Annotated in this window: 48 protein-coding genes and 2 tRNA genes (1 of these 50 cut by a window edge); 33 read left to right on the top strand and 17 right to left on the bottom strand. The window is 60.6% G+C overall.

What is annotated here, in order from left to right:
* Positions 1–738 carry the 3' portion of a serine hydrolase domain-containing protein gene (locus ACXAH0_RS10775; RefSeq protein WP_475191115.1) on the top strand. It extends 393 nt beyond the left edge of the window, so 738 of the gene's 1,131 nt are visible here — the last part of the coding sequence; its start codon lies beyond the left edge, outside the window; it ends in the stop codon at positions 736–738.
* A 332-nt stretch (positions 739–1,070) separates the two neighbouring features.
* Positions 1,071–2,246 (top strand): MFS transporter, encoded by a 1,176-nt coding sequence (locus ACXAH0_RS10770; RefSeq protein WP_475191110.1) that lies wholly within the window; start codon positions 1,071–1,073, stop codon positions 2,244–2,246.
* Here ACXAH0_RS10770 and ACXAH0_RS10765 read toward each other — a convergent pair.
* Positions 2,243–3,145, bottom strand: a complete 903-nt coding sequence (locus ACXAH0_RS10765) for a hydrogen peroxide-inducible genes activator (RefSeq protein ID WP_475191108.1) — start codon at positions 3,143–3,145, stop codon at positions 2,243–2,245. The two genes, ACXAH0_RS10770 and ACXAH0_RS10765, sit on opposite strands and share 4 nt — an antisense overlap.
* Before the next feature lie 290 nt (positions 3,146–3,435).
* Here ACXAH0_RS10765 and katG point away from each other — a divergent pair, with 290 nt between their 5' ends.
* The 7 genes from katG (at position 3,436) to ACXAH0_RS10730 (ending at position 13,550) form a co-directional block, all read left to right on the top strand.
* Positions 3,436–5,610 (top strand): catalase/peroxidase HPI, encoded by a 2,175-nt coding sequence (katG, locus tag ACXAH0_RS10760; RefSeq protein WP_475191105.1) that lies wholly within the window; start codon positions 3,436–3,438, stop codon positions 5,608–5,610.
* Between the two features lie 447 nt (positions 5,611–6,057).
* Positions 6,058–6,822, top strand: coding sequence for an enoyl-ACP reductase FabI (gene fabI, locus ACXAH0_RS10755; protein WP_475191101.1), 765 nt, complete (start codon positions 6,058–6,060; stop codon positions 6,820–6,822).
* 9 nt (positions 6,823–6,831) lie between these two features.
* Positions 6,832–9,420 carry a DUF3141 domain-containing protein gene (locus ACXAH0_RS10750; protein WP_475191098.1) on the top strand — a complete coding sequence of 863 codons (2,589 nt, stop codon included), beginning with the start codon at positions 6,832–6,834 and terminating at the stop codon, positions 9,418–9,420.
* A 387-nt stretch (positions 9,421–9,807) separates the two neighbouring features.
* The gene (locus tag ACXAH0_RS10745) at positions 9,808–11,160 is read left to right on the top strand and encodes a DUF2157 domain-containing protein (RefSeq protein ID WP_475191095.1); all 1,353 of its coding nucleotides are present in this window, start codon (positions 9,808–9,810) and stop codon (positions 11,158–11,160) included.
* On the top strand, positions 11,157–11,747 hold the full coding sequence (locus ACXAH0_RS10740; RefSeq protein ID WP_475182939.1) for a GDYXXLXY domain-containing protein: 591 nt from the start codon (positions 11,157–11,159) through the stop codon (positions 11,745–11,747). Before ACXAH0_RS10745 ends, ACXAH0_RS10740 begins: the two co-directional genes overlap by 4 nt.
* 59 nt (positions 11,748–11,806) lie before the next feature.
* Entirely contained in the window at positions 11,807–12,850 is a 1,044-nt protein-coding gene (locus ACXAH0_RS10735; RefSeq protein ID WP_475191091.1) for a class I SAM-dependent methyltransferase, read from the top strand.
* Position 12,851: 1 nt separating this feature from the next.
* Positions 12,852–13,550, top strand: a complete 699-nt coding sequence (locus ACXAH0_RS10730) for a pseudouridine synthase (RefSeq protein ID WP_475191086.1) — start codon at positions 12,852–12,854, stop codon at positions 13,548–13,550.
* Positions 13,551–13,577: 27 nt separating this feature from the next.
* On the opposite strand, the gene ACXAH0_RS10725 is transcribed toward ACXAH0_RS10730, so the two are convergent.
* Complete coding sequence (locus ACXAH0_RS10725) at positions 13,578–14,141, bottom strand: HdeD family acid-resistance protein (protein WP_475182930.1); 564 nt, start codon at positions 14,139–14,141, stop codon at positions 13,578–13,580.
* 112 nt (positions 14,142–14,253) lie between these two features.
* Here ACXAH0_RS10725 and ACXAH0_RS10720 point away from each other — a divergent pair, with 112 nt between their 5' ends.
* The 4 genes from ACXAH0_RS10720 (at position 14,254) to ACXAH0_RS10705 (ending at position 17,412) form a co-directional block, all read left to right on the top strand.
* Complete coding sequence (locus ACXAH0_RS10720) at positions 14,254–14,700, top strand: MarR family winged helix-turn-helix transcriptional regulator (RefSeq protein ID WP_475191081.1); 447 nt, start codon at positions 14,254–14,256, stop codon at positions 14,698–14,700.
* Positions 14,701–14,802: 102 nt separating this feature from the next.
* Complete coding sequence (gene fabF / locus ACXAH0_RS10715; protein WP_475191076.1) at positions 14,803–16,065, top strand: beta-ketoacyl-ACP synthase II; 1,263 nt, start codon at positions 14,803–14,805, stop codon at positions 16,063–16,065.
* 250 nt (positions 16,066–16,315) lie between these two features.
* Positions 16,316–16,873 (top strand): helix-turn-helix domain-containing protein, encoded by a 558-nt coding sequence (locus ACXAH0_RS10710; protein WP_475191072.1) that lies wholly within the window; start codon positions 16,316–16,318, stop codon positions 16,871–16,873.
* Positions 16,870–17,412 (top strand): GNAT family N-acetyltransferase, encoded by a 543-nt coding sequence (locus ACXAH0_RS10705; RefSeq protein ID WP_475191068.1) that lies wholly within the window; start codon positions 16,870–16,872, stop codon positions 17,410–17,412. The genes ACXAH0_RS10710 and ACXAH0_RS10705 overlap by 4 nt, the downstream gene beginning before the upstream one ends.
* A gap of 194 nt (positions 17,413–17,606) precedes the next feature.
* Here ACXAH0_RS10705 and ACXAH0_RS10700 read toward each other — a convergent pair whose 3' ends face one another.
* Positions 17,607–19,415, bottom strand: a complete 1,809-nt coding sequence (locus tag ACXAH0_RS10700; protein ID WP_475191063.1) for an ATP-binding cassette domain-containing protein — start codon at positions 19,413–19,415, stop codon at positions 17,607–17,609.
* A gap of 289 nt (positions 19,416–19,704) precedes the next feature.
* Here ACXAH0_RS10700 and ACXAH0_RS10695 point away from each other — a divergent pair, with 289 nt between their 5' ends.
* The 5 genes from ACXAH0_RS10695 (at position 19,705) to ACXAH0_RS10675 (ending at position 25,816) form a co-directional block, all read left to right on the top strand.
* Positions 19,705–20,223 carry a BA14K family protein gene (locus ACXAH0_RS10695; RefSeq protein WP_475191059.1) on the top strand — a complete coding sequence of 173 codons (519 nt, stop codon included), beginning with the start codon at positions 19,705–19,707 and terminating at the stop codon, positions 20,221–20,223.
* A 223-nt stretch (positions 20,224–20,446) separates the two neighbouring features.
* Complete coding sequence (locus ACXAH0_RS10690; RefSeq protein WP_475191055.1) at positions 20,447–22,033, top strand: peptide ABC transporter substrate-binding protein; 1,587 nt, start codon at positions 20,447–20,449, stop codon at positions 22,031–22,033.
* Positions 22,034–22,118: 85 nt separating this feature from the next.
* Positions 22,119–23,042, top strand: a complete 924-nt coding sequence (oppB, locus tag ACXAH0_RS10685; protein WP_475182899.1) for an oligopeptide ABC transporter permease OppB — start codon at positions 22,119–22,121, stop codon at positions 23,040–23,042.
* Positions 23,043–23,055: 13 nt separating this feature from the next.
* Entirely contained in the window at positions 23,056–24,180 is a 1,125-nt protein-coding gene (locus ACXAH0_RS10680) for an ABC transporter permease subunit (protein WP_475182894.1), read from the top strand.
* Positions 24,181–24,190: 10 nt separating this feature from the next.
* Entirely contained in the window at positions 24,191–25,816 is a 1,626-nt protein-coding gene (locus ACXAH0_RS10675; protein ID WP_475182893.1) for an ABC transporter ATP-binding protein, read from the top strand.
* A gap of 155 nt (positions 25,817–25,971) precedes the next feature.
* On the opposite strand, the gene ACXAH0_RS10670 is transcribed toward ACXAH0_RS10675, so the two are convergent.
* Positions 25,972–26,700, bottom strand: coding sequence for a GntR family transcriptional regulator (locus tag ACXAH0_RS10670; protein WP_475182888.1), 729 nt, complete (start codon positions 26,698–26,700; stop codon positions 25,972–25,974).
* Positions 26,701–27,098: 398 nt separating this feature from the next.
* Complete coding sequence (locus ACXAH0_RS10665) at positions 27,099–28,166, bottom strand: dipeptidase (protein WP_475182885.1); 1,068 nt, start codon at positions 28,164–28,166, stop codon at positions 27,099–27,101.
* Between the two features lie 157 nt (positions 28,167–28,323).
* On the opposite strand from ACXAH0_RS10665, the gene ACXAH0_RS10660 reads away from it, so the two are divergent.
* Complete coding sequence (locus ACXAH0_RS10660) at positions 28,324–29,055, top strand: L,D-transpeptidase (RefSeq protein ID WP_475191050.1); 732 nt, start codon at positions 28,324–28,326, stop codon at positions 29,053–29,055.
* 44 nt (positions 29,056–29,099) lie between these two features.
* On the opposite strand, the gene trhA is transcribed toward ACXAH0_RS10660, so the two are convergent.
* On the bottom strand, positions 29,100–29,744 hold the full coding sequence (gene trhA, locus ACXAH0_RS10655) for a PAQR family membrane homeostasis protein TrhA (RefSeq protein ID WP_475182874.1): 645 nt from the start codon (positions 29,742–29,744) through the stop codon (positions 29,100–29,102).
* 686 nt (positions 29,745–30,430) lie between these two features.
* Here trhA and ACXAH0_RS10650 point away from each other — a divergent pair.
* Both ACXAH0_RS10650 and ACXAH0_RS10645 read left to right on the top strand, forming a co-directional pair.
* Complete coding sequence (locus tag ACXAH0_RS10650; protein ID WP_475191048.1) at positions 30,431–31,450, top strand: VWA domain-containing protein; 1,020 nt, start codon at positions 30,431–30,433, stop codon at positions 31,448–31,450.
* 343 nt (positions 31,451–31,793) lie between these two features.
* On the top strand, positions 31,794–33,623 hold the full coding sequence (locus ACXAH0_RS10645; protein ID WP_475191043.1) for a tetratricopeptide repeat protein: 1,830 nt from the start codon (positions 31,794–31,796) through the stop codon (positions 33,621–33,623).
* Positions 33,624–33,649: 26 nt separating this feature from the next.
* On the opposite strand, the gene ACXAH0_RS10640 is transcribed toward ACXAH0_RS10645, so the two are convergent.
* A complete protein-coding gene (locus ACXAH0_RS10640) occupies positions 33,650–34,591 on the bottom strand; it encodes a LysR family transcriptional regulator (protein WP_475182865.1) in 942 nt (313 codons plus the stop codon).
* Between the two features lie 80 nt (positions 34,592–34,671).
* On the opposite strand from ACXAH0_RS10640, the gene ACXAH0_RS10635 reads away from it, so the two are divergent.
* From ACXAH0_RS10635 to ACXAH0_RS10625, 3 genes are all read left to right on the top strand, one after another.
* Positions 34,672–35,604 (top strand): DMT family transporter, encoded by a 933-nt coding sequence (locus tag ACXAH0_RS10635; protein ID WP_475182862.1) that lies wholly within the window; start codon positions 34,672–34,674, stop codon positions 35,602–35,604.
* A 100-nt stretch (positions 35,605–35,704) separates the two neighbouring features.
* On the top strand, positions 35,705–36,289 hold the full coding sequence (locus tag ACXAH0_RS10630) for a nitroreductase family protein (RefSeq protein WP_475182859.1): 585 nt from the start codon (positions 35,705–35,707) through the stop codon (positions 36,287–36,289).
* A gap of 148 nt (positions 36,290–36,437) precedes the next feature.
* Positions 36,438–36,980: a DUF2867 domain-containing protein gene (locus ACXAH0_RS10625; RefSeq protein ID WP_475191037.1), complete on the top strand. Its 543-nt coding sequence runs from the start codon at positions 36,438–36,440 to the stop codon at positions 36,978–36,980.
* On the opposite strand, the gene ACXAH0_RS10620 is transcribed toward ACXAH0_RS10625, so the two are convergent.
* Positions 36,981–37,637: a cupin domain-containing protein gene (locus ACXAH0_RS10620; protein ID WP_475182852.1), complete on the bottom strand. Its 657-nt coding sequence runs from the start codon at positions 37,635–37,637 to the stop codon at positions 36,981–36,983.
* Between the two features lie 448 nt (positions 37,638–38,085).
* Between ACXAH0_RS10620 and ACXAH0_RS10615 the strand changes: the two genes are divergently transcribed.
* Positions 38,086–39,561 carry a helicase HerA domain-containing protein gene (locus ACXAH0_RS10615; RefSeq protein WP_475182848.1) on the top strand — a complete coding sequence of 492 codons (1,476 nt, stop codon included), beginning with the start codon at positions 38,086–38,088 and terminating at the stop codon, positions 39,559–39,561.
* Positions 39,562–39,722: 161 nt separating this feature from the next.
* Positions 39,723–40,193 (top strand): DM13 domain-containing protein, encoded by a 471-nt coding sequence (locus ACXAH0_RS10610; RefSeq protein ID WP_475191034.1) that lies wholly within the window; start codon positions 39,723–39,725, stop codon positions 40,191–40,193.
* 26 nt (positions 40,194–40,219) lie between these two features.
* Here ACXAH0_RS10610 and ACXAH0_RS10605 read toward each other — a convergent pair whose 3' ends face one another.
* Entirely contained in the window at positions 40,220–40,546 is a 327-nt protein-coding gene (locus tag ACXAH0_RS10605; protein ID WP_475191031.1) for a hypothetical protein, read from the bottom strand.
* A 370-nt stretch (positions 40,547–40,916) separates the two neighbouring features.
* Between ACXAH0_RS10605 and ACXAH0_RS10600 the strand changes: the two genes are divergently transcribed.
* Entirely contained in the window at positions 40,917–41,609 is a 693-nt protein-coding gene (locus tag ACXAH0_RS10600) for a type 1 glutamine amidotransferase (protein WP_475191027.1), read from the top strand.
* A gap of 124 nt (positions 41,610–41,733) precedes the next feature.
* Positions 41,734–42,012 carry a hypothetical protein gene (locus ACXAH0_RS10595; RefSeq protein WP_475191022.1) on the top strand — a complete coding sequence of 93 codons (279 nt, stop codon included), beginning with the start codon at positions 41,734–41,736 and terminating at the stop codon, positions 42,010–42,012.
* Positions 42,013–42,044: 32 nt separating this feature from the next.
* On the opposite strand, the gene ACXAH0_RS10590 is transcribed toward ACXAH0_RS10595, so the two are convergent.
* The 3 genes from ACXAH0_RS10590 to ACXAH0_RS10580 form a co-directional block, all read right to left on the bottom strand.
* Positions 42,045–43,664, bottom strand: a complete 1,620-nt coding sequence (locus ACXAH0_RS10590) for a thiamine pyrophosphate-binding protein (RefSeq protein WP_475191019.1) — start codon at positions 43,662–43,664, stop codon at positions 42,045–42,047.
* A gap of 143 nt (positions 43,665–43,807) precedes the next feature.
* Positions 43,808–45,283: a MocR-like pyridoxine biosynthesis transcription factor PdxR gene (pdxR, locus tag ACXAH0_RS10585; RefSeq protein ID WP_475191016.1), complete on the bottom strand. Its 1,476-nt coding sequence runs from the start codon at positions 45,281–45,283 to the stop codon at positions 43,808–43,810.
* Positions 45,284–45,454: 171 nt separating this feature from the next.
* Positions 45,455–46,834, bottom strand: a complete 1,380-nt coding sequence (locus ACXAH0_RS10580; RefSeq protein ID WP_475182821.1) for an aminotransferase family protein — start codon at positions 46,832–46,834, stop codon at positions 45,455–45,457.
* Positions 46,835–47,119: 285 nt separating this feature from the next.
* Here ACXAH0_RS10580 and ACXAH0_RS10575 point away from each other — a divergent pair, with 285 nt between their 5' ends.
* From ACXAH0_RS10575 to ACXAH0_RS10565, 3 genes are all read left to right on the top strand, one after another.
* Entirely contained in the window at positions 47,120–48,103 is a 984-nt protein-coding gene (locus ACXAH0_RS10575) for a taurine ABC transporter substrate-binding protein (protein ID WP_475191012.1), read from the top strand.
* 94 nt (positions 48,104–48,197) lie between these two features.
* Entirely contained in the window at positions 48,198–48,968 is a 771-nt protein-coding gene (locus ACXAH0_RS10570; protein WP_475191007.1) for a taurine ABC transporter ATP-binding protein, read from the top strand.
* A 1-nt stretch (position 48,969) separates the two neighbouring features.
* A complete protein-coding gene (locus ACXAH0_RS10565) occupies positions 48,970–50,232 on the top strand; it encodes an ABC transporter permease (RefSeq protein ID WP_475191002.1) in 1,263 nt (420 codons plus the stop codon).
* 150 nt (positions 50,233–50,382) lie between these two features.
* Here ACXAH0_RS10565 and ACXAH0_RS10560 read toward each other — a convergent pair whose 3' ends face one another.
* Together ACXAH0_RS10560 and ACXAH0_RS10555 are read right to left on the bottom strand one after the other, a co-directional pair.
* Complete coding sequence (locus ACXAH0_RS10560) at positions 50,383–51,114, bottom strand: sulfite exporter TauE/SafE family protein (protein ID WP_475182802.1); 732 nt, start codon at positions 51,112–51,114, stop codon at positions 50,383–50,385.
* Positions 51,114–52,604, bottom strand: coding sequence for an aldehyde dehydrogenase family protein (locus ACXAH0_RS10555; protein WP_475190998.1), 1,491 nt, complete (start codon positions 52,602–52,604; stop codon positions 51,114–51,116). Before ACXAH0_RS10555 ends, ACXAH0_RS10560 begins: the two co-directional genes overlap by 1 nt.
* 354 nt (positions 52,605–52,958) lie before the next feature.
* On the opposite strand from ACXAH0_RS10555, the gene ACXAH0_RS10550 reads away from it, so the two are divergent.
* Positions 52,959–54,815, top strand: coding sequence for a putative bifunctional diguanylate cyclase/phosphodiesterase (locus ACXAH0_RS10550; protein WP_475190995.1), 1,857 nt, complete (start codon positions 52,959–52,961; stop codon positions 54,813–54,815).
* 26 nt (positions 54,816–54,841) lie between these two features.
* Here the strand turns inward: ACXAH0_RS10550 and ACXAH0_RS10545 are convergent.
* Positions 54,842–54,918 (bottom strand) — tRNA-Pro (locus ACXAH0_RS10545).
* 316 nt (positions 54,919–55,234) lie between these two features.
* On the opposite strand from ACXAH0_RS10545, the gene ACXAH0_RS10540 reads away from it, so the two are divergent.
* Positions 55,235–55,309, top strand: a tRNA-Gln gene (locus ACXAH0_RS10540).
* A 108-nt stretch (positions 55,310–55,417) separates the two neighbouring features.
* Here ACXAH0_RS10540 and ACXAH0_RS10535 read toward each other — a convergent pair.
* Together ACXAH0_RS10535 and ACXAH0_RS10530 are read right to left on the bottom strand one after the other, a co-directional pair.
* Complete coding sequence (locus ACXAH0_RS10535; protein ID WP_475190991.1) at positions 55,418–55,834, bottom strand: hypothetical protein; 417 nt, start codon at positions 55,832–55,834, stop codon at positions 55,418–55,420.
* Positions 55,835–56,437: 603 nt separating this feature from the next.
* Positions 56,438–56,980 carry a PilZ domain-containing protein gene (locus tag ACXAH0_RS10530; protein ID WP_475190989.1) on the bottom strand — a complete coding sequence of 181 codons (543 nt, stop codon included), beginning with the start codon at positions 56,978–56,980 and terminating at the stop codon, positions 56,438–56,440.
* Between the last annotated feature and the right edge of the window lie 267 nt (positions 56,981–57,247).

Genomic DNA, 57,247 nt, shown 5'->3' with positions numbered 1-57,247 from the left:
TCGCTTGGCGCCTATCTGCCGGCCTTCGGGCCGGCAAGCCTCGATCATGTGCCGCTGCGGGACCTTTTGGACATGCGCAGCGGGCTGGCTTTTGAAGCAGACAGTTCCGATAAGATCGAGCAAATTTCGAGCGTCAATCCCTTTGGCAACCTGGCAAGGCTCCACGGCGAGGGCATCGAGGCCGTGGCCAGCCGCCTGTCCGTGAAGCCGGACCGGGCAGGGCGGTTTTCCTATCAGAACGTGAACACGGCCCTGCTCGGGCATCTCCTGAGCGACATCTACGGCGAGCACTTGTCCAGCCTGCTCTCGCGCAAGATCTGGCAGCCGTCCGGCGCTGCCGATGCCTTCTGGCTGCGTCACCGGGAAACCGCCGCTGTCACGGCCTATTGCTGCCTTTACGCCACAGCGCGCGACTGGGCCCGTGTTGGCCGGTTCCTGATGAAAAACGGGACCACGGAGGCTCCGTTTCTGCCCGATCCCTTGTGGGGCGCCTTTTTCGGGAACAGTTTGACGGAGACAGACGTCGCCCAGGGCGCCTACCGGCTGCATCTGCGCCACGATAGACTGGACCGGGAGGGAGAGGCCCTTCAGGGGCGCTTTGCCTACATGATGGGGCAAGGCGGACAGATTGTTTACATGATGCCGGAGAAAGATCTGGTGGCGGTGCGGTTTGGCGAACGGCACGCGCTGCTCCATTCCACACTCTATGCGGCGTGGAACAGCCTGCACACGCCCTGACACCGACTGATGGTACGGTGCCCTTTGCCGGAGAGGACACAATTTTGAGGCCGGATCCGGGTTTGCGGGACAGCACCTATTCGGCCAGATGGTTGGACGCCCGTCTGATCCGGCGGCTGGTGTATAGCCCCCGCTGGGTTATCAGCCAGACCGGAAAGGTGAGCGGTGTGACATCCCTAAAAGGGGGCGCAACCTGCCATCGGCCCGGGCGCTGGTCGGAGAGGAGGGGCCGCGCGCGAAAGGGGCATTCAGGCAAAGTCAGTTGCCTTGCCGTCCTTTCGGGCAGGTGCTACCAGACAGGGGCTTCCTGACCAGCTCTTTTGAAAGCCCCCATGCTCATCCGCGACCGCGCGTTTTTCGCGTCCATGTTTCTGACGGTCCTGGCCGATCAGATTCTCTTGTTTCTGGTACCTCTGGTCATCTTCCAGATCACCGGCAACGTCGCCTGGTCAGGGCTGGCCTTTTTCTTCGAGACCCTGCCGCGTTACCTGACCTTTCCCGTGGCTGGTATTCTTTGTGACCGGTTCCATCCGGTCACGCTGTTGCGGATCAGCCGTCTGCTGCGTGCCTTTGTCTGCGTGGCCGGGATTTCGGGTCAGGTGGTCTTTGGCGGGGTGTGGTGGCTGATCGGGCTGTCGGCGCTGGTGGGCATTCTGACAACCCAGGGGCTGCTGGCCCTGGAAATGGTGCTGGTGCGGGCATTTTCCGATCAGCGGTTTGAAAAAGTTGCCAGCTACAGCCAGCTGGCCTCCCAGATGGGGGTGGTGCTTGGCCCGCTGACAGCCGCCTATCTGATGGCGGTCTGGCCCTGGGAAGCGGTCGTTCTGGTGGCGACCGGTCTGTTTTTGCTGGCTGATGGCGCTTTTTTTCTCTGGCCGGGCCAGAACCGCCTGAGCGCGGCGCCGCAAAAGGATCATGCCCACCCTTTGGCGGATCTCAAAACCGCCCTGGCCCTGGTTTGGCGTCTGCCCGGCCTCACCCGTGCGATCCTGCAGGCCGCAGGGGTCAATTTGATCATTGGGGCAACGCTGGCAACGGCGGCAGCCATGGTGACCGGCTTTTTTGCCCAGAGCGAACAGACCTATGCCTGGCTGCAAGTGGGCGGCGCAGTGGTAACGCTGGCCGTGCTCACCCTGACGGCCCATGTGTCCTTGAGCCTGCCGGTGCTGGGGCGCACCGCCTATGGGTTGATCTGCCTTGGCGCGCTCTTCACCGGGGCAGGCGGGCATCCGCTGCTTTATGCGGCCGGGTTTTTGCTGATTGCAGGCTTCGACAAGATGTTCAACATCTATGTGCGTACCTTACGCAAGGAGATCATTCCGGCGGACGATTTCGGCAAGACCACTGGTGTCATCATCTGCCTGAACAACCTGTCACAGCCCCTCGCGGGCCTGCTCGTGGCCGTCTTTGCTGCTGGCGATGACGCAAGACCTGTGCTGTTGGGCCTCGCCGGGGCGATGGCGGTGATGGGGTTTGTGACCTTTCGAAAGTCAACGGGATCATCTTAGCGGGTTTGTGGGGCTTGCGCGGACCCCCGTACAATCTCGGCAATCTCGCCCAGTTGTCCCGCGAGCGGGCTGGAGCGGCGCCAGACCATGCCGACGGTGCGGGTGGGCTCGGGACCCTGGAAGCGGGTGACGGCGACGGGCGCGGAGCGTGTTTCCACATCGACGGCCATTTCCGGGATCAGTGTGACGCCCATCCCGGCCCCGACCATCTGTACAAGGGTTGAGAGCGAACTGGCATCCAGAACCTCCCGGGGCGGACCTGAGGGCAGGTGGCAGAAGGACAGGGCCTGGTCGCGGAAACAATGGCCTTCTTCCAGAAGCAGCAGGCGCATTTCCCGCAAGGTGTCGGCGCTGGGCATGGGGGCATTCGCGTCACCGGCCGGGCGCACCAGCATGAAGGTTTCCTGAAACAGCGGAATCTCAGTCAGGGACGCTTCAGAGACAGGCAGGGCGACAATGGCCGTGTCCAGTTGGCCGTCCTGCAGTTCCCGGATCAGTTTCGGGGTTACGGTTTCGCGCACATGCATGTCCAGTTCCGGGTGCTGCGCGCTCAAGGCCCCGATCAACTTGGGCAGAAGATAGGGCGCAATGGTCGGGATGACCCCAATCCGCAGGCGGCCGACCAGCCGGTCCCGCGAGGCGCGGGCCAGATCACCGAGCTCTTCTGCCGCCCGCAGCATCTTGCGGGCCCGCTCCACGGCCACTTCACCGAAATGGGTGAGGCGAACCTGGCGGGGGCCGCGTTCGATCAGCGCGGCGCCGAGCACATCCTCCAGTTCCTTGATCTGCATTGACAGCGCCGGCTGGGAAATAGCGCAGGCCTCGGCCGCTTTGCCAAAATGCCCGTGCCGGGCCAGGGCCTCGAAATACCGGAGTTGTTTGAGAGTGATGTTTATCATAAGAAAAAACTATCACAACTATCAGTAAATACAACTTCTTCTGATGAAGGCCCTCTGTTAGCTTCCATCTTGAAGAGACAAGAGCGGTCCGGCCCCGAGGATTTCAGGTCCCGGGACCGGACGCTCCTGTCAGCTTCACCAAAGATTTGAATTTGTACCCCGCCAACTGTCGTAAATCCGGCCCGTCCGCCCCATCTTCAGGCAAGAGGCGGCCGTGCTGCCAACAGGCCGTAAGTGGGCAGGGTTATTGAGACAGGTGCTCTGCACCAGGAAGTGAATTGGAGAGGAAAATGGACGCTAAGGTGGAACGCACGGGCGGCTGCCCGGTCATGCATGGCGGCAACACGTCAATGGAAAAGCCGGTCACGAAATGGTGGCCCAATGCTCTCAATCTCGACATTCTGCACCAGCATGGTGCGCGCACCAATCCGATGGATCCGGATTTCAACTTCCGGGACGCGGTCAAGGGGCTGGACCATGAAGCCGTCAAGGCCGATGTCCGGGCGCTGATGACCGACAGCCAGGACTGGTGGCCGGCGGACTGGGGCCACTATGGCGGCCTGATGATCCGCCTGGCCTGGCACTCCGCCGGGTCCTACCGCATGCAGGATGGCCGCGGTGGCGCCGGGTCCGGCAACATCCGCTTTGCACCGCTCAATTCCTGGCCGGACAATGCCAGCCTCGACAAGGCCCGCCGTCTGCTGTGGCCGGTGAAGAAGAAATACGGCAACGCCCTGTCCTGGGCGGACCTGATCATCCTGGCTGGCAACATGGCCTATGAGACCATGGGCTTTAAAACCTTCGGCTTCGGCTTTGGCCGCGAAGACATCTGGGGCCCGGAAACCGATGTCTACTGGGGCTCGGAACAGGAATGGCTGGCCCCATCCGAAAACCGCTATGAGAATCTGGAAGACGCGGCGACCCTGGAAAACCCGCTGGCAGCCGTTCACATGGGCTTGATCTATGTCAACCCGGAAGGGGTCAATGGCAACCCGGACCCGGCCAAGACGGCCAATCACATCCGGGAAACCTTTGCCCGTATGGCCATGAATGACGAGGAAACCGCAGCGTTGACCTGCGGCGGCCATACGGTCGGCAAGGCCCATGGCCGTGGCGCGGTCAACGAGATCGGCGTCGAGCCTGAAGCAACCGGCGTGGAAGCCCAGGGTCTTGGCTGGTCCAACCCGGGTCAGGACGGCAAGGCGACCAACGCCTTCACGTCCGGCATCGAAGGGGCCTGGACCAAAGAGCCGACCAAATTCGACATGGGCTATTTCGACTACCTGTTCAACTATGAATGGGAACTGACCAAGTCCCCGGCCGGGGCCTGGCAGTGGAAACCGGTCGATATGCCGGACAATGAAAAACCGGTGGACGCCACCGACCCGTCGGTGCGCCATGACCCGCTGATGACCGATGCGGACATGGCCATGAAAGTGGACCCGGTCTACAACGCGATCTGCCAGAAATTCATCGCCGATGAAGCCTATTTCCGCGACACGTTCGCCCGGGCCTGGTTCAAGCTGACCCACCGCGACATGGGGCCGAAGGCCAACTATCTTGGCCCGGACGTTCCGGCGGAAGACCTGATCTGGCAGGATCCGGTTCCCGCTGGCAGCACGTCCTATGATGTGGATGCTGTGAAAGCCAAGATCGTTGACAGCGGTTTGGCGGCTGCCGATCTGATCGCCACCGCCTGGGACAGCGCCCGCACCTTCCGGGGCTCCGACAAGCGCGGCGGGGCCAATGGCGCCCGTATCCGCCTTGCACCGCAGAAGGACTGGGAAGGCAACGAGCCCATCCGTCTGGCGGCCGTTCTGGCCAAACTGGAGCCGATTGCCGCTGAAACCGGTGCCTCGGTTGCCGATGTGATCGTTCTGGCGGGCGGGATCGGCCTGGAATTGTCCATCAAGGCGGCCGGGTTCGATGTCGCCGTGCCGTTTACCGCGGGCCGGGGAGATGCGACGGCCGACCAGACTGACGCAGCTTCCTTCGACGTTCTGGAGCCGCTGGCGGACGGGTTCCGCAACTGGCAGAAGGAAGCCTATGCGGTCAGTGCGGAAGAAATGATGCTCGACCGGGCCCAGCTGCTTGGCCTGACCGCGCAGGAAATGACCGTTCTTGCCGGCGGCCTGCGTGTTCTGGGCACCAATCATGGCGGCAGCAAGCATGGTGTCTTCACCGACCGGGAAGGCGCGTTGACCACGGACTTCTTCGTCAATCTGACGGACATGGCCAACACCTGGCTGCCGAAAGCGGATGGTACCTATGAGATCCGCGACCGCCAGCTGGGCACGCTGAAATGGACCGCCACCAGTGCGGATCTGGTCTTCGGCTCCAACTCCATCCTGCGCGCCTATGCGGAAGTCTATGCCCAGGACGACAACAAAGAGAAGTTCGTCAAGGACTTCGTAGCGGCCTGGACGAAGGTCATGGATGCGGACCGGTTCGATCTGGCAGCCTGAAGAGGCTCACTGGCCTCTCTTTACCAAAAGCGCCCCGGTTTCCGGGGTGCTTGAGCCTGCCGATGGACCTGGGGTCTGCTCGCACAGCCATTCCTGACCGGTGACGCTGAGCGGGGCGTCTTAAAAGCCGGACAGCCTATTGTGGGCTCGCTGTCTGACTTTAGTAGGCGCGCAGTCACAAACGGCCGGGAAGATCCCGCAGTCTCATCTGGCAGCAGCGAGAAGCGCCCCGGTTTCCGGGGCGCTTCTCGGATTTTGAGGGGAAGGGTGCCGGTTCCGGGTCCGCAAGACCACCTACTTTCTTGAAAAGTCATTTTAACGTCACAACATTTATGCTGCACTGCAATGAAGGTTCGAGCTGCCGCAGCTTCTTGTGGGCGGGCGGTCTCCCTCCGATATGCAACCTCCATGGAGGCTCTGTCTCAGCGCCAGGGAGCTGACAGCAAGATGTTTGATTTGACGGGGTACAAGGCCCTTGTGGTGGGGGTCGCCAACGACCAGTCCATTGCCTATGGGTGTGCAAAGGCGTTCCGGCAGCAGGGGGCCGAACTGGCCATCACCTATCTGAACGCCAAGGCTGAGCCGTATGTGCGCCCTCTGGCCGAAGAGCTGGGGGCGGAGATCATCGCGCCGCTGGATGTGCGTGACAGCGCCCAGCAGGACGCGCTGTTTGCCGAAATTTCCGAACGGTGGGGCCGGCTGGACACGGTTTTGCATTCCATCGCCTTTTCAAAGAAAGAGGATCTGCAGGGCCGGGTTGTCGACTGTTCGGCGGACGGGTTCGCGCTGGCCATGGACATTTCCGTTCATTCCTTTCTGCGCCTGATCAAACGGGCTGAACCGCTGATGCCGGAAGGCGGCACCTGCATGACCGTCTCCTTCATGGGCGCGCAGAAAGTCGTCGATCACTACGGGGTGATGGGGCCAGTCAAGGCCGCGCTGGAAGCGGCCACCCGCTACGCGGCGACGGAGATGGGGGCCAGGGGCATTTCTGTCCATGCCCTGTCTCCGGGGCCGCTCAAGACCCGGGCCGCATCGGGTATTGCCGAATTTGACGCCTTGTTGAACGACGCCTCCGAGCGGGCTCCCACGCACCAGCTTGCCACGATTGACGATGTCGGCGCCTATGCGGCCTTTCTGGCCAGCCGGGAAGCGTTCAACGTCACCGGCGGCGTTCACTTTATTGATGGTGGCTACAGCATTGTTGGATAGGAGGTCCTGATGAAGGACATTTTTGACGCGCTTGAAAAGGGCCAGAACGCGTTTCTCGCCTCGCTGAATGATGCCACGGCCTGGTCGCCGTCGGAACGCTTTACCGCCCTTCAGGCCCAGGCGACGGAAGTGTCCAACATGGCCGATCTCATGGGCAAGGGGCTGACCAAGCACCTGACCGGGATAACCGAAACCCACAAGGCCCGCTGGCAAAAAAGCGTGGCCGATTATGGCAAGGCGCTTGAGGACCTGACACAGGCCCAGAAGGGCGGCGGTCTTTACAGTGCTTTTGAAAGCTACTGGAAGGACGCTGCACAGCGCATGGTCCTGACCATGGACACGCTGCGCCATCGCGGCGATATCTTCCTGGAGCACGAAGAGGCGGGCTGCCCGCCGGTACTCATCTACGATTATGACGTGGTGCTGGACGGGGCCGACCTGCCGCGCCCCTGCTGCTACATGCTCTTGAAGATCAAACAGCCGACGGATGGTGTGCACCGGGAGCCCAAGCCATGGAAACGGCCTTACATCATCATTGACCCGCGTGCTGGCCATGGAGCCGGGATTGGCGGTTTCAAGCCGGACAGCCAGGTGGGCGTTGCGCTGAAGGATGGACATCCGGTCTATTTTGTCGCCTTCAAACGTATGCCGGAAAAAGGCCAGACCCTGGCCGATGTCACGCATGCGGAAGCCGCTTTTGTGCGCAAGGTGATGGAGCTGCATCCGGACGCCCCGAACCCAGTGGTAACCGGCAATTGCCAGGGGGGCTGGGCGACCTTGCTGCTGGCAGCCTCCAACCCGGATCTGACCGGGCCGGTCATTCTCAACGGCGCGCCAGTGTCCACCTGGGCGGGCCGGGTCGGCGAAAACCCGATGCGTTATAATGGCGGTGTTCTGGGCGGCACCTACAATGCCATGTTCTATTCGGATCTCGGGCACGGGATTTTTGACGGCGCCGACATCGTCCAGAATTTTGAGATGCTCAACCCCTCACGCAATTATTTCGGCAAATATTACGACCTTTATGCCAAGGTCGACACGGAGCCGAAGCGATTTCTGGAATTCGAACGCTGGTGGGGCGGCTATTTCCTGCTGAACGAAGCGGAAATGAAATGGATTGTCGAACAGCTCTTTGTCGGTAACCGGCTGGCCAAGAACGAGGCGCAGCTGGAGCCGGGGCGCAATGTGGACATCAAGCAGATCCGCGCTCCGATCATCGTGTTTGCCAGCTGGGGCGACAACATCACACCGCCGCAACAGGCGCTGAACTGGATCATCGACACCTATGCGGACGAGCGGGAAATCGCGATCCGCGGGCAGCGGATCATCTATATGGTCCACGACCAGGTCGGCCATCTCGGAATATTCGTGTCCTCCAAGATTGCCAAGAAGGAGCATACTGAGGTTACCTCGACCTTGAAGACCATTGAAGCGCTGGCGCCGGGTCTCTATGAAATGTCGATCGACGACTATGAGGGCGACCTCATGGATCGGTCCTTCACAGTCAGCTTCCATGAACGCAAGATGGAAGACCTGAAGGCAATCGATGATGGCCGGGATGACGAGATCCCTTTTGCGGCCGTGGCGCGGGCGTCCGAGCAGCAGGCTGAGTTCTATGATGTCTGTGTGCGGCCCTTTGTGCAGGCCGGGGTGACGGAACAGTCGGCGGAGTTGCGGCGCAAGACCCATCCCTTGCGGATGCAGCGGGCCATGATGTCAAGCCTTAACCCCTTTCTGGGCGCCTTGCCGGGCTGGGCGGAGCGGGTGCGCAGCGAGCGTACACCGGCAGATGCGGCCAACCCGTTTGTGGAACTCGAAAAGGCCAATGCTGCGCTATTTGAACAGTCGCTCGATCTTTACCGGGATGTGCGCGACACGCTTTATGAGAACCTGTTCTATTCGGTCTGGGGCTCGCCCTATATGCGCTGGTTCGGCCGCACCAAACAGCCGGGCCGGACCCTGAAGCGCACGGACGAATTGCGCAGCCTGCCGCCGGTGCAGGCAGCCTTGATGCATATTGCAGAAGGCGGGTTCTGTGAAGCGGTGATCCGCATGCTGATCCTTCTGGCCGAAAGCCGGGGCAATGTGCGCCGGGACCGTCTGGAGCGGTCGTCCCGGGTGCTGACCCAGGACGAGCCGTTCAAGTCCCTCACGCCGGACGCGCGCAGCTTCATGCTGCAGGAACAGACCCTGATCGTGGAATTTGCCCCGGACCAGGCTCTTGCGACCCTGCCCAAGCTGTTGCGCACCCGGGAAGAGCGGGAGCTCGCGTCAAAGGTGGTGCGCTACATTCCCGGCGCCATTGAGGAAATGACGCCGCACACGCTGGAAACCCTTCAGAACTTCCACAAGATCCTGGATTTGCCGCCGGTGTCTGAAGATGTCTCGGAAGATCCGCTGGCGGCCCCGGCAAAGGACATGGTCGCGGCGCCGGAAAAAACGGACGCGTCTGCACGCAAGGGGGGCAAGGGACCGGATAAGCCGGTGGAAGTTGCCGCATCTGCCGCCAAGCCGCCCCAGAAGGCCTCTGCGCGCAAACCCGCAGCCCGCCGCAAACCGCGCGCAGCAACCGGGCCTTCAGACAGTCCGGCAGACTGATACAGTCAAAGGAAAGGGCGTCCGGGCCTCTCGGACGCCCTTTGTCAGAGCCTCTCGGGATTGATTGATTTTGAGTGTGGCCCTGTCCCCAGAAGCCGCTGGTGCCCTCGAAACATTGTCCAACCAGCCCGTTGCGAGCTGTGCAATCCTGACTTTGCCAGAATTACACTTATCAAGATAGCAAGATTGCGACTGTCTGCAAGCCTAGATTGCATAATATGTGCATGAAAACGCAGCGTCAGAATGCCATGTAGCGGGTTTCTTTCGAGAATCTCACGGTGGCCTTGGTTGCTCCGCTTTTGCAAGATATCTAGCGCTTTGCCTGCAGGTGGGCGACGGTTCGCAGGCTAAGATGATTTTGATCGGGAAGGCGGCAGCCGGCAGCAGATGATGTTTGACTGGACCTATAGAAAGCGACTGAAAGAAGACTTGGAGATCTGGGTCAAGAGAGGTTGGGTGAGCGCGGAGGGGGCGGCCAATATCCTCCTGGATCAATATCCCGCCGATGGCCGTTCCCGATTGCCCCTGGCCCTGGCGGGGATCGGTATGGTCTGCGTTGCGCTGGCAGTGTTTGCTTTCATTGCGGCCAATTGGGGCGCGATCCCGAAACTGGTCAAGCTGAGCGGTATTGCCGTTATGGTGCTGGCGAGCCATTTTGCGGCCGCCCATGCCGCATCCAGGGGACGGCAGGGGGGGGCGGATCTTCTGACCGGGTTTGCCACGCTGGTCTTTGTCGGAGGGCTGGCCCTGGTCGGGCAGATCTTTCATCTTCCGGCGGATTGGCCCGGCGGGGCCTTTCTGGTCTGTCTGGGAGGGCTGGCAGCAGCCTGGTTGACCGGGGCCCGGGCCGGGCTTGTGGTTGCGGTGGCTGCCGCTTTGGTGTGGCAGGTGTCACGAGCCGAACCCGGCGAAGCCACGCTTGTGCAGGATCTGACCGGCCTGGCGCTGCTCGCAGCGGTCTTTGCCCATGCCATGCTCTATCCGGCCAGTCTCTCCCGCTGGCTCGCGGTCAGCCTGACAGCGGTGAGCTATGGCCGCTGGTTCGCCGACACGGTCACGTCAACCGGCGCGCCCGACGGTCTTATCGTTGCCTTGGGGCTTTTCGGTGCTGGCGGGCTGGGCGCCGTCATGATGCTGGCCGACCCTGTGGCGGATCTGATCGTGAAATGGTCCAGTGATCTTCCCGCCCGCAAGCTTGGCCACTGGCTCATGGGTCGCTCCCTGCAAAATGCCGGGTTTCTGGTTCTGTCCGGCCTGACCGCTACCGGATTGATCTTTTTTCAGCATGTTCCGGGCCTTGGTGTCTCCGCCGGTCTGCTTCAGCTTCCCGCGCTGCTTCCCTTTGGCCTGGCCCTTGTCTTGCTGGTGGTGGGCCTGCTCTTGTCCTTCAAGACCGCAAAAGCCGCAGCCATGATTGGGATCACCGGACTGGCGCTTGCCGCCGTGGTGATGCCTGTCCTGACCCGCAACGATCTTGTGCTTGCCGTATTTGCCATGGCTGCGCTCGTCGGCCTGTGCGGGCTGGCGACATGGGTCAACAACCGATTCTGGATGGTCTGCGCGTATCTGGGCCTGACGGCCGTTGCTGTCTGGCTGCTCTATGAGACCATCGGGTCACTGCTTGGCCAGTCCGTGTTTTTCCTTGCCGCAGGCGCGCTGCTGCTCGTGCTGGCGCTTGGATTGGGACGGATGATCCGCAAAGGGGGGGCTGAGCCCCGCCGTCAGGAGGCTGGACAATGAGTGCCCGCGCTGCTGCCCTTGCTCCCGCCCAGCCGTCCAGAGGCGCTTGGCGCTGGGGTCTCCTGGCGCTCATCCAGCTTGCGCTGATCGTCATGCCGCTGGCCGACCGGTTGCACATTCAGGCCACTGGTCAGGTGGAACGCCTGCAGCTTGCCCCCGTGGATCCAAGGGACCTGCTGCGCGGCGACTATGTGATCGTGAATCTCAGCATCAACCGGCTGCCCGTGGATCTGCCCGGCGCGCAGGATCTCAAACGGGGGGACCGGATTTTCGTTCAGCTCCGGCAGGCGGACGGAGGGCTCAAGCCGGTGGCAGTCGCCGGATCCCTTGAGGCCGCCCGCGCTGAGAGTGGGGGCGGGGCAGGCAGTGTTCTGCTGGCTGGAGAAGTGCGCTCTGTGACAAGAAAGACCATCCGGGCCGACTATGGCATAGATGCGTTTTATGTGCCCGAGGGCCAGGGCAAGGTGATCGAGAAACTTGACACCAGCCGGATGCAGATTGAGGTCGCCATTGCGGCAGATGGCCGTGCGGTGCCTTTGCAGCTTCTTGTCGACGGCAAGGCCTTCAAATCCGACGGGACCTTTTGACGGATCAGCGTTGTGGCGCTATGAGCGCTGCAATTGGAACGCTCCGGCAAAGGTCTTTCATGTCTGATCCTGCACTCGACACGTTGTTTCTGCCTCTGGAAACGGAGGCGCTGGAAATGTCGTCAAACGCCAAAGTGCTGTTTTTACGGGCACGGGCCGGCCGGGCGCTGGCGGCCCTGGACGGTTTCACGGTGACCTGCGTCCAGAGTTTTGCCCCGGACCGGGACGCCCTCGCCAAAACCGGACTGACCGTTGTGCCCGAAACGCAGGAAAGCGCTGCAGATGCAGTGTTTGTGCTGCCCACCCGCCAGCGGCACGAGGCACGGGCGCAATTGGCCGATGCGGTGTTGAAGACACGCGATGGCGGGCAGATGATCGCCTGTGCTCCCAATTCAGAAGGCGCCAGAACCCTTGAAAGCGATGTTGAAGCCCTTTTGGGCACGGCTGAGCGGCTGACCAAAAACAAGTGCCGGGTTGTCTGGGGCGCTGTCCACAAAGAGACGCTCAATCAGGAACTCCTGACAACCTGGACTGCGCTGGATGCGCCGCGCCCGGTTCTGGACGGGGCCTATGTCAGCCGTCCCGGCCTGTTTGCATGGGACCGGATTGATCCGGCCTCCCGGCTTCTGGCCAGCCATCTGCCTGCGTCCTTGAAAGGCAAGGGCGCGGATCTGGGGGCGGGCTTTGGCTATCTGGCCCGCACCGTCTTTGAAAACGCCCCGGCGGTGACCGGCATGGACCTATATGAAGCGGAAAAGAGGGCGCTGGATCTGGCGGAGCAGAACCTTGCCGCCTTCAAGGGCAAACGCGCCATGACCGGCATCTGGAGTGATGTGACCAAAGGGCTGGACGGGCCTTACGACTTCATCGTCTCCAATCCGCCGTTCCACCAGGCGGGCAAGGCAGACCGGGCCGATGTCGGCCAGGGCTTTATCCGGGCGGCATCCGCCGGATTGCGGCCGGGCGGGACCTTCTACATGGTCGCCAACCGGCATCTGCCCTATGAGCATACGCTCTCTGAAGGGTTTGCAGACGTGACCCAGCTGGCGGATGAGGGCGGCTACAAGGTCATCCGGGCGGTCAAGGGCAAGGGAGGGCGCTGACATGCGGCTGGTGAAACTGCTGGCAAATCTCGGCTATGGCAGCCGTAAGGAAATGCAGATGGCGATCCGCAATGGCTGGGTGACGGACACCGGCGGCACACGGCTGAAGGCTGACAGCAAGACGCCCCATGAGGACATTCTGTTCGATGACGAGCCGCTCGACCCGGCGCAAGGGGTGGTGATCCTTTTAAACAAGCCCGTTGGCTACACCTGTTCAGCTAAGGATCAGGGCCGACTGGTCTATGATCTGCTGCCTGACCGGTTCCGCCTGCGCAAACCGGCACTCTCGACCATCGGACGGCTGGACAAGGACACATCGGGCCTGCTGCTCTTCACTGATGACGGCACCTTTCTGCACAAGGTCATTTCGCCGAAATCCGACGTGCCGAAAATCTACGACGTTGAGCTGGACCGGCCCTTGAGCGGGAAAGAAGACGCGCTGTTTGCCTCCGGTGAGATGATGCTGGAGAACGAGGACAAGCCGTTGAAACCGGCCGAGCTCGAGGTTCTGGGCGAAAAATCCGCGCGTCTCACGCTCCATGAAGGCCGCTACCATCAGGTGCGCCGCATGTTTGCGGCCACGGGCAATCATGTGACGGCCCTGGCCCGCAGCCGGATCGGTCAGCTGGGACTGGAGGACGTTGAGGAAGGCAGCTGGATCTGCCTGAGCGAGGACGCCAAGGCCCGGATTTTCCAATAGGCAGGCCTCTGTCAGGGGAGATTGGTATCAGCCCCTGGAGGCACGGGCGGCCAGAGCAATGGCAATATAGCTCCAGCCATTGATCAGAACCGAAATCCCGGCAATCAGGCCAAGTGCCCAGGTGGCGGAACTCGGCAGTTCCATCCAGATCATCACCCCGGCAATAAGCGAGACGATGCCGGCCACCAGCACCCAGATCCAGCCCTCATGGGGTTTCAGCTTGAAGGCAAGCAGCACCTGGCTGATGCCCTGGGCTGCAAACACGGCGGCAAGAAGCAGGGTCAGCGTGAAGGCCCCGACCATCGGATTCACATAGATCAAGATGCCGCCGATCACCGCCACAAGACCGGTGATCAGGTTCCAGAGGAAACTGGAGCTGCCCTGGGTCTTGAACGCATTGTAGATCTGAACGAGGCCGCCCACGACAAGCACGGCCGCAATCAGGATTGTTACGGCAATCGAGGTTGCATAGGGCGCGGCGATCAGGATGAGCCCGCCCAGCACAAGCGCGATGCCAAGTGCCAGGAACCAGCCCCAATTCTCCTGGATCTTCGCTTTCATGGTTTCGACTGCCTGAACCGCATCCGACATCTTGATCTCCTCACGTTTCGGGTATTCATGCACCGTAACTGCTTCGCAGAAAAAGGCAAAGCACTGATGACATTGCGGAATGTTGCAGGCCGTACAGGAAAGGCTTGACACGGTGTGTGTATATGCACACCATAAGCGTATGGTTGAAGATGACTTTTCTCTCTGCGTTCTGGACAATGCGCGCAAGGCGGCCCGGGCGGTGAGCCGCTATTATGACCGGCTGGCCCGGCAAGCGGGCATGACGGCGGGCCAGTTTTCCGTTCTGGTCGCGGTTTATCAGAGGCGCGAGGAGACAACGGGCGAACTGGCCGGGCGCCTGTCCATGGAGCGTACCACGCTTGTGCGCAATATGGCGCTTCTGGAAAAGAAGGGCCTTGTGGTGTCCGCCGTCTCAGGCAACGCCAGAAGCAAGACCTACCGGCTGACAGCAGAGGGTGACGCGCTGCTGCAGAAGGCCTTGCCCCTGTGGCGGCAAGCGCAGAACGATGTGAAGACGCATCTTGCGGATATCAATTTTCTAAACACGATCAAGACGTTGAAGCGCCTTTCTGAGATGTAGGCGCACCGTGTTGAATCACTCTCTCAAGTCCTGGCCGGTGACAGTGCAGGACATACACAGACCGGGCAAGGGGGCAAACTTGCAGCGGCAGAAAGGTGAAACATGCGGCGTATCGTGATTACCGGGCTTGGGGTGGTCTCCCCGGTGGGAACCGGCCTGGAGGCATTCTGGAAACGGGTGACAGAGGGAGCAAATGGCATTCGCAGCATAAGCCGGTTTGATCCGGAGGGGCTGTCTTGCAAAGTCGCAGGCGAAGTGCCGACCCGGGCAGAAGACCCGCATGGGTTTGATGTGGATGCGGTGCTAGAGCTGCGCGAACAGCGCCGCTCGGACACGTTTATCCACTATGCCATGGGCGCCGTTCAGGAAGCGCTGGCCCACGCGGGCTGGGCGCCGAAAACAAACCGGGAGAAGGAGCGCACCGGCACGGTAATCGGTACTGGTGTTGGTGGCTTTCCGGCCATGACGGCGGGCACCCGTCTTGTGGACGCGAAGGGCCCGCGCCGGGCTTCGCCCTTTCTGGTGCCGTCCTTTCTCGCCAATCTGGCAGCCGGGCAGGTCGCCATCCGCTACGGTTTGAAAGGGCCTATCGGCGCCCCTGTGACCGCCTGTGCCGCGAGCCTGCAGGCCCTTGGAGACGCGGCCCGGCTGATCCGGGGCGGCGAAGCGGATGTCGTGGTGGCTGGCGGAGCGGAGGCCTGCATCGACCGGGTCTCCTATGCGGGCTTTTGTGCCGCCAAGGCCATGTCCTCCGGCCGTAATGACACGCCGGAAGCAGCCTCCCGCCCGTTTGATCAGGACCGGGACGGTTTCATCATGGGGGAGGGCGCCGGTATTCTGGTGCTGGAAGACAAGGACCATGCAGAGGCCAGGGGCGCGCCGGTTCTGGCCGAGCTCACCGGCTATGGCACCACATCCGACGCCTATCATGTCACGTCCTCTGCGCCGGACGGGGAAGGCGGCTTGCGGGCCATGCGCCATGCTCTTGCCCAAGCCGGTCTGAAGGCGGACGATATCGGCTATGTCAACGCCCATTCCACCTCCACACCGGTGGGGGATGCCGCCGAGATCGCAGCGCTGACAACGCTGTTTGCCGGGCGTGGCAAGGATCTGGCGGTCTCCTCGTCCAAATCCATGTTCGGGCACCTGCTCGGTGCTGCCGGGGCGGTGGAGGCTGTGGCCTGCATCAAGGCGCTCCTGTCCGGCCAGTTGCCACCCTCGCGCAATCTGGACCGGCCTGATGAGGCCATGACCCGTTTTGATCTGGTGCCTGGCAAGGCCATCTCCCGGCAGGTGGATCACATCCTCACCAACGGCTTCGGCTTCGGCGGGGTCAATGCTAGCGCGGTGTTCTCAAGGGCGTAAGGGTGAAAGCGCGTAAGTGGGGTGGGGAACGGACCGCTTCGCTCACCCGTCCCATCACCTTCGGTGTTTCCCTCTCTGCTCAGGCTGGAAGCCTTTATGCTCCAGCTCTGACAGCGTCTTCCCGGTTCAATCGACGGAGACCGGTCTTGTGGCAGAGGCGGCAAGACTGGAAGAACCGCCGCTCTGAAGGAAAGGTCTTGGCAGTTCGAAAAATCTCATATATGAGATAAATCTCAAATTAGGGATTTTCATGTCTGATCTGGATCAAGAGATTGGCCGGCGGATTGCCGGTCTGCGGCGCGCACGAGACTGGCCGCTGGAGCGTTTGGCGGAAAAGTCCGGTGTCAGCCGGGCCACCTTGTCGCGCATCGAACGGGGAGACACCAGCCCGACAGCAGTGGTGCTCGGCCAGATCGCAAGGGCGTTTCAGGTGACAATGGCCGATCTCTTCGGCTTCGGCGCCCCGGTGCGGGAGGCCAGGATCGCCCGGGAAAATCAGCTGGTCTGGCAGGACCCGGTGAGCGGGTTCCGCCGCCGGTCCATATCCCCGGCCGCAAGCGGGTTTCGCGGCAGCGTCATAGAAGGGCAGCTGCCTGCCGGAGCCACCCTTTCTTATGCGGCGCCGCCGCTTCCGGATCTGGAGCACCATCTGGTGCTGCTGGAAGGGGCGCTGGAGATGACCCTTGGGGACGAGCATCACACGCTTCAGCCCGGAGACTGCCTGCGCTTCCAGCTCAACACTCCCAATTCCTACCATGCACCGGGCCCGGGCCCGGCCCGCTACCTGCTGACGGTGATCACCCCATGACAACAACGCTCTTCTGCCCCGCGCCGCCGGTCACCCTTCTGTCCGCCGAGGACGCACGTAAGGCGCTGACAGACCTTTCCAATCTGCTGATCGCCTGTGTGGAAGAGGGGGCCGGGATCGGCTTTGTTCTGCCCCTGTCACAGGACAAGGCGGACCGCTTCTGGGCCTCTCAAATCCCGAAACTGGAGGCGGGGGAGGCCTTTCTCATGGCCGTGCGGTCTCAAGAAGGCCTTGCCGGCGTTGTGATGCTTGCCCTCGCGCCCCAGGACAATGGCGGTCACCGGGCCGAGGTTGCAAAGCTGATGGTCCACCCGGCCCACCGCCGCAAGGGCCTTGCCCGCAATCTGATGGCGGCCATTGACGGCCTGGCCCTGTCCCTCGGCCGGTGGCTTCTGGTTCTCGACACGGTCACCGGCGACCGGGCCGAACAGCTCTACCCCACTTGCGGCTACCAGAAAACCGGCATCATCCCCAACTATGCCTATAACAGCCACGGATCTCTGGACCCGACCACGGTGTTTTACAAGGACCTCAGGTGAGGGACTTCACTCCTGCACCAGCCACGCGAAGACCTTCCTCAGGATGAGGGAGTGCGGGTGGCGGCTCTGCGAAAAAAAAGCGGTGCGGCTGCTCCTCAGAAGGTCATCCCCGATCCGATGGGGGTCTACTCGCAATGGAGTCCGGCAAGGCAAGGGCGATTGGGAGCCGCCTGTCCCGCACACACGACCCGCAATCACCCCTCGTTCAGCATCTCCAGCTCCAGCCACTGTTCTTCTGCCGCATCCTTTTCCGCGGTCAGGTCCGTGATGGTCTGCGAGAGTTTTGCGAATTTGTCCGGGTTCTGGGCGTAGAGTTGCGGGTCGTTCATCTCCGCCTGCAGCTTGGCCAGCCGGGCGTCTATCTTTTCAATTGTCTCCGGCAGGGTTTTGAGAAGATGCTGCTGGGTGAAGGAAAGCTTTGATTTTGCCTTGGGGGTCTCGGCGGCGGTCTTTGACGGGGCCTGTTTGCCGCGCTTGGGGGGGGCAGCCTTGTTCGCCTCGCGGGCGGTGACGCCTTCTCCCCGCTGGGCCAGCATGTCCGTATAGCCGCCAGCATATTCGCGCCACAGGCCGTCGCCCTCATGAACGATGACGGAGGTGGCGACCCGGTCGAGGAAATCGCGGTCGTGGGAGACGATCAGGGCGGTGCCCGGATAATCGGCCAGAAGCTCCTGCAAGAGGTCGAGGGTTTCCAGGTCGAGATCGTTGGTCGGCTCGTCGAGCACCATCATGTTGGACTTGTTGGCAAGGGCCCGGGCCAGCATGGCGCGGGCGCGCTCGCCCCCGGACAGGACCCCGACCGGGGTGCGGGCCTGTTCGGGCGAGAACAGGAAGTCCTTCATATAGGACATGACGTGTTTGCTCTCGTCGCCGATCATGACCATGTCGCCGCGCCCGCCGGTCAACACCATGGCCAGACTGTCATTCAGGTCCAGGTTTTCCCGCTTCTGATCCAGCGTCACCATTTCCAGATTGGTGCCAAGCCGTGTGGTGCCCACATCGGGGGCGAGCTCTCCGGTCAGCATTTTCAAAAGAGTGGTCTTGCCCGCCCCGTTCGGCCCCACAAGGCCAATCCGGTCGCCCCGCTGGATGCGGGTGGAAAAGTCCTTCACGATGACCCGCTCGCCGAAGGACTTGGAAATACCCTTGGCCTCGGCCACCAGCTTGCCGGAGACCTCTGCGTCGCTGGCGGCCAGCTTTGCTGTGCCTTGCGGCCCCCGGTGCTCGCGCTTTTGCTGACGCAGGGCGGCCAGTTCCCGCACCCGGCGCATGTTGCGCTTGCGCCGTGCGGTCACCCCATAGGTCATCCAGTGCTCTTCGCGCTTGATCTTCTGGGCCAGTTTCTGCTGGTCGATCTCTTCCTGCTCGAACACCTCGTCGCGCCAGGCTTCAAAATGGGCAAAGCCCCTATCCATGCGCCGGGAGGTGCCCCGGTCGATCCAGACCGTGGCCCGGGAGAGATTTTCCAGAAAACGCCGGTCATGGGAAATCAGAACGAGAGCGGATTTCAGGCTTTTCAGCTCCTCTTCCAGCCACTCGATGGCGGGCAGATCCAGATGGTTGGTGGGTTCGTCCAGAAGCAGGATGTCCGGTTCCGGCGCCAGCGTGCGGGCGAGCGCTGCGCGCCGGGCCTCACCGCCGGACAGCGCCTTGGGGTCTTCCTCGCCGCTCAGGCCGAGCACATTGAGCAGATAGGCGCCGCGATAGGGATCATCCCCTTCGGTCAGGCCCTCATTGACATAGTCGAGGGTGGAACCATAGGCGCTCAGATCCGGGTCCTGGGGCAGGTAGCGAACGGTGCGTCCGGGCTGGAAAAAGCGTTCGCCCCGGTCCATTTCCACCAGTCCAGCCGCGATTTTCAACAATGTCGACTTGCCGGACCCGTTGCGGCCCACCAGGCAGATCCGGTCTCCTTCCGAGACGGACAGCTCGGCACCGGTCAGAAGCGGCGTGCCGCCGAAAGTCAGATGAATGTCTCGCAGTGTCAGCAGGGGCGGGGCCATGAAAACCTTTGAACGCGTCGGTGAATTGGACGGCTCCTCTTAATACCAATCTCACCTGATAGAAACCGGTCTGATGGTATTTTCCAATTTGCAGGCAAGGCGCGGTGTGAAGGACGGCCCGCTGGCTCGGTCAAGCAGCGCAACGCCATCCGCGCAGAAAAATTGATCGGGGCCGGGCGGATTTTTGCGCCGGGCTGGTGTAGGCTTGCCGTTGGGTCAGTGGGCTGTGGACACAAACCGGCCAGTCCGGATGCGGGGGCGCGCGCCGGGCGGCCGGGAGGAGCCAGAAATGTATGATCTGATCAGGACTTCGTCTCTCTCGGCCTGCCGGGTCTTTGGTCTTGCGGCAGGTCTTGCGCTTGCCGTGACCGTTCTGTCGGGCCTTGCCCTGCCGGACCGGGCCCAGGCGGACGGGTTTTATATGGGCGGCGGCGGCATAACCTTCGGTTTCGGCACGGGCGGCTATCGCAGCGGTGTCTTTTATGGCGCGCGCGGCTTCACCGGGCCACCCTTCCTGCCATATGGGCCGCCCTATTACTATCATCCGTATGACCGGCGGGCCTATCCTTACCGGTCCAGGGTCTACGTTGCGCCCCGCCGGTACGTGGCCCCACGCTATATTGCGCCGCGCCGTTATGTTGCTCCGCGCGCCTATGTGGGGCAGCCGCAGCGCGTGCCCTACACCAAGACCGGCCTGGCCCCGTTCACGCCCCAATGGGCAGCCTATTGCGCCCGGAAGTACAAATCTTTCAACCCCAATACGGGCACCTATCTGGCTTACAGTGGAAAATATCGTTTTTGCCGCTAATTGTGTAATTCTATTTCGCGGCGCTGCCGGTCTTTATGCGGCGGGATCATTAAATACGGGATAATTTTCCTGATTTAGGCTGAAGTGTGTAAAAATATCACCTTTCTTCGACAAAAATAGGAACATGCCCTAAGGGCAAGGTTGATTGCGCGCATGGAGCGTGGAATTCTGTTTTTCTATCGTTTCCGTAGCTCCAAAGATAATCCAAGAGGGGAGAGCGAGAATGTTGAAGTCGATGCGTGTAACGGCGCTTGCGGCAGCCTTGATGGCGGCCACCTCACTGACTGCCTTTGCCGAGGTAGTGTATCATCGCGGCAATACGGCTGATCCGGAAACGCTGGATCAGCACATTACGTCTACAGTTTATGAAGCACATATCCTGCGCGATCTCTATGAAGGCCTGGTGGCCTATAGTGCTGACGGCAAGATCATCCCGGGTGTTGCCAGCGAATGGACTGTGTCGGACGACGGCACGGCCTATACGTTCAAACTGCGTGATGATGCCAAATGGTCGAATGGTGATCCGGTTGTCGCGGGAGATTTTGTCTATTCCCTGAAACGGATCATGACGCCGGAAACCGGCGCGAAATATGCAACTGTGCTCTATCCGATCAAAAACGCGGAAAAGATCAACAAGGGCGGAGCAGACCCGGACACGCTGGGCGTCAAGGCCCTTGATGACCAGACGCTCGAAATCACCCTGGAAGCGGCAACGCCCTATTTTGTCGATCTCCTGGCCCACCAGACCGGCTTGCCGGTGCATCCAGCCACGGTTGAAGCTTATGGCAAGGATTTCGTCAAACCGGAGCATATTGTTACCAATGGCGCGTTCACCTTGGCAGAGTTCATCCCGAACGCTCACGTGAAAGCCACCAAGAACCCCTATTTTCATGATGCGGACAATGTGAAGATCGACACGGTCTTTTTCTATCCGACGGAAGACCGGGGCGCGGCCCTGCGCCGGTTCCAGGCCGGTGAGCTGGACACCAACGATGATGCGCCGACCGAGCAGGTCGCCTTCATGCGCGAGGAACTGGGCGACAAGTTCCGCGTCGCGCCTTATCTCGGTACCTATTATTACGCGCTGAACCATGAGGATGAAGCGCTGTCCAATCCGGATGTGCGTCAGGCGCTGTCCATGTCCATAGACCGGGAATTCCTGGCAGACGAGATCTGGGGCTCCACCATGGTGGCCGGCTATTCCTTTGTGCCGCCCGGCATCGGCAATTACGGCGAGCCCGCCTATGCGGATTACAAGGACATGTCCCAGATCGACCGGGAGGACAAGGCGCTTGAACTTCTGGAAAAGGCCGGCTATGGCCCGGACAATCCGCTGAAACTGACGATCAACTACAACACGTCCGAAAATCACAAGAACACGGCTGTTGCCATTGCCGACATGTGGGCCCCGCTGGGGGTCGAAATCTCGATGATCAACACGGACACCAAGACCCACTACGCCATGCTGCGCGACCGCGGGGATTTCGACATCGCCCGGGCCGGCTGGATCGGTGATTATTCCGATCCGCAGAACTTCCTGTTCATGGTAGAAAGCGACAATACCGGCTTCAACTATGCCCGGTATGAAAATCCCGAATATGACGCGCTGATGGATGAGGCTGCCCAGACCATCGATCTGGAAAAGCGCGCTGCCGTGCTGAAACAGGCCGAAGAGCTGTTCATGCGCGATCTGCCTTTCATTCCGCTCATGTATTACGGGTCCATGAACCTGGTGTCGGACAAGGTCTCCGGATTTGAGGACAATCTTCTCAACGTCCATCCGAGCCGCTGGATGAGCATTTCCGAATAAGAGCACCGGAACCGGCAGGACCCTCCTGCCGGTATCTCTCAAGGTGGCCAGCAAAAGACCGCCGGAAGGATGACAGGGGACCTCCATGCACCGATATGTGCTCGGCCGATTGCTTGGCGCAATCCCGACCCTCTTTTTGATTGTCACACTCTCGTTTTTTCTGATCCGGATCGCGCCCGGCGGGCCGTTCGATCTGGAACGGCCGCTTGAGGCCAAGGTGATGGAGAACCTGAACAGGATCTATCACCTCGACGAGCCGCTCTGGAACCAGTATCTGCTATACCTGCACAGCATTTCCCGGCTGGATTTCGGGCCGAGTTTCTATTTCCGCGATTTCACCATCAACGAGTTGTTTGCCGCGAGTCTGCCGATCTCCATCCAGCTCGGCCTGTCCGCACTGTGCCTTGCCCTGGTAGTGGGCGGGACCATGGGGGTGATTGCCGCACTCCGGCAGAACCAGGCGACCGACTATACGGTGATGGCGGCCGCGACGCTCGGTGTCACCATTCCCAATTTCGTCGTTGCGCCGATCCTCACACTGGTGCTGGGGGTCTGGCTTGGCTGGCTGCCGGTCGGCGGCTGGAATGGCGGGGCCTTTGTCAATGTTATCCTGCCGGTGGTGACCCTGGCCCTGCCGCAGGTGGCTGTGGTGGCCCGGCTGACGCGGGGCTCGATGATCGAGGCCCTGCGCTCCAACCATGTGCGCACCGCCAGGGCTTATGGCCTGAGCTCCTATCTGGTCATCGTCGTGCATGCGCTGCGCGGCGCGATTCTGCCCGTTGTCTCCTATCTGGGCCCGGCGGCCGCAGCGCTTTTGACCGGGTCCGTGGTGGTGGAGACGATCTTCGGCATTCCGGGCATTGGCCGCTATTTCGTGCAAGGAGCGCTCAACCGCGACTATACGCTGGTGATGGGCACGGTTGTGGTGGTCGCCTGTTTTGTCATCCTGTTCAACCTCATCGTGGATCTTCTCTATGCGCTGCTTGATCCGCGTGTGCGCTACGACTGAGGGGAGGCAGGACATGACAGTGACTGCAACCGGCAATGGCGCACCCGGCAAGGGGCGGTCCCTTTGGGACGATGCCCGCGACCGTCTTCTGGCCAACCGGGCGGCGGTGGCCAGCATGGCGGTTCTCCTGGCGATCACCCTGATTTCGATCCTGGGGCCGGAGCTGTCGCCCCATGGCTTCAAGACCGTCTACCGGGACTATGTGAAAGTCCCGGCAAGCCTCTCGGCCTATCCCAAGCCCGATCAGGTTGAGCCGGGTTTCCGCGCGGCAGCCAAACGGGCGCGGGTCACGGTGGAAACCTATGCGCTGGAGGGCGGCAGCGTGGTGGCCAAGGTCACCTCCCGCCGCAAAATCGATCCGCGTACGGGCCGGTATTTTGACCGCAGCGACCTGTTCCACAATGCGCAGGTGAGTGATCTGTCCGAAGACGGAAAATCGGCAGTTGTGCGGGCTGAGATTGACTACAAGCATTTTTACTTCGGCACGGACGCCAATGGCCGGGACATGATGACCCGCACCTTCATTGCCGGGCGGGTGTCGCTGACCATCGGGCTGCTGGCAACGGTGGTGGCCATTTCCATCGGCGTGATTTATGGCGCGGCCTCCGGTTATCTCGGCGGGCGCATCGACCAGATGATGATGCGGGTGGTGGACATTCTCTATTCGCTGCCCTTCATCTTCTTTGTCATCATGCTGGTGGTGTTTTTCGGCCGCAACTTTGTGCTGATGTTCATTGCCGTCGGGGCGGTGGAGTGGCTTGATATGGCCCGGATCGTGCGCGGCCAGACCCTGACTATCAAGCGGCAGGAATATGTGCAGGCCGCCGAAGCCATGGGAGTTGGCGATGGCGGCATCTTGCGCCGGCACATCATTCCCAACACGCTCGGGCCAGTGGTTGTCTATATGACGCTGCTGGTGCCCAAGGTGATCTTGCTGGAGAGCTTCCTGTCCTTCCTGGGCCTTGGGGTTCAAGAGCCGATGACCAGCTGGGGCGTTCTGATTTCCGAAGGCGCACGCAACCTGCAAGGGGCGCCGTGGATGCTGATTTTCCCGTCCATTTTCCTGACATCGACCTTGTTCGCGCTGAACTTCATTGGCGACGGACTGCGCGATGCGCTGGATCCGAAAGACAGGTGAGGAGACGGGCATGACGCAGGACAACAGCCAGGACGTACTGTCCATCAACGGATTGAAAGTCACCTTTGACACGGCCACCGGCCCGGTGGAGGCCGTGCGCGGTGTTGATATCACCGTCAAGGCCGGTGAGACGGTCGCGATTGTGGGTGAAAGCGGCTCGGGCAAAAGCCAGACCATGATGGCGGCCATGGGGCTTCTGGCCACCAATGGCCGCACCGAAGGCAGCGTGGTCTATGAAGAGCGCAATCTTCTGGGCCTGCCGGTCCGGGAGCTGAACCGGGTGCGCGGCGCCAGGATCACCATGATCTTCCAGGAGCCGATGACGTCGCTCGATCCGCTTTACACCATTGGCCGCCAGCTGGCAGAGCCGATGGTTGTTCATGGCGGCCTGTCATGGAAAGCGGCCCAGGCCAAGGCGCTGGAGCTGCTCAAGCTGGTGAATATTCCTGAGCCGGAGCGCAAGATCAAAGCCTATCCGTATGAGATGTCCGGGGGGCAGCGCCAGCGTGTGATGATTGCCATGGCGCTGGCCAATGACCCCGATGTGCTCATTGCCGACGAGCCGACCACGGCGCTGGACGTAACCACCCAGGCCCAGATTCTGGATCTCCTGCGCGAGCTGCAGCAGCGGCTCGGCATGGCGGTAATTTTCATTACCCATGATCTGGGCATCGTGCGCCGGATTTCGGACCGGGTCTATGTGATGAAAACCGGTGAGGTGGTGGAGTGCGGCGACACGGGCAGGATCTTTGCTGCCCCTGAACATCCCTATACGCGCATGCTGCTGGATGCGGAGCCATCGGGCCGCAAACCTGCGGTGCCGGACGATGCCCCTGTGCTGATGGAAGCGCAAAAGGTCAACGTGGAATTCCAGCTGGATACGGGCTTTCTGCAGCCAAAGCACATCTTGCGGGCCGTTGACGATATCAGCTTCTCCCTGCGCAAGGGCCAGACGCTCGGCATTGTCGGGGAAAGCGGATCGGGCAAGTCGACCCTCGGCCGGGCGGTGTTGAACCTTCTGCCTGCCGGCGGCCGGGTCGTGTTTCAGGGACAGCAGATTTCGGGCCTGGACCGGGCGGCCATGCGCGGGCTGCGCAAGGACATGCAGCTGATTTTCCAGGACCCGTTCGGATCGCTCAGCCCGCGCCTGACCGTCGGGCAAATCATAGCGGAGGGCCTTCTGGTGCATGAACCGTCCCTGAGTGCCCGGGAGCGGGAGGCCCGCGCCTGCCTGGCCCTGGAAGAAGTGTCACTGGATCCGGTGATGCGCAACCGCTACCCGCACGAGTTTTCCGGCGGCCAGCGCCAGCGCATCGCGATTGCCCGGACCATGGTTTTGAAGCCGGAACTGGTGGTGCTGGACGAGCCCACGTCAGCCCTCGACCGTACGATCCAGAAGCAGGTGGTCGAGCTTCTGCGCGATCTGCAGAAGGCCCACGACCTCACCTATCTGTTCATTTCTCACGATCTGGCGGTGGTGCGGGCCCTCTCCGACACGGTCATGGTGATGCAGCGTGGCAAGGTGGTGGAGGCGGGAACGGCTGAACACATCTTCGAAGCCCCGCAGTCCGCCTATACGCGGGAACTGATCGGTGCGGCAATGCTGGCCAAAAGGCAGATGAGGGAGACCGGCTAAAGAGGATTCGGGCGTGCCGTGTTCATATGGATGCGAACCGGCTTGCCTTGTGCGCTGACATTTCTGAGTTCAGGCAGCGCAACACTCATCCGGTGAAAGATGATTTGACGGAGCGGAGAGGGGGATGTGGCGCAGTTGCATGAGCTTAGCTGCCGTCAGCCTTCGCCCATCAGTCCTTCCACGCTGGAGCCATAAAAATCCGGCGCGAGCTGAACAGCGCTGGACAGAATGTGGAAGCGCGTCATTTTCGCCAGCTTCTGACCGTCTTTCTCCTCCAGGGCGCAGATCATTTGCGCATGGGTGACCCGGTTCTTGCTGCTCCAGGTCGAGTCGGAAATCGGATTGGGCAGCAGCACCCGCTGGAGCATCATCGAGGTGCGCACGAGGATCGGCTCCAGGGCGGGCATGTCCGCCAGTCTGAAAATCTGAAGATGAAAATGCCGGTCGATTTCCGCACAGGCAAACAGGTCCCGGCCTTCACGGGCTTCCTGGAAATGGGTGTCCAGATCTCGCAAGGTTTCCGCCATGCAAGGGGTCATGTTGCGGGCCGCCTCCGCCGCCCCGGCGGTTTCAATGTCAATCCGCATGCGCAGCAACAGAAGGGCCTCATTGAGACTGGGGTCGGTGACATAGGTGCCCTGATAGCCCCGCCTGACCACAAGGCCGCCTTCCTGAAGCAGCATCAACGCTTCGCGGATCGTGCTTTGCGAACAGCCATATTCTGCGGCCAGGGCCTGTTCGGTCATCGGGCATTCAGGGGTCAGCTCACCGGTGATGATCTTCCGTTTCAGGTCCTGAAAAACGGCCGCGGATTTGCGCGGGCGCTTGTCGCCAGCCTGACCGTTGGTCTGGGCCGTTTCAGCGGCAGCAAAACTTAACGTCACGTCCTTCCCCCGTCCCAGACATCGAAGTGGCCTTGCGCTCAATACCCCAACGCAAGGTTCCGTCCGCATACGGAGCCCGAATGAAGCGCAAGGGTTCCGAATTCTCCGACAGCACCGGGAAAACGGTCAATGGGGCACGCCTATCCTTTGCAGCTGCCTTCCGGTCTTTTGCATCTCATCCACGTCAATTTGAGGTCTGCCGGAGCTGGCCTGCCAATCAACACTCGTGAGATGCAGCGCCGGGATTGGTAATTTAGCGACTGCCAATTTAACTTATCAGACTATAGTCTAGTCTATCTGCTTGAATTTCAATCGCGAAATTGACAGATCTGGTCACAAAATTGCGAGTAGTCAGAAAAAAGACGCGCATTTCTGCCGGATCTGGCTCAATTTTGATCTTAGGCGGCAGCCTTTTTGAGCGCCGAAAGCCAGTTTTGATGCGCCAGTTTGCGCATCGCCGCTTCCGAGAAGCCACGGCTCTCCAGCACTTCGAACAGACGGTAAAGGCCAGTGACATCGCCCAGATCCTTAGGCACAAGGCAGCCGTCAAAGTCCGAGCCGAGGGCCACCCGGTCTTCTCCTATGCGGTCGGCGAGATAGGCGGCATGATCGGCAATGACCTCCAAAGGCGTGTCCCGGTTATGGGTGCCATCCGGGCGCAGGAAGGCCACATGAAAATTGATGCCGACCAGACCGTCGCTCTCCTTGATGGCATCAAGCTGCTTGTCGGTCAGGTTGCGGCTGTTGGCGCACAGCGCATGGGCATTGGAATGGCTGGCGACAATCGGCCGTTCGGTAATCCGGGCCAGATCCCAGAACCCTCTTTCGTTCAGATGCGAGACGTCCAGAAGCACACCCAGCTTGTTGCAGGCCCGCACCAGATCGCGTCCGGCCCCGGTCAGGCCCGCGCCGGTATCGGGGGAGGCCGGATAGGCCATGGGCACGCCTTCGGCAAAGGCGTTGGGACGGCTCCAAACCAGCCCGAGGGAGCGCAGGCCGCGCTTGTAGAACTCCTCAAGGGCATAGAAATTGGCATCGATGGCTTCCGCGCCCTCAATGTGAAGGCTGACGGCCAGCTTGCCCGCCTCCACAGCCTGTGTGTTTTCCTCCGGTGTGCGGCAGATGCAGACATCGCCGCCGGCCTCGGCTTCGATCTGCTCGGCGCGCTCCAGAAGGCGCAAGGTGAAGGCGTGGGCCGCGTCCTGGGGCACCTCCTGAAAATTGGCCGGATCACGGGGATCGAACGGCTTTGCGAAGTCCTGTTCGGGATTGGAGGGCACAAACATGGCAAAAAGCCCCCCGGAAAACCCGGCTTCCTTAGAGCGCTCCAGATCGATATGGCCGTTGTCAGAGCGGTCGAAGAAGGAGCGCGGCTCCCCTTTCAAGGCACTGGTTTCAAGCTTCAGCAGCGTGTCGTTATGACCATCAAAGACAGGGAAGGGGCAGGTGGCAGGAGCGGTAGGCATAAAGGGTCCTTGGCAAAACGGGGAAGAGATGGGCCGATGCAGACCGGTCCGTCTCTATTTAAACACTGTCACGGAGAATGTAAGGCGGCTTTTGCGAATGTGACTTGCAACACCTGAAAAGCTGACGCAAGAAGAGGTCCAGTTTTTTGGAGGTTCCATGACGCATGATGTGCCGCACCGGATCAAGGTGAACCCGGAGGAGGCTGCCCCGGTCTCCAGGCGTGTGCTTCTGGCAGGGGGGGTGTTTCTGGTTGGAAGTGCCCTGGCCGGATGCCAGACCGTGGTCGGATTGCCGGATCAGGCAGACCTGCCGGATGAAACCTTTGATTATGCGTCGGCCTATGCCGCCTTGCCGGACGGGGATTTCACCTGGCCTGCGATCAACTACAAGACCTTTGACCGCACATATTGGCGCCAGGTGGTGGATTACAAGACACGGGAACGGCCAGGCACGATCATTGTCGATCCCTATAACAACTTCCTGTATTGGACGCTGGGCAACAAAAAGGCCCTGCGTTATGGGATTGGTGTTGGCCGGGCGGGATTTGCGTGGTCCGGCGAGGCGTTGATCCGGGTGAAACGGGAACACCCGATCTGGCGCCCTCCACGGGAAATGATTGCCCGCAAACCGTCCCTGGAGCGCTATTGGGAAAAGGGCTATCCGCCCGGGCTCAAAAACCCGCTCGGGGCCAGGGCCATGGATCTGTGGCAAGGTTCGAGGGACACATTATTCCGCATCCACGGCACCAACAAACCGTCCTCCATCGGCAAAAGCGTGTCCTCGGGCTGCATCCGCATGTGGCAGCAGGACGTGATTGACCTGTTCAACCGGGTGCCCTTGCGCACCAAGGTTGTGGTGCTCAGCGAGGACCCTGACGGGGAAGCCTGAGACACCGGCAGCTGCGGCGGGCCAGCGCTGGTTGATATATGGTGTCAGATCATCGCAACATCATGCAGCACGGCGCCAAAGTGGCAAATGGCGGCCGCCAGCACAAAGCCGTGCCAGATCGCATTCTGGAACGGCAACTGTTTCCAGGCGTAAAACACGGTGCCCACCGTGTAGAGCAGGCCGCCGCCCAGGATCATGAAAAAGCCGAAAGGGGAGGCTCGTTCGATCAGCGGGCCTGCGGCAAAGACAACCACCCAGCCGAGCCCCAGATAGATGGGCACCGTCAGCCGGTCCAGGCCGGTCAGGTGGAATAACTTCACAACGGCGCCCGAGACCGCGCCGGTCCAGACCACGGCCAGCAGAATTCCACCGGTCCAGCCGCCGATGATCACTCCGGCCAGCGGCGTATAGGTTCCGGCGATCATCAGGAAAATGGCCGCGTGGTCCAGCCGCCGCAAAATACCCGAGCGCTGGTCCCGTGCGAGCATGTTGTAGAGCGCGGAGCAGATCAACATGGCCATCAAGCAGGCCGCATAAATCATGACGGTCACCTGCCGGGCCGGATCGTCCGCATGCCAAAGACTGACAGCGAGGATGATGCAGGCGGTCAGGCCAAGACAGATCCCGGTCACATGCACGGCACCATCGGCGATCAGTTCGGCAAGCGTCTGCGGGCGGAGATCAGCCATATGTTTGCTCCCGGTCTGGCATGGGCGTTCCGTTCAAGGGCGAAAGATGCATAGGCGCCAGCTGCGGCGGTCATGAGGCCCGCCGGGCTGTGTCACGCTGCTTTTGCCCGGCTGGGGATCTGGCCAGACGTGCGACATCGTCCGATGTCCCCTGAGTGCGGTCAAATAGGTCATCATCAATCGCGCTTGCTACGAGCCCATTCGGCAAATTGCTTCCCGCCCAGCATAGGTCACCTTCCTGAGTGCCGCTCAGACCTTTTTGCGGCAGCCCTTCAAGACTGCGTGAGCCGTTGATGAGCTGTCTCACAGGTTAAACTCTGTCTCTGGCATCTAGAATTTTCGTGCCCCTCTTGCCTGTCGAGGGCGACGCTGCAGCAGTGTCTAACAGGTTTTGCGGGCGCCCTTTCAGGATGTAGCGCATTCGGGCATTCGTCGAGGAAGGCGAGAGGCTGAAGATACTTTTAGACGAAATATCAATCACTTGGACGGATAAATTAAATTTACCTAAAGTTTGTAGATTGATTATTTGTATGTTGGTGTATAGTTTTGTCATTTGAAAAAAAATATCAAAAAAATTGAATTAAATCTGATGAATTCAGTATCTTGACATGTCGTTTGTGAATTTTTAACGATATCGCGCCGCACGAACCTAACGTGCGTTTTGTTTTGAAATGGGGTTTTTATTCATGTCCTACTTTACCAAAATAACCAAGGCGGGTGTCATTGCTATTGGCGCTCTTGGCTGGGCTGGTGCTGCTCAAGCCGCTGGCTCGGTCGCGTGGCTGAGCCCGGCTGACGGGAGTGCCTATCCGGTTGGAACATTGGTGTCGCCGACAGGGCAAGCCAATGCGTCCGGGTCCGTCGGAGGTGGCTTGGATCTTGTGATCGTTATGGATTCGTCCGGATCCATGGGGATCAGCGTTCCAATTCTTGGTAGTCCGACGCGCCGCGAAGTGCAGCAGCAGGCCGCTCTGGGCCTGGTCGGGAGCCTTCCGACTGGAACGGCGGTTAGCATTGTCGAATTTGACAATAACGCCAACGTGGTCCAGCCGCTCACAACCCTTCCAGGCGGCACCGCTGCTGTGGAGGCGGCCATCAACAGTGTCGATGCGTCAGGCACAACGGATATCCGTGATGGGATCGTCGCTGCTGACAATCAGCTGGACGCCAACGGCCGGAGTGGCACCTCCAAGCAGATTCTTGTGATCTCGGATGGGGGGTCATCGGTTTCTGCTGCTGAAACAGCTGCCGCAAATGCGCTGGCAGATGGGTATACCGTGAACACCGTCAGCTTCCCGGGCAGCTCTACAAGTACCATGGAAGCCATCGCAAATGCCGGCGGGGGCACATTCGTGAACTTCTCTGACAATCCGCAGGACATTATTGATGTCTTCAGCGGTTCCGTCGGCGGTGTTCTTGTCGGTGTTTCCGATGTGCAGATCACTGATCCGGACGGAAACACGTTTGCTGCTGTGGTGGATGCCCTTGGCAACTTTACCATCCCCGGCTTCAACCTCAAGGCGGGTGCGAACACCTGGACTGCCCTGGCAACCTTTACTGATAGCTCAACGGCCACGGCGTCTTTGACGCTTTACGGAACGGCTGGCGGCGGCACGACGCCGGTTCCGCTTCCAGCGTCCGGTCTGCTCCTGATTGCCGCAGTCGGTGGCCTGGGGGCTGCGCGCTTCCGCCGTAAAAAGAACTGAAGCCGGGCGCTCTGTCTTATGAGGCAGACGCGAGGTTCAAACATTCGGCTCGGGGACACCCCCGAGCCGTCTTTTTAGAGAATAATCCAGGTTTTTGATGATGTTTTACAGCGTTTCCAGCGCTCGGTGGGCCACCATTCCGGCTCTGCTGATTTGCCTGTCTTTTCTTTCCAGCCCTCTCAAAGCGGCTGTTGTTTTGTCTCCGGAGGCGAACTGGTCGCCGAAACTTGGCGGCCCGGGTGACGGAGGGGGGCGCAGTTTGGAGGCCCCGGCCGCAAGCAGGCTTTTGCGCCAGCAAGCTCATATCGGCGCATTGGAAGGTTTCAGGGCCGGGGAAGGGCCGTTGGCCGCTGCGCTTGCAGCCATCAGATACGCACTCGACGGAGAGCTGCTGAAGGCGGAAAGCGCGCTTCTGGCTTCAGGACGCACAGATTTGCCCAATCAGGAAAGGGCCATCGCACAAGCGCTGATCTACAGGGAGCGCCAGCAGCTGTCCGAGGCGGCCGGCCTAGTGGACAGTGTGCTGAACAAGGATCCGGATCACGCCTATGCCCAGAACTTGAGGGGGACGATAACGTACCGGATGAACGGGGCCGAAGCCGCCTTGCCCTATTTTACGGCCGCTGCCGAGGCTGGTCCGAAAGGAGCAACTTATTGGTCGAACCTGGCGGCGGTTTTGATCGAGACCGGGCAAAGGCAAGCGGGGCACAAGGCGCTGGCCCATGCGGTTGATCTGGCGCCGCCAGCCTGTCCGACCCTCCTGGCCCTTGCGTCCATTGAAAGTGGTGAAGGCAATCCAGCGTCCGCCGCAGAGCGCTACAAGGCTTGTCTGCAGCGTGAACCGGAAAACGAAGAAGCGGCAACGGGCCTTGTTGATGCGCTTCTGGAGACCGGCCGGATTGAGGAAGCAAGGCAGGCTGTAGACAGGCACCGGACCGTGCTCAAAGACGCAGATCTGCTGTCGGTCGAAATCGGGCTCCGGGAAGGAGACCTGGCCCGGGTACAAAGAGAAATTGGCCTTGTGGCCAATCAGGACAGCTTGAAGGTGCAACGGGCAAAAGCACGTCTGAACCTCGCTCTTGGTGAAAGTCATCTTGCGGAAGGGGCTCTTCAACGGGCCTTGGAGCTTAATCCGGCTGACCCTGTTGCCAGAGTGGGCGCTTACGCGCTGGCACTTTCCCAAGGCAGGCAGGCTGCCGGCCCGGCCTCCGGCGGGAAATTTAAAAACGTGGATGCTCTCTATCAGGGTTTATCGCTACTGGCGGCAGGAGCGCCGGACCCGGAGGCCGTGCGGAAGGCTTTTGCGCAGGGCGAGGGGGCCTTGAACCGGTTCCGGAGTGTTGGACTGACAGACAAGGACCTGTCCGAAGACATACCACCGCAAGCCGCACGGGCGCTGGCCATCCCGCTTTTCCTGCAAATGACCTCTACCCGTGGGCGCATCGCGGAGATGTTGGATGACCTGTCGAAAGACCACTCTTCTTCAGCAGTGATTAGCTTTTTACAGGCGGAGGCGCTTTTGTCCGAGGCGAAAGATGTTCCGGGAGCCTTGAACGCGCTGGACAATGGGCTCTCCCGCAACGAGCGCTTTCTGGCGGCGCATTTGCTTCGCGCGGATATCGCTTTGCAGCAGGGGGACTTCAAGGCGGCCTTGAAATCCTATGGTACGGCGGCTGGTATTCTGCCTGAACCGCAAACTCTGCTGCGGACCGGCGTTCTGGCAGAACAGATCGGCGAGCTGGATACGGCCGAAGCCGCATTGCGGCACTTCGCGCAGATTGATCCGAAGAACTATATTGCCCTGAATCAGCTGGCCTGGTTTCTGGTCAGCCGCCGCGGTGATGCAGCGGCTTTGACGGAAGGCAGGAAGCTGGCGGCAGCGGCTTTGGAATTGAAACCCGGCAACGCCGCCATTCTGGATACGCTTGGGTGGGCCGCCTATAAGCGCGGGGATCTGGAGGAAGCTCTGGATCTGTTGAAGCAGGCGGTGGCTGCGGCTCAGGGGCGATCGCCGGAAATCGTCCTGCATTTTGTAGAAGTCTCTTTGCAGGCCGGGCAGGGGGACCAGGCCCGCGCGGCGCTGCGCCCGCTTTATGCCGAAAAGGACACAAGTCCCTTGAAAGAGCAGATCGCTGCTCTGGCTGAAAAAGCAGAGATTGAGAGCGCAAATTGAAATGACCGTTCCGGGCCTCGCCCGGCTCACTCCGTTCCGAAGGCGAGGGTGGACAGAGCCCGGTCGGAGCGGCCGCTCCAGGCGACCAATGCGGCGGCAAGCCGGGCGGCCGGGCTGTCGTCTGGATCGGACGCCCTGCGCACGCACCACCAGTCCAGATAAATGCCCTCATCGCTGATGGGGCGGGCCACCAGCGTGCCGTCGGCCAGTTCCGGTTCGATGGCCCATTGGCTGAACAGGGCAACGCCGAAACTGGCCCTGACGAGGTCGATTACCGCTTCCGGTGTGGGCATGGCGGTGAGGCGGCGGAACGGGACCGTGGGGTTGCCCAAAAGCGTGGTCCATTCAAAGCCGGGTTCGGCGGCCAGCGGATAGACGAAAAAGCGCTCATCGCCCATGTTGACGCTGTTGACCACCGCCTCCCCGGCCAGCGGATGGGTTTTGGCCATCACGGCAACAATGGGGTCTGACCCCAGCTTCACGGATTTGAAGCGGGACAGAACCGGCTGCCGCCCGAAGACCAGGGACAGATCCACCGAACCGTCACTCAAGGAGGCCAGAGGGCGGGCCGTTGCACTGCCCGACAGGTCTACGGCGAGCTGCGGGGCTTTGTTTTCCAGATAGCTTAGGAACGCGGGCAGCCAATGATAGCGGCTGTAGGTGGCCTGGCCCAGCCGGACCAGCTGGCGTTTGTTCTGGGCGCTGGCTTCCAGGTCCTGCTCAAGGCGGGCCAGTTCGGAGATGAACCGCTCCCCCAATGTCTTGAGCCGCTCTCCTTCCGGTGTCAGCTGTAGGCCGGTTTCCGCCTTCAACACCAGGGGCACTCCAAGACGTCGTTCCGCCTCCCGCAGCCGGTGGGATGCCGCCGACTGGCTGATGCCGAGCCGGGTGGCGGACAGGGTCATGCTTCCGGTCTCCTGAAGGGCGCAGAGAAGTGTCAGGTGGTGGAGGGCGAGTTTCGGGATCATGAGCTGTATGAAAACATTTCATGCAAAGAATGAAAACTAGGAATTTTATTTCTGAAATCAGGGGCTGTAGTTTCAGGGGCATGTCCAGACGTTCCTTCCTTCCTTTCGTCTCCACACCTGCCGCAGCCACGCTCACGATTGTTGTGACTGCGGTCTGTTTTGGCCTGGCGCCTGTTTTTGTGCGGGAGCTTCAGGGCTATGGAACCGGTCCGGCTACAATTGCGCTCTACCGCTATGGCTTGTCGGTGATTGTCCTGCTGCCGTTTCTGCCCATTGAAAAACACAAACGCGGCAGGGCGCTGCTGTTTGCCGGGGCCGGGGCCGCTGTTGGTCTCAGCCTGATCGGGTATCTGGAAGCCATCAAGGCAGCTCCGCTGGCGGCCGTTGGGGTGGTATATATGTCCTACCCGGCCTTCGCAGCCCTGTTCGCCTGGGTCCTGTTGCGTCAGGCTCCGGGCGCGCGCAGTCTGGCAGCCATTGCGCTGGTGCTCGGGGCCGCTCTCCTTTTGCTCGACCCGTCGGTGCTGGCGCATGAGGTCTTTTCCGCCCTGATCTGGGCCATCCCGGCGCCGGTTGCCTTCGGATTTCTGATTGTTCTTCTGACAGGTCTGTCCGGTGGCCTGTCCTCCTTGGAGCGCACGGTCAGCACCCTTGCCGGATCCGTCATCGGGCTGTTGCCGCTCGCCCTCAAAGAGGGGGGCGGATCGATCGTGCCAGCATCTCTCGACCTGCTTTGGGTGATTGGCCTGATGGGTCTGGTCACGGCTCTGATCCCGCAGGTGCTTTATACGGTCTCATGCCAGAAAATCGGCCCTATGCGTACGGCGGCGGCGGGCAGTTTTGAGCTGCCGACCATGTTTCTGGTGGGATGGTTTGTCTTTGGGGAAGCCTTCGGACGGGTGGAGCTGCTTTGTGCGCTGATGGTGGTCACCGCGATCCTGGTCGCTCCGGCGCTTAAACCGCCGGCGGACCTGGACCGCCGCAGCGGTAGACAAGCCGTTCCTGCTGAATAAACAGTCATTTTCCAAAAACGATCTGGATATCAGGGTTGATCCTTTCTATGTCCAAACCGCCCGGGTGGACGGCCTCCCGGGAGAGCTTTGGAGATACTTTATGACAGCCCGTACCCCGGACCATCCGGTGAAAGAACTTTTTGTCGACCGCTGGTCACCCCGTGCCTTTGACGGGTCGGATATGCCGGAAGCCGACCTTAGGACCATCTTGGAAGCCGCCCGCTGGGCGCCCTCCGCGTTCAATATCCAGCCCTGGCGCTTTGTCTATGCCCGCCGCAGCGACGCAGCCTGGGAAACGCTGGTGAACCTGCTCAATCCGTTCAATCTGGACTGGGCTCAGCATGCGTCCGCGCTGGTCTATCTCTTTTCCGATACCGAAGTGGACGGCACCGACGGCAAACCCAACCGGCCAAGCAGCTATCATTCTTTCGATGCGGGGGCAGCCTGGGCCAATGCGGCGCTTCAGGCGACCGAACTCGGCTATCACACCCATGGTATGGCCGGTATTCTGAAAGACGAAATTCATGACCGCCTTGGCGTACCGGCCCGGTTCAAGGCGGAAATCGCCTTTGCCATCGGAATTCGCGGAGAGGCCAGCCGCTTGCCGGAAAGCCTGCAGGAGCGTGAAGCCCCGAGCGGCCGCATGCCCCTGGACGAGATCGCCTTTCCGGGCAGCTGGCGCTGATACGAGACCTGGCCAGCCGGGGCGGAGGCTTTGGCTGGCCGCGTTCTGAAGGGCCCGTCCAAGGCGCAGGCTGTGTCAATCTGCGCAGGGCGGGGCTTGGTGAAAGCGGGTAGGGTTCGGTTGCTTCAATGGTCACAAGGGGAGCCCCATGAGCCAGTCCGACAGTCTGCCCGCCGCAAGCCGCCTCAACAGCTACCACGCGCCCGGCGATTATTTGGACGTCTTTTCCGTACCGATTGACGGTCGGCCGGATCTGGAACGCGCTGATATGCGTGTGCTGGCCGACCATATTCTGATGGCGGATTTAGGGTGGATGAACACACTGCTTTGCCTGCGTGACAAGATCACCGGCCCGCTTGGTCTGAAAACAACGGCAACGCTCGCAAAGGAGCAATCCGGCTTGCCGCTTCATGACAGGCAACCGGGCGACCGGGTCGGTTTCTTCAAGATTTACCAGATTGATCAGAACGAAATCATCCTTGGAGAGGATGACTGGCATCAGGATTTCCGCCTGTCGGTGTTCAGGACCGGGGGAACGGTGCCGCGTCTTTATGTGTCAACCTGCTGCAAGCGCCACAACCTGTTCGGCCGCGCCTATCTGGCCACGATCCTTCCATTTCACAAACTGATTGCCTCTGCCGTTCTGGACAACGCGGTCCGGGAGGAGCTTGACCTTTCCAAAGCCGCGTGATCAGGTTAGAAGGTGCCCGGTCTTGCGCCAGACGCGTGTGCCCTGGGTGGTGCGGACCGATTGTGTGCTGCCGGCGGGCAGGCGCAGCCAGGTGCCCTGGTCATAGCGGCCGTCATCGTCTTCGAAACTGCCTTCCAGTACGAAATATTCCGCGCCGCCCGGAAAGGTCTGTTTTGAGAATTTCGAGCCACGCTCCCAGTCCAGCATGACGACTTCCTCCTCTGGACGCACAAAAAGAGGCAGGATTGTTTCGCCGGGGCGGCCGGATTGCCAGCCGGACGGGTCAAGCGTGTTGACCCGCACGAAACTGTCATCCTCAGGCTGCATCTGGCGCAGCTTCACCAGGATGACCGCACCCGGATCGCTGGACGGCACATGGCGGGAGCCGGGCGGGTTGCGCACATACATGCCCTTGGGAAAGTCACCGCTTTCGTCGGAAAAGACACCGTCAAGCACCAGAAATTCCTCGCCCATATCGTGGGAATGGGCGGAAAAGGCTGAGCCGGGCGCATAGCGCACCAGACTGGTGGCGCGGGCAACTTCCGCACCGTCCCGCTCCAGCATGCGCCGTTCAACGCCGGCCATGGGCGAGGGCACCCAGTCCAGAGTGGCGCTGTCGACATGGACTCTTTTTGTCAGGTCCGCGTGAATCTGCATGTTGTCTCTCCCGCTCCTCCTTTCCTTCACTAAATGGCGCGGCCGGACCCGTTTTGAAGGGGATAAGGCGTTTTTTACCCGAACGGCATCCGGTTGGTCGAAAGCGGTGCCCCAAACGAAACGGGCGCGTCGGAAAGCCGGATTGGGAACGGTGTGCGCAGCGCTTGAAACTGCGACGGCCAAGCGCTTATAAGCGGGCTGGAAAAGCCCGTGGAATTCAGGGAAAACGACGGCAAACGGCGCTGCAGACTTTGCATTGGCTGCGGAATCGTGCTGACTGCGGGTCTGAAGATGCAAGATGAGGTGGAGTTGCCACGGCGCCCGGGCGTGTGCCGCGTTTCTGAAGGGTCAACTTGATCTGCCGTTTGTGGTGAAGTCTCTGATTTCAAAAAGCAGTTGGCAGGTCCGATGAAACGCAACGTGCTCATAAAGTGCCGGCCAGGAACGCATGACGGTTGAGATCGATATCGGGGAAATGACGGGGGGATCGCGCGCCGCACTCGACTTGGAAGAGTTGCTGGCAACGCGTCTCCTTGTTCAGGGCAATTCCGGTTCGGGAAAATCCCACCTGCTGCGCCGCCTTCTGGAACAATCGGCCAGCTGGGTGCAGCAGGCCATCATTGATCCGGAAGGGGACTTTGTTTCTCTTGCCGAAAAATTCGGCCATGTGGTGGTCGATGCGGTTGGCACGGAAAAGGACCTGCAGATGATTGCCGGGCGGGTGCGCCAGCACCGGGTTTCGGTCATTCTCAATCTTGAGGGACTGGATGCGGACAGGCAGATGAAGGCCGCCGCCACGTTTCTGGACGGCCTTTTCGATGCGGACCGGGATCTCTGGTATCCGATGATTGTGGTGGTCGACGAAGCCCAGCTGTTCGCGCCTGCTGCGGCCGGAGAGGTGACCGAAGAGGCCCGCAGACGGTCCCTTGGGGCCATGACCAACCTGATGTGCCGGGGCCGCAAGCGCGGACTGGCCGGGATCATTGCCACCCAGCGATTGGCAAAGCTGGCCAAGAATGTGGCCGCTGAAGCCTCGAATTTTCTCATGGGCCGCACCTTTCTGGACATCGACATGGCCCGCGCTGCCGATCTTCTGGGCATGGAGCGGCGTCAGGCGGAGAGTTTCCGCAATCTGGACCGGGGCAATTTCATCGCACTTGGACCCGCCCTGTTCCGGCGTCCCGTGCCTATCAAGATCGGACCGGTGGAAACCATGGGGCGCGGTGGCAGCCCGAAACTGATGCCGTTGCCCGAACAGCCCAAGGAAGACGCCAAGGATCTCATTTTCACGCCGTCTGCCGACGAGATGCCGCCGGCGCGCCAGAGGTTTGTGGAGCCGGTTGTTTCCACGGGAGAGGTGCTGGATCAGCTCACAAGTGCCGAACGGGCGAATGAAGCGGCAGAGCCGCCTGCCGAAAGCCTTTTGGATTTCGGTGAGCGCGAAGAAAAGATCTCTGAGATCATCGCCGGGATTCTGGAGGATGACGAAGCGGCCTTTCAGCCGATTGCCACCCTTTACCAGGATTTTCAGGTGCGCTGCCGGATTGCCAAACTGGCTGGCGGAACCCCTGACCTTCAGACCTTCCGGGAAAAGCTCTCGGTCGCCCGGGCCGGGGTGGAAAAGGGCGAGATGGATGACGGCGCCTGGGCGCAGGCCGAACTGATTGCGGCCGAACTGCCGGAAGATATGCGCGGTGTCTATCTGCTTTTGGCCAAGGCCGCCCTGGCCAAGGCACCGTGTCCGGGAAATATCGAGATTGCCACTGCCTATGGCACGCGCTCTCCGGGCCGGGCCCGCTGGCTTTTGAGCCATATGGAAGAGCGCGGCTTCCTGGTCTGCGCCACGGATCTGCGCGGCAACCGGATTGTCACGCTGACCGATCTTGGCTGGCAGACCGCCCCCGGTGATGAGGCTGCCGCCTGACGCGGCCAGGCTATCAACAAAGCCTGACACAGATGTTATGCAAGATGTGTTGATCATGCTTTCGGCCTGCGTATCTTTTGGGGACTCAAGAGTGTGCGGCGTTCATCTGGCTTCAAACCGGTGACATGCGACCGGCTCTGGTTGGGCAAAAAGAGGTGCCGATGCGGCGGCTGATCATTCTTCTGTTTTCCCATGGGGCAGTGCTCGGCTTCGGCTTTGCCCTCGGCGTTTATATGCTGCCCATTCTGACGGCCCCCAAGGGGCCGGATGCAGCCCTTTTGGCCGCCGCGGCGGGGGAGGCGCGCTATCAGGCCACGTTCAGCCGGGATCTTGAAGGCAGTGACTTTCTCCATTGGGGCGAGGGCAAAGTCAGTCTCTCGCGAACCCGGATCACCCATGAGGGCGCGCTTGCGCCGGGCCCGGATTACAAGCTCTATCTGCTGAAATCCTTTGTGGAGGATGAGGCCGGATTTGAAGAGGTGAAGGACACCGCGCTCCGCCTGGGGGATATCAAGACTTTCGACGGCTTCGTCGTCGATCTTCCGGAGGGCGTTCGCCTTGAAGACTATACGACAGTGCTTGTGTGGTGCGAGGCTTTCGGGGAATTCATCACCTCCGCCAAATACCGTTGAAGCACGGCTTCTTGCAAGGCTGGTGGTCAGATTGCAGGGCGCATGCGGCCGGGCGCCCGACTGTGCGAGGCGCCCTGCGCTTTAGGAGCGGAAGTGCGGGCGAGCAGATAGTCCAGCTGGGACAATTCAAGCGTGATGCCGTCAATGGTCCGCGCCAGCACATTTTCCATATAGCTGCCTGCGGGCGCCCGCTCGCGGATGGCCTCGGCCCGGTCGCGGGCCTTGCGCAAATAAAGGATCATCTGACGCACATCCTGGGCCGTCACTTCAGTCGCCGTGACGGCGCGGGGGGCTTTCGGCAAAGACGCGCGCATCACGGAAAGCTGCTCTTGTAACGGGCTGACAAACTGCATCGCTGATCTCAAATGTTCCTATTTTGTTCTTATTTAACGCAAGCGGTGCGCAGGATCAAGATGTCGCTGCGGATTTTTCCGCTGTAGCGCTCTCAGCTCCTTTGTGGCCAGGGCTTTTGGCAATCGGATCAATCAGATCTGGAAGGGCGTCGCCCGGGTGTGAAAAATTTCAGAAATACTGCTCTTGTTTGCCGTGCGGGACGGGTTCTTGAGGACCTTGTGGGGGCGGCTGCGGGCGATATGTGCGCAAGCGGCACGCCGGTTTTGCTTGACAAGGCGTCGGCGCCCGCCATCTTGAACGCGGCCAGATAGTCTTTTCCCGGGCAGTGGTTCTGAGACCGGCACCCGGGCCAACATGAATGAGTGACCCTTGAAGATCGGAATTCTCCAAACCGGTGAAGTCCCGCAAGAGCTTGCGGCTGACCATAGCGACTATGATGCAAGATTCCGCGTATTGCTGGACGGGCACGGATTTGAATTCACCACCTACCGGGTCCTGGACGGCGAGTTTCCCGCGTCGGTCACCGAACAGGACGGCTGGATCATAACCGGGTCCAAATTCGGGGTCTATGAAGACCACCCCTGGATCGCGCCTCTGGAAGATCTGATCCGCCGGATTTCAGCGGCTGGGCAGAAACTGCTCGGGATTTGCTTTGGTCATCAGATCATCGCCCAGGCGCTTGGCGGTAAGGTGGCAAAAGCCAAGGAAGGCTGGATGATCGGCGCAACACGCTACCGCACAGGGGGGGAAGACGTGGTGCTGAATGCCTGGCATCAGGACCAGATTGTCGAACTTCCGGAGCGGGCAGAGGTCCTGGCCACCGCCGAGGGCTGCAAATTCGCCGCCCTTGCCTATGGCGATCAGATCCTGACCTGGCAGCCCCATCCCGAATATGACGGGTCCTTTATCGAAGGGCTCTTGCAAGTGCGCGGCGCGCTCCTGCCGGAAGATGTCAAGGCACGGATCAGTGCAAACCCGGAAAAAGCCAACGGCAATGCCCGTCTGGCCGATGAAATCAGTGCGTTTTTCCTCAGTGAAGCAGCTTCCGGAGTTTCATCCTGATCCTCTCATCCGTCCACTGTCGCTAAAACGTCATCGCGCAAGATTAGACAAGGAAAATGAGACGTTCCGTTCTTGTTTTCCTTACGCTTGCTATCACGCAGATTATAGGCTGGGGCGCCACCGGGTGCCTGGCGGTGCTGGCAGCGGGGCCTTTGCAGTGGCCCGGGCAACAATGCCGCTGGTGTTTTATCGAAAGGCGGATTATGCGGCAGCCATGTCTGCCATTGCTTTGCCCATGAACCTGATCAATGCCCTGGCCGCGCCCGCACTGGCCGGATTGCTGGTCGCCGCAGGCCCGAAAATGGTGCTGGCGAGCCTGACACTGCTCAGTTTAGGGGCCCTGTTTGGCCTGATGAATCTCAGCCGGGCCCGTGCGGCCCGACCAGCCCCCGGCAGCACCTGAACGGAGGCAAGCAGAGGTTGGCCAGTAGCGGTTCAGATCACGCCGTCATAGGCGTGTTCGCCGATCACGGCGGCAATCACGGTGAATGTGTCTACTGTCTGGGCCATATCCAGCGCTGCCCGCAACTCCGCGCGATTTGCAACCATATGTCCTTTTCCACCAAAGGCGCGGCCAAGGGCAGCAAAATCATGGCGGCCGAAATCGACCCCCTTGCGGGTCAGCTGGCGCGAGCGCTGTTTAAGTTCGATCAGGGAGAGGCACGAATCGACAAACACCACGAAGATGGGCGCAACACCCAGTTCCTGGGCGGTTGACAGTTCACCAATCACCATCAGGGCGCCGGCATCTCCGGAAAAGGACACGACCGGCCGGTCCGGGGAGGCGAGTTTCAGGCCGATCGCCATGGGGATGGCACAGCCCATGGTGCACAAGCCGGTGGACTGGATCAGGCCTCTCGGCTCATGGCAGGTCCATTGCTGGGAGAGCAGAATCCGGTGGGCGCCGCTGTCGGCCGTTGCCAGCGCCGTATCGGGCAAGGCCTTGCGAACTTCATCTATGACTGCCGCCGGTCCCCAGGTGCCGCCATCCGCAAAAGCTTCGCCAAGGGCCTTTTGCAGCTGTGCAATCTCACCCCCCCCCCAGGTCTTGCGGCCCGTCAGGCCGCCGCCAAGGGCGGTAAGGGCAGCGCCCGTGTGGGCCACGAAATTCAGCGTGGCCTGATGCATGTAATGGCTGTTGGGCTCGGCGGTGATGTCGATGACATTGATCCGGGCCGGGTCCCAGATTTCCTGCCAGCCGATGCGCATTTCAATCGGGTCATAACCCGCGCAAAGGATCAGATCTGCAGATTGCAGGAAGGGCTGGAGCAGCGCATCGGCTTTGGGCGACAGGCCGCCCGCGCCAAGACAGAGTGGGTGGGTTTCCGGCACAAGGCCCTTGGCCTTGTAGGTGGTGACAAAGGGCACCTGGAAGGTTTCGCAAAACGCCTGGATTTGCGGCCCGGCCTGATCGGCCACTGCATCCAGCCCGATCACCATGACGGGGCGTTCTGCCTGTGCCAGCCAGCCCCGGGCGGTTTCCAGATCAGTCCCGGCCGGAGCGCTCGGGCTCGCCTTCGGGCGCCGCCGTGGGGGCAGGGCGATCCTCTCATCGGCAACGGAAATCGGTACATCAATCAGCACCGGCCCTGCGCGGCCGTCGCTTGCAATGCCGACCGCCTTGTCGGCAATCACATCGGCGGCTTTGGCTGTCAGGGTGAAGGTGGCTTTGGTGACCTCGGCAAAGGCGGCCCGGTGGTCCAGCACCTGATGAGTGTACATTTCCGCCTCATGGGCATCAACGCAGCCGGTCAGGACAATCAGCGGCACCCGGTCCTGAAAGGCGTTGGCCACCACATTATACCCATTGACGACACCGGGACCGACCGTTCCCACAAGGATGGCCGGAGCGCCGGTGCGGTGCATCACGCCCTCGGCCATGAAGCCCGCATTGTTTTCATGTTTGCACAGGATAAACCTGATTCCGGCCCGCTCCAGCGCGTCCACGATCGTCAGAACCTCGCCGCCGGGCATTCCGAAGGCAAACCGGCACCCGGCTTCATAAAGGCGCCGGGCCACATAATCCGCCGCGCGCATCGTCTCAATCTCTGGCATTTGTCTTCCCGCACTCCAAAATCGTTTTGCTGGCCGGTCCCGGCGAGAGACCTTGCACGGCAAACAGAAACTGGCAATCAAAACCCGCAGCACCCGCTATCAAGATTGCCGGAGCGGTGCAGTGTGTTTGACGGTCCGGCGGGTCAGGTGGCTTTGCACGCCTCTTCAATCGCGCCGGCGACCAGGGCAATGCCGTCCCGGATGAGATTGGCATGGATGGAGGAATAGGCCAGCCTGTAATGAGATTTATCGGGAGAGCGATGGGCGAAGAAGGCATTGCCCGGTTCGATGAGAACGCGCTTTTTCCGAAGGTCAACGGCAAGCTGTGTGGTGTCGACACCGTCGGGTGCGCGCATCCAGAAGGAGGAGCCGCCGTTCACGTTCCGCACATCCGGGGTCAGGCCGAAGTCCCGGATACACTGTTCCATGATCGCACGCCGTTTCCCGAATACGCGGGCCATGCGAGTGATCTGGCTGTCATAGTGGCCGAGGGACAGAAAATAAGCTGTGGTGCGCTGGATATGACTGGGGGGATGCCGGAAAACGACACTTCGAAGCTCCCGCATTGCCCGGATCAGGGGCTTTGCGGCGACAACATACCCAAGCCGCAGCCCGGGAAAGATGGATTTGGAAAAGGAACCGACATAGATCACACGGCCAACCTCATCCATGGATTTCAGGGCAGGGGCGGGCGGGCTCGTATAGGTCATTTCGAACTCGTAATCGTCCTCGACAATCACGAAGCCATCCTGTTCCGCCCGTTTCAGCACGGCCTGCCGCCGCTCAAGTGGCATGGTGACGTTTGTGGGCGCATGATGGCTGGGCGTGGTGAAGACGACGTCCGCACCGGTGGGAATGAGATCCGCCGGCAAGCCGTCCTGGTCGACATCGATGGACGTGGCGACATAGCGCATCTGGTCGAAAATCTTGCGAAGCCCCGGATAACACGGGTTCTCGACGATGGCGTTCTGGCCGTCCGACAGCAGCAGTTGCGCGATCATCCAAAGCGCATTTTGCCCGCCCAGGGTGATAAGGAGTTCATCGGGATGCGCGCGAATGCCCCTGCGCGGAAGAATGTAACGCAGAATGTACTCCACCAGCATCGGATCATCATTCTGGTAATGATCATGGGTGAGCGTGTCGAAATCCTTGCGGCCGACTGCGCGCAAGGCGCAGGTTCTCCAGTTCAGATGATCAAAAAGATCCGGGTCTGATTGTCCGTAGATGAACGGGAAGCGGTAATCGGACCAGTTGGGCGGCCTCAGAATGTCGCTGCGCGATTGCGGGCGCTGGGCGAGCTTGAGATCCCAGTCAACACCGGCTGTCTCCGGGATTTGCGTGGCGGTGAAGACTGGCAGCGTCGGCGCTGAGCTGGCAACGAAATAGCCGGACCGGTCCCGGGATTCCAGATAGCCATTGGAGACCAGCTCCGCATAGGCCAGCGTCACGGTTGTCCGGGACAGGCTCAGATGCTCGGCCAGCCTGCGGGACGACGGCATTTTCTCATTCGCCGCGCAATGGCCGGACACAATAGCTTCAGCAACCATTTGCTGAATTTGTTGCTGTAAGGTCGCATTGCTGTTTTGGGGAAGCAGAAAGATTTCCGGAGGAATAGCCAAATTCCGTAACCTGTCACCCGATTTCGTTTGCCTTAGGCTATGTCCAACCGGTTCCTGGCGCAATCTTCAGGCGGGAAAGATCCGCAGCCCTCACTTCCCTGGCCAGCGCAGGGCCATACGCTCTCGACACCACTCCCGGCCGGACGGCTGTTTGAAGATTGTCTAAGGCCCTCAACCAAAAACGCGCGTCAGGGCGCCGTCAATCGCTTCAGTGATCGCGTCAATATCATCGGCCGTCGCAATAAGGGCGGGGGCGAGACACAGCGTGTTGTTCAGCCCCGGCAATGCCCGTGCGGTCGCGCCAATAATGACCCCCTGTTTCATACAGTCTGCGATCACAGCCTGGACCTGGGCTTCCGTTGCCGGTGTTTTGTCTGAGCGGTCGGTAACCAGTTCCAGACCGCAGAACAGGCCAAGGCCGCGCACGTCGCCCGCGGCTGCATGTTTTTCCTTCAAGGCACCGAGGTTGTCCATCAGTCGGGCTCCCATGGCCAGCGTATTTTCCAGAAGACCTTCGTCCTCGATGATCCTCATGTTCTCCAGCGCCGCAGCCGGACCGGCGGTGCAGCCGCCGAACGTTGAGATGTCCCGGAAGTGGCTCATTGGATCGGATGCATCGTCCTTGAACATGTCAAAGACCTCTTCGCGTGTCACCAGACAGGCAATTGCCGCATAACCCGAGGCAACCCCCTTGGCCATGGTCACCATGTCCGGCTGGATGCCATAATGCTGGTAGCCAAACCAGGTTCCGGTCCGGCCGACACCGCAGACAACCTCATCAAGATGCAGCAGAATGTCGTATTTGCGGCAGATATGCTGGACATGGTCCCAGTATCCTGAGGGCGGAGTGATGACGCCGCCACCGGCTGTCACCGTTTCAAGGCACAGGGCGCCAATGGTGTCGGGCCCTTCGCGCAGGATGACCTCTTCTATCGCCCGGGCCGCCCGCTCGCCATAGGTCTCCGTGTCCCATTGGGCGCGGTATTCAAGGCAGTGCGGCACTTCTACGAAACCGGGCGTATAGGGACCATACTGGGCGTTGCGTTCCGGCTGGCCACCCGCCGACATGGTTGCGATGGTCGAGCCGTGATAGTCCCGTTCGCGAAACAGGATCTTGTGCTTTTTGCCGCCATAGCGCTTATGCGCAATCTGGCGCACCATCTTGAAGGCTTTCTCGTTTGCCTCGGAGCCGGAATTGACGAAATAAACCCTGCTCATGCCCGGCATGCGTTCGATCAGCTTCTCGGCGAAAAGGGCGCCAGGAATGGACCCGGCGCTTTGGGCAAAATAATTGAGCCGCGTGATCTGTTCACTGACAGCGTCCGCGATGCTCTTGCGGCCATAGCCGACATTTACTGTCCAGACACCGCCAGACACGGCATCCAGATGCTCCCGGCCGGATGCATCCCACACCCGCATCCCCTTGCCCTCGACCATGACGCGCGGATCGCTCGTCTCATAGGCCTTGTGCTGGGTCAGATGGTGCCAGACATGGGCACGGTCCGCGCGGATAACATCGTCAAGATGATTGGCTGGGGCAGAGAAAGTCACTGGTATCGCTCCGTAAGGCGTGCTCGAGGGGCACAAGGATCCAACCGCGAAAGGAGAGGGTCTTTTCGGTGCAGTTGCCTAAACTTTCTGCTCAAAAATTCAGCGCGAGTAGAGCCAGATCGGCTCAAGTCTTAAGACCAGTGTTCCAATTCTATTGAAAGCCAGCGAAATACTGATCTTCATGACAAGGGCTGCAGCGTTTCAAGAAAAAGGTTGCACGGATCTGACGAATGGGCGGAGCCGATCGGACCAGCCCGTCCGGCGGGATTATCGAAGGAGAATGGGATGAAGATGATTGCTAAACTTCTGGCCGGTGGGGCGCTTTTGTTCAGCGCGCAAGCCGCCGCCGCCGCCGAAGAGCTGACAGTCGGCTACTTCCTGGAATGGCCGATGCCATTTCTGGCAGCCAAAGCCGACGGCGCCTATGCAAAGGCCCTCGGCATGCCGGTTAAGTGGGTGAGTTTTGAGACCGGCACTGCCATGTCGGCCGCCATGGCGTCCGGAGATGTGCAGATTTCTGTCTCCCAGGGGGTGCCTCCCTTTGTCGTGGCAGCGTCTGCCGGTCAGGCGCTTCAAGTGCTCGATGTGGCGGTGAGCTATTCTGAAAATGACAATTGCGTCGTCGCGGCCGATTTGGAGATCGACAAGGACAGCGCTTCGGAGCTTGCTGGCAAGAAGGTTGCCGTTCCGATCGGGACGGCCGCCCATTACGGGTTCCTGCGTCAGATGGAGCATTTCGGGGTCGATGTGTCTTCCTTGACTGTTGTTGACATGGCGCCGACGGATGGCGCGGCCGCCTTGGCTCAGGGCGAGGTTGATTTTGCCTGTGGTTGGGGCGGGGGGCTGTCGCGGATGAAGGAACATGGCAATGTTCTTTTGAGCGGGGCCGAGAAGGAAGAGTTGGGTATTCTGGTGTTTGATGTGACCTCCGCGCCAGCCGACTTTGCGGTTGAGAACTCGGAGCTGGTTTCGAAATTCCTGGCCGTGACGGCTGCGGCAAATGCGGAATGGGCCGCCAGTCAGCCGCCTGAGATGCTGGAGAAGATCGCCAAGGAATCCGGCATGGATCTTGACGCCACCAAGGCCTCCATTTCCACCTTCACGTTCCCGACGATTGAAGAACAGTTGTCAGAAAAATGGCTGGGCGGCAATGCACAGGCATTCATGAAAGGTGTCGCTGATGTCTTCGTTGAGGCGGGCAGCATCGAAAGCGCGCTCGACAGCTACGAGGACAGCGTGAACTCAGGTCCGCTCGCAGCCGCACAGTGAGACCGGTTTTCAAAGGCGGGTGCAAACCCGCCTTTTTCTCATCACTCAGACGGGTATCAGCACCATGGGCTCATTGAGCATTGAAAACCTTTCCATGCGGTTTGACCTTCCGGACGGTGGGCATGTGCAGGCGCTCAAGGATGTCTCTCTGGACATTCAAAAGGGCGAGTTGCTGTCGGTCCTGGGTCCGTCAGGCTGTGGCAAGTCGACCTTGCTAAATATCCTTGCCGGCTTTCTGGCTCCTACCGAGGGGACTGTCACGCTGAACGGGGCCCCGGTGACCGGACCTGGAGCGGAACGGGGCATGGTGTTTCAGAAAGGGGCGCTGTTTGAGTGGATGAATGTGCGCCGGAATGTCGAGTTTGGGCCGCGCATGAAAGGCGTGCCGGAGGCAGATCGCAATACGATTGTTGAGAACCTTCTCGACACGGTGGGTCTGCGCTCCTTCAAGAACAAGGCGGTTTACGAGCTGTCCGGTGGCATGCAACAGCGTGTTGCCCTGGCGCGCTGCCTGGCAAACGAGCCGGATGTCATCTTGATGGACGAGCCGCTTGGTGCGCTGGATGCGCTGACCCGCGAGAAGATGCAGGGTCTGGTGCTCGACCTTTGGAAAAAGACCGGCAAGACGATCATCCTGATCACCCACTCGGTGGATGAGGCCCTGCTTCTTGGAGAGCGCCTGCTTGTCATGGCGCCGCGGCCCGGGCGCATCCACAAGGAATACAGGCTTCCCTTTGCGGAGCGCGCGGTCGGCGCTGATCTGCGCAGCGTGAAGGAAGACCCGGCCTTTGGGGACATCAAGAAGGAAATTCTCGGCATGATCTGGGAGATGGAAGAGGAAATCATGAGCGGAGCTGAGGCATAACATGACGGGTCTGGTTATTCTCGCGGTCTATGCCGTCCTGTTCTTCGGCGCCTATCTGGCCCTGCGGCTCGTCCGCTCGTCCATGAACAAGGTGACGGATTTCACGTCGCTGAAGACGGTCACGTTTGGGGATGAAAGCGCGGTCTCCGCCGACCGGGCCGCCTCGGTGCTCTCGATCATCGTGGTGTTTCTGGTTTGGGGGGCGTTCACGGGCTCCAAACTGGTGCCGTTTCACGTTCCGGGCCCTTTCACGGGCACAACGTCCTTCATCTATGAGGCAGAGGCTCCCGATGGCAAGACGGCAGAGGCCACAGTCACCGTTCTGGTTCATGAGATGGGTGCGGATGTCGAGCAGCCGGCGCCGAAGCCTGCAACTGGCTTTGCTGAAAGTGACAGCGCCACGGTCGCCGCATGGCGCTCGGTTCTGATCCGGGCGCAGCGCAATGACGGAGACGGGGCCAAGGTGATTGCCGTTGAAGGCAAGCCGATTGTTCCCGGCGAGACGATAAGTGTTCCCCACGGATCGGTTACAATGACACGAAAGGGCTCGTTGAATTTCTCACCTGACAAGGGCCTGCAGATGGAAGCGATCTGGATGCCGCCGCCGGAAGCTGTTGTCAGCCAGCTGGTGCAGATCGCGCGCGAAGGCTATCAGAATGTCGCGCTGCTGGATCATGTCGGCTGGTCCTTGTGGCGGGTGCTGGCCGGGTTTGTTCTGGGGTCGCTGATCGGTATTCCGCTTGGCTATGCCATGGGGCTGTGGGGCTGGGCTCGGGGCTGGTTCGACCCCATTGTCGAATTCATGCGCCCTGTTCCCCCGCTGGCCCTCATTCCACTTGTGATCATCTGGTTCGGAATTGGCGAGAACGGCAAGATCGTGCTGCTCTTTCTGGCGGCCCTTTGGGTCATGATCATCTCGGCCCGGGCGGGTGTGTCAGGGGTGAATATCACCAAGGTTCATGCGGCCTATTCGCTTGGCGCTTCCAAATGGCAGGTGCTGCGCCACGTCATCGTGCCGAACTCGCTGCCGGAGATCTTCACAGGCGCACGTGTGGCGATGGGCGTGTGTTGGGGGACAGTGGTTGCGGCAGAACTGGTGGCTGCAGAAAAGGGCGCCGGAAAGATGATTGTGGCCGCCTCCAAATTTCAGGCAACAGACATTGTGATCATGGGCATTGTGTTGATTGGCCTGATCGGCTTTGGCATCGATATCCTCATGCGCAAGCTGGAAAAGGTGCTGGTGCCCTGGAAAGGGCGTTCCTGACCCCGTGAGCTGACTGTTCTGTCCGCTGGCGCCGGTCCAAGGGCGCTGCCCGTTTCGGGCGGCGTCTTATTTTGTTGCGTGGGCAACGTCAGAAGCCAAATCAAGCGGGCCTGATTTCGCGCAAAACCTTGGGGTTGGGAAGAGGGCCGTTCAGAGAAGACCGGTAAGTCCCTTGAGGCCGGTGACAAGAGCAGACAGGAACAGGACGCCAAGCGCGGCCATTCTGTAATGCCCTTCGCCAAGACGCTGAAAGACGAGCCCTCCAAGCGCGGTCCCGGCCAGAAGGGCCGGATAGCAGAGCGTCCCCTTCACCAAGAGGGGCCAGTCCAGAAGGTCGGATCCGGCGGCAATGGAAAGCAGCGCCAGCGCTGCCGTAAAGGCAAAAAACAGTAGCAGCGACGCGCGGCTGGTGGATTTATCAAGGCCGCGACCGAGAAAATAGGCGACGGCTGGCGGGCCGGGCATGGCGGCCAGACCGCCCAAAAGCCCGGCCATCGCACCTGCGGCCACCGCAGGTCCCCGGCCCACCGGAATCCGGAGGTTGAACAGAAGCGCCGCCAAACCAAACAGCACCACAAGGGCAATCGCCAGACGCATCACATCCGGCGCAAGCTGCGTGGCGCAAACCGCGCCAATGGGCGTCAACAGGACCGCGCCCGCGCACAGTGGCATAAGAGCACTGCGGTCCAGGCTGTTGTGGTGGCGGTAGAGATCCAGGGGGGCGGCGGCAATTTGCAGGATCTGGGCCAGAATGACCGCGTGGACCGGCGAGATGCTGAGGCTGAACAGCGGCACCGCAGCAAGGGCAAAACCGAACCCGGTGATCCCGCGCAAAAACCCGGCCGAGAATGTGGCCGCAGCCAAACCTGCAAAGATCTCCATCAGTCGAAATTCATGACGATGGTTTTCGACCGGGTGAAATGCTCCACCATGGCCTCTAGAGAGGCTTCCTTGCCCAGGCCGGAGCGCCCGAACCCGCCATAGGACACATTGGGCTGAATGGTCAGGTTCTGATTGACCTGCACATAGCCCGCATTCAGCCGGGACGTGCTGTCGAGCGCCGTCGACAGGCTTGTTGTCCAGACCGAGGCGGCGAGGCCGTAATGGGTGCTGTTGGCAAGGCCGATAACCGTTTCATAGTCGCTCCAGCCTTTCACCACCGCGACGGGTCCGAAGATTTCCTCCAGAACACAGGGGTGATCGTCGGGCAAGCCGGTCAGAAGGGTTGGCTGGAGAAAGAGGTCCGGCGAAAGATCCGGACTGTCTGGCAACCGGCTGAAGCGTCTGACCGTCGCTCCGCCTGTTGCCTCGGCCTGGGCAATATAGCTCCTGATGGTGTTGGCCTGCCGCGCATTGATAATGGTGCCGACATCGGTTGCCTCGTCCAGAGGATCTCCGATTTTCAGCCTGTCGAGTTCTTCTCCCAGCCGGTCCAGAAAAGCCTCCAGCAGGCTGTCATGAACGTAGATTCGGCTGGCGGCGGTGCAGCTTTGGCCCTGACGGGTGAAACGCATTCCTGAAATGGCGCCTGCGACAGATTTTTCCAAATCGGCGTCTTCGCAGACAATCATGGCGGATTTTCCACCCAGTTCCAGGGAGACAGGAATGATGCGGCTGGCGCCGATTTTGTAGATTGTCTCGCCAACGGCCTCCGAGCCCGTGAAGGTGATCTTGGCAATATCCTTGTGCCGGGTCAGGGCTGCGCCGCAGTCTGAACCGGTGCCGTTCACCACATTCAGCACCCCCTCCGGCAGGTGCTGACGCAGGATGTCTGCCAGCAGATAGGTTGCAAAGGGCGCCTCTTCGGAGGATTTCACGACCACCGCATTGCCCGCCACAAGGGCCGGGCCGACCTTCAGGGCAAACAGCACCAAAGGCACATTCCAGGGCACAATCGCCGCCACAACACCCAATGGCTCTCGGGTGGTCATGGTGAGCATGCGCGGGTCATAGGGGATGGTCTGACCCTTCAGCTCGGAGCCAAGATTTCCGTAAAAGTCGATGATATCGGCAGCAACGGCGATTTCTCCCCGGCATTCCGTGCGGATCGCCTTGCCTGTTTCCCGGGCCAGAACCTGGGCGATCAGCTCGGCCTGCTCGGAGAGGGCCCGGGCTGCGGCGGAAACGCATTTGCCGCGCGCGCGCGCAGGCATCTGCGCCCAAGACAGCTGGGCTTCCTTTGCCGAAGCAACTGCCGCTGCCACGTCTGTTTCGGTTCCGGCTGCCGCCTGTCCAAGGACCTTGCCGGTTGCAGGGTTTCTGACATCGAGTGACGCTTCGGCGCGGACCCGTCCACCGCCGATCAAATGCACTTGCCGATAGGTTTCGAACACGGCGTCCGGCGTTGCCGGAAGCGTCAAAGGGGTGATCATGAAAAGGGTCCTCCACCGTAACTGGTCAGGCTAGCACCCTATCCGGCGCGCGGGGAGGGGCTATAGGGCCAGAAATCTGCTTTGATAAGACCAAAATGTGCTGGTTCTGGGAGACGAAAAAGCGAGGGGTGGCAGGGCGCTGTCTGAACGTTCCGGCGGCGCGTTTGCGGAACAAGACCGGGCGTCTAGGGTCTGGTGATCGAGAACGGATAGTGTTTGAGAGGTGTTCAAGCCGACACGCGCTGGCCACGGTCTGGGATCTAGCGCACAGTCCCCGATTTCCACCTTGAAACGCCTGGGCATGGTGAATTTGACAATTGCCTAAACTCGGCAGGGTCTTTTTACTGCCGGGAGATGAAGGGCTTACCCGCGATACCACCTCATATCCTGAACCAGGTCTCGGACAAATTCGTTGAAGGCCTGGCACTGGCTCTGGCGTCGGACGACGACGGCGCCGTGATGTATCTGCAATGGTGCAACAGCACATTCACCCAGATCACCGGATATGAGCGCGAAGAGGTCATAGGTGCACGGGGCACTTTGCTGATCGGCGCAAGCACGGAGCAGGGCAACCATCTCCTCATCATCGAAAAGCTGATGAATTGGGAGCGCTTCTCCATCAAGACCCACAACAACCGCAAGACGGGCGAAACATACTGGCAGAAGATGAGCTGGACCCCCTTGTCGGATCCGGACAGCGGCAGCCGGTGGTGGCTGTGTTCGCTGATTGAACTGGACGAGACGCCTGCATTGCCCGGGGCTGAGCCTCTCGCCTCTGTGGCACCATCCGGCAGAGCCCGTGCCGCCGACCGGGAGCTGCTGGACTGCAGGGAGCGCATTGAGCAGCTGGAGCGGGAAAACGCGCGCCTGCATGAGCTTGCAAAAACGGTGACACGCGAATCCAAGGAAGACGCGTTGACGGGGCTGTCCAACCGGCGGCATTTTGAAGTCGAGCTGAAGTCCTGGATCGGAGCTCTACAGCAGGGCGGACCGGAATTTGCTGTATTCTATGTTGATCTCGACCGGTTCAAATCCGTGAACGACACGCTTGGCCATGATGCCGGGGACCGGCTGCTGGTCTCGGTCGCCCAGATGTTCCGGCGCCTGACCAAGGACGGCGACTTTGTTGCCCGCATCGGCGGCGATGAATTCATCATTTTAAGGCCGCTCAGCAAAAGCGCGCTGGACATCAGCAGGCTGGCCGATGCGATCGTGCAGGAAATGCACGCCCCCTTTGCCTTTGAGGGCAAGTCGACCTTTTGCAGTGCAAGTGTCGGCGTTACGATTGCCAATGCCCATATGGCAAGCCCGGAGCAGGTTGTCGCGGATGCGGACACGGCTCTTTATCACGCCAAGACAAATGGGCGGGGGCGGTGGTCGTTTTTCACCGAAGACATGCATGCGGAGGCTCTGGCCAGCAAGCGGCTTGTGACCGAGCTTTTGCTCGCCTGCGAGAAGAACGAGTTCGTGCCGTATTTTCAACCCTTTGTGGAGGCCGAGACCGGCTGTGTTACCGGCGCTGAAGTTCTGGTGCGCTGGGACCATCCCCGCCTGGGGCTGCTGTCCCCCGTTGCGTTTCTGGAAACGGCTGCCAGCGTGGGCATCTTGAAGCGTATTGATGAACTCGTGTTCCGGGCGCTGCCGGACGGGCTCAAGGTTCTGGACAGTTCAGGCGTGGACCTGCCCAATATCTCGATCAATGTGTCTGCTGGGCGGCTGGCCGACCCGACCTTGATCCATGATCTGAAGAATTCGGGTATCGTTCCGAAGAGGCTCGCCATCGAGATTCTGGAATCGGTCTATCGGGAGCGCATTGGCGACGTGGTTCACTGGACCCTGGGCGAACTCCGGGAGCTGGGCGTGACCATCGCGCTTGATGATTTCGGAACGGGGCACGCGTCCGTACAGGGGCTCTTGAAGATCCGCCCGTCCGTTTTGAAAATCGACCGCCAGTTCATTCAGCCCATTGTCGGCGACACAACCGCCCGGGCGCTGGTGGCCTCGATCATCGGGATCGGCAAGAGCCTCGGAATGACCATCGTCGCGGAAGGGATTGAAACCGAACGCCATGCGCAATTCGCATCGGATATGGGATGCGATCTGCTGCAGGGCCACCACTTCGGACAGCCCATGTCTGCGTCCGATCTCAGCAGTCTGCTGGCCGCCTCAAAGGGGCAGGTCTGGGTCCGCCAGACCGCAACCGCGCATTAAAAGTAGGGGTGTCAAAGAGAAGAAAATGGTCGGAGTGAGAGGATTCGAACCTCCGACCCCCTCGTCCCGAACGAGGTGCGCTACCAGGCTGCGCTACACTCCGACTTGCTGTTTGGATTTTAGCTCAATCCATCGGGAACAGCGGGCAAGGCCTCGCTGTGTGGAGGGTCATTTAGCAAAGCTCATCTCATCCCGCAAGCGATTTGCCGGTCCGCCCGCCATTTTTTTGAAACTGTGAACAAGACCAGCCGCATAGCTTGTCCGGCGGCCCGTATTGTCCCGGAAAAGACAGGACTTTTGACAACAGACATGATGCCGTCAGGCAGATCTGGGGAAAACTAGGCTGTGCGCCGGAGAGAATGGGGGCGGCAAGGCTTGCGCTTCCGAAACGACCTCGCTATACAGCATCCCCACGGCCTTGGGGTGTAGCCAAGCGGTAAGGCAGCGGTTTTTGGTACCGCCATGCGCTGGTTCGAATCCAGCCACCCCAGCCAGTTTTCTTTTCGTGTCAGTTTTGATTTCGCCGGTGAACCAAGTGATTTTGGTGGGCCGTCTTCTGTGGGCGTTCCATAAAGTCACCCAGCTAACGCCTCAAGCCGCCCTCAAAAACATCCTGAATGATCGCCGATCCAGTCTGGCACAACGGCAATATTGGTTGGGGTGCGGCCATAGCCGCAAATGAAGATGAACACCCGGAACGGTTCGCCAGCGCGCACTTTGGCGTCCAGCTCGGGCACCTTGTAGGAATTCCGGTAGAGGCCGGGGATCAGTGCGCGGGTGGCCCGGTCGGCAAAGACGGGGTCAGGCTCGTCGCCCGGATGACGGACGCCGAAACGGTGGTAATTGGCCCGGTCCTGCTGCAAGACGGCGCCGAGGTCCGTCAACCGGGCGCCCCTGGAATTATACATATCGTCCGGGCCGATCACGGCCCAGTAGCTGCCGATCTCCCCATAGTCCTGCGCCAGGGCCGCAACGGTCTGAAACAGGCACATAAGTGCCAACAAAAGGGGTCTTGCCATGAGGTCTATCCTGAAATGAACGTTCTGAAACGTTGAAGGAGAGCCCATCACCATTCACCTGATTTGCCTTTCGCTGCCGGAACCCGGCAGTGTCAGGGCAAAAGACAAAACGCTTTGAAACCGTGTGAACGCGACCTGCTCGAACAAAAATCGGTAACAGTTTAAAAAGACGGGAGCGCAAAGCAACCGGTTTGTGGCGGTCGGCGCAACGGGCAAATGGGCAGACGGGTGAGCGCCCGCTTTAGCCGTCCGCCGTCCCGGCCTTCGCGCCAGGGCTTTTGGTATTTGCCTGGCTTGGGTCGCAAGACAGGTCCCGCATCAGGTGCAGGATGGCACTGGAGACGCTGTGCAGCCAGGGCAAGGCTGAGGGGCGTTCACAAGGGGGGCTTTCAGGAAAAAAGGTCAGGCGCAGGGATGGCCTCAGACCGGCAGGGGTCAAACATCATCGCTTAAAAGGGGCAAGCGCGCATACCGGATTTCATCCGATCCGACTTCCGCTGTCTGCCATCAGAGATGTCAGCGCAGGAGACAAACGGTTCTGACCCCATAGGAACGCGGCGCACATTGGGCCTCTGGCCGGTGCCGCCCCTAGTCTGACTTGCCTCAGCGCCGTTTGCCGAAACCCGGTTTGCTGCCACCGGCCGGGCGGCTGCGCCGTACGGGCTGGTCCGGGGTCTGGCTCGCCTTCTGGTCCATCAGCCGCTTGCGGGAGAAGAAATTGTGCGGCGAATCTTGGAGCGCATCGATGTCTTCCCGCAGCGCCTGCTCGGAGGATTTGAGAACCTGGGAGCGCTGTTTGCTCACCGCCCGTTTCTGGCCGATGAACTCAACCCCGCAGGTCAGGCCGTCTTCCCAGCGCCGTTCGCAGGTGGCTTCAAAATCTTCCAGATCGATCTGCAGCGTGAATTGCTGGGGCAGCAGGAAGGCCTGTTCGAATTCCAGTTTCGCGCCGTTTTCCGACAGGTTGCGCACGATACAGGGAATGGACCGCAGCCCCTTTTGAAAAAGGATCTTGCCCTTTTTCAAGGAGCGCATGCGCCGGGGGCGCTCTTGCAGGCCATCTGCCTCTGAAGACCGTGAGGCTGCGGCGGATGCAGGCGTGTCAGACTGTTTGTTCTCGGTGTTCTGGTCGTCGGGCATTGTCATTTCACATCTTCTGAGCGTTCGGATGAAAAGGCAGTCCGAACGGCTCTTCTTTTAAACAAGGACACCACTACTGTCCGGGAAAATTCTGACTAAGGATAAAAAAGGCCCGTTTTGTAAGGAGATAGTCTAGAATCGTGGTTGCAACGCCTGATTCATAATCTCTCCCAAAAACGGACCCAAGAATGACCCTAAGCGTTTTTCATCAGATCATAAAGCATCTTCCCCGCCGCCAGATCAATTCCCTCACCGCAGCCTATGCGAGTGACA

The organism is Roseibium sp. AWQ4_290 (genome assembly GCF_056160985.1).
This window is presented reverse-complemented; position numbering and strand designations above follow the sequence as displayed.

Bases quoted from the DNA above. Each gene is read 5' to 3' on its own strand.
- ACXAH0_RS10770 (WP_475191110.1), top strand. From the start codon at position 1,071: ATGCTCATCCGCGACCGCGCGTTTTTCGCGTCCATGTTTCTGACGGTC.
- ACXAH0_RS10765 (WP_475191108.1), bottom strand. From the start codon at position 3,145: ATGATAAACATCACTCTCAAACAACTCCGGTATTTCGAGGCCCTGGCC.
- katG (WP_475191105.1), top strand. From the start codon at position 3,436: ATGGACGCTAAGGTGGAACGCACGGGCGGCTGCCCGGTCATGCATGGC.
- fabI (WP_475191101.1), top strand. From the start codon at position 6,058: ATGTTTGATTTGACGGGGTACAAGGCCCTTGTGGTGGGGGTCGCCAAC.
- ACXAH0_RS10750 (WP_475191098.1), top strand. From the start codon at position 6,832: ATGAAGGACATTTTTGACGCGCTTGAAAAGGGCCAGAACGCGTTTCTC.
- ACXAH0_RS10745 (WP_475191095.1), top strand. From the start codon at position 9,808: ATGATGTTTGACTGGACCTATAGAAAGCGACTGAAAGAAGACTTGGAG.
- ACXAH0_RS10740 (WP_475182939.1), top strand. From the start codon at position 11,157: ATGAGTGCCCGCGCTGCTGCCCTTGCTCCCGCCCAGCCGTCCAGAGGC.
- ACXAH0_RS10735 (WP_475191091.1), top strand. From the start codon at position 11,807: ATGTCTGATCCTGCACTCGACACGTTGTTTCTGCCTCTGGAAACGGAG.
- ACXAH0_RS10730 (WP_475191086.1), top strand. From the start codon at position 12,852: ATGCGGCTGGTGAAACTGCTGGCAAATCTCGGCTATGGCAGCCGTAAG.
- ACXAH0_RS10725 (WP_475182930.1), bottom strand. From the start codon at position 14,141: ATGTCGGATGCGGTTCAGGCAGTCGAAACCATGAAAGCGAAGATCCAG.
- fabF (WP_475191076.1), top strand. From the start codon at position 14,803: ATGCGGCGTATCGTGATTACCGGGCTTGGGGTGGTCTCCCCGGTGGGA.
- ACXAH0_RS10710 (WP_475191072.1), top strand. From the start codon at position 16,316: ATGTCTGATCTGGATCAAGAGATTGGCCGGCGGATTGCCGGTCTGCGG.
- ACXAH0_RS10705 (WP_475191068.1), top strand. From the start codon at position 16,870: ATGACAACAACGCTCTTCTGCCCCGCGCCGCCGGTCACCCTTCTGTCC.
- ACXAH0_RS10700 (WP_475191063.1), bottom strand. From the start codon at position 19,415: ATGGCCCCGCCCCTGCTGACACTGCGAGACATTCATCTGACTTTCGGC.
- ACXAH0_RS10695 (WP_475191059.1), top strand. From the start codon at position 19,705: ATGTATGATCTGATCAGGACTTCGTCTCTCTCGGCCTGCCGGGTCTTT.
- ACXAH0_RS10690 (WP_475191055.1), top strand. From the start codon at position 20,447: ATGTTGAAGTCGATGCGTGTAACGGCGCTTGCGGCAGCCTTGATGGCG.
- oppB (WP_475182899.1), top strand. From the start codon at position 22,119: ATGCACCGATATGTGCTCGGCCGATTGCTTGGCGCAATCCCGACCCTC.
- ACXAH0_RS10680 (WP_475182894.1), top strand. From the start codon at position 23,056: ATGACAGTGACTGCAACCGGCAATGGCGCACCCGGCAAGGGGCGGTCC.
- ACXAH0_RS10675 (WP_475182893.1), top strand. From the start codon at position 24,191: ATGACGCAGGACAACAGCCAGGACGTACTGTCCATCAACGGATTGAAA.
- ACXAH0_RS10665 (WP_475182885.1), bottom strand. From the start codon at position 28,166: ATGCCTACCGCTCCTGCCACCTGCCCCTTCCCTGTCTTTGATGGTCAT.
- ACXAH0_RS10660 (WP_475191050.1), top strand. From the start codon at position 28,324: ATGACGCATGATGTGCCGCACCGGATCAAGGTGAACCCGGAGGAGGCT.
- trhA (WP_475182874.1), bottom strand. From the start codon at position 29,744: ATGGCTGATCTCCGCCCGCAGACGCTTGCCGAACTGATCGCCGATGGT.
- ACXAH0_RS10650 (WP_475191048.1), top strand. From the start codon at position 30,431: ATGTCCTACTTTACCAAAATAACCAAGGCGGGTGTCATTGCTATTGGC.
- ACXAH0_RS10640 (WP_475182865.1), bottom strand. From the start codon at position 34,591: ATGATCCCGAAACTCGCCCTCCACCACCTGACACTTCTCTGCGCCCTT.
- ACXAH0_RS10635 (WP_475182862.1), top strand. From the start codon at position 34,672: ATGTCCAGACGTTCCTTCCTTCCTTTCGTCTCCACACCTGCCGCAGCC.
- ACXAH0_RS10630 (WP_475182859.1), top strand. From the start codon at position 35,705: ATGACAGCCCGTACCCCGGACCATCCGGTGAAAGAACTTTTTGTCGAC.
- ACXAH0_RS10625 (WP_475191037.1), top strand. From the start codon at position 36,438: ATGAGCCAGTCCGACAGTCTGCCCGCCGCAAGCCGCCTCAACAGCTAC.
- ACXAH0_RS10620 (WP_475182852.1), bottom strand. From the start codon at position 37,637: ATGCAGATTCACGCGGACCTGACAAAAAGAGTCCATGTCGACAGCGCC.
- ACXAH0_RS10615 (WP_475182848.1), top strand. From the start codon at position 38,086: ATGACGGTTGAGATCGATATCGGGGAAATGACGGGGGGATCGCGCGCC.
- ACXAH0_RS10610 (WP_475191034.1), top strand. From the start codon at position 39,723: ATGCGGCGGCTGATCATTCTTCTGTTTTCCCATGGGGCAGTGCTCGGC.
- ACXAH0_RS10605 (WP_475191031.1), bottom strand. From the start codon at position 40,546: ATGCAGTTTGTCAGCCCGTTACAAGAGCAGCTTTCCGTGATGCGCGCG.
- ACXAH0_RS10590 (WP_475191019.1), bottom strand. From the start codon at position 43,664: ATGCCAGAGATTGAGACGATGCGCGCGGCGGATTATGTGGCCCGGCGC.
- ACXAH0_RS10575 (WP_475191012.1), top strand. From the start codon at position 47,120: ATGAAGATGATTGCTAAACTTCTGGCCGGTGGGGCGCTTTTGTTCAGC.
- ACXAH0_RS10570 (WP_475191007.1), top strand. From the start codon at position 48,198: ATGCGGTTTGACCTTCCGGACGGTGGGCATGTGCAGGCGCTCAAGGAT.
- ACXAH0_RS10565 (WP_475191002.1), top strand. From the start codon at position 48,970: ATGACGGGTCTGGTTATTCTCGCGGTCTATGCCGTCCTGTTCTTCGGC.
- ACXAH0_RS10560 (WP_475182802.1), bottom strand. From the start codon at position 51,114: ATGGAGATCTTTGCAGGTTTGGCTGCGGCCACATTCTCGGCCGGGTTT.
- ACXAH0_RS10555 (WP_475190998.1), bottom strand. From the start codon at position 52,604: ATGATCACCCCTTTGACGCTTCCGGCAACGCCGGACGCCGTGTTCGAA.
- ACXAH0_RS10550 (WP_475190995.1), top strand. From the start codon at position 52,959: ATGAAGGGCTTACCCGCGATACCACCTCATATCCTGAACCAGGTCTCG.
- ACXAH0_RS10535 (WP_475190991.1), bottom strand. From the start codon at position 55,834: ATGGCAAGACCCCTTTTGTTGGCACTTATGTGCCTGTTTCAGACCGTT.
- ACXAH0_RS10530 (WP_475190989.1), bottom strand. From the start codon at position 56,980: ATGACAATGCCCGACGACCAGAACACCGAGAACAAACAGTCTGACACG.